The following is a 57,671-nucleotide window of genomic DNA, read 5'->3' on the forward strand; positions in this document are numbered from 1 at the left end:
TTGTTGCTGATGTTTGGTGCCAAACCACCAAGGTAGGCGTTACCTGCCAGTACCACGTACTTGCTCTTCACGCTGCCTTTCGCCGTTTTCACTACTGGGTTAATACCTTTATCAATCGACACGACCGCCGACTGCTCAAAGATTTGACCACCTAGAGACGTAAACGCAGCGGCTTCACCTAACGCGAGTTTAAGCGGATGAATATGACCACCGCGCATATCCAGTAAGCCGCCAGTGTATACTTTAGTGCCTACCGCTTGTTCTACCTCTCCTGCGTCAAGCAGAGTCAGTTGGTCGTTGCCGTAACGCTCCCAGTTCTTCTTATGTTCTTCTAGCCCTTTGAGTTGTTTACTGTTCAGTGCCGTGAACAAGCCGCCTTGCTTGTAATCACAGTTGATGTCGTATTTGTCGATCAGGCCACGGATGATATCGCCGCCTTCAAAAATCATATCGCACAGAGCTTTGGCTTGGTTTTGGTCGTAACGGCTTTCAATCACGTCAACATCTCGGCTGTAGCTGTTAACGATTTGGCCACCGTTACGACCAGTTGCTCCAAAGCCCACTTTTGCGCTTTCTAGCACAACGACTTTAAAACCTTTTTCTGCAAGGTGTAGTGCAGAAGAAAGACCAGAGAATCCCGCACCGACTACACACACATCGCACTCGATGTTGTCTTGCAATTGTGGGTATTCCGGCATGTTTGGCACAGAGTGCGCGTAGAACGAATCCGTATGCTTGTTCATAGAACTATTCCTTTATTTATCGTAATCGTCAGCAGGCTTAAGGATGGAGGCGAATCCAAGTGGTTTTGGTTTCGGTGAATTTTTCAATCGCGTGGAGAGACTTGTCTCGACCGTTTCCGCTCATTTTGAATCCACCAAATGGAACCGTCATGTCACCTTCGTTGTAGTTGTTAACCCAAACCGAGCCGGCTTGCAGCCGTTTTGCTACGCGATGAACGCGGTTGATATTGCTACTCCAGAGTGCCGCGCCTAAGCCGTACTTCGAATCGTTAGCGATCTCAATTGCTTGCGCTTCGTCTTTGAATGGAATGACACACAGCACCGGACCAAAAATTTCCTCTTGAGCGACACGCATCTTGTTGTCGACGTTGTCTAAAATGGTTGGGGAAACAAATGCGCCCTGCCCATCGACATCGCCGCCACAACGTACGTTTGCACCTTCTGATTCACCTAACGAGATGTATTCCAACACTTTTGATTTATGATCTTGGTCAATGAGCGCACCCATTGATGAACTTGGGTCCATTGGGTCTTTTGGCGTGAACGCTTTCGACGCTTGAATAACTTTTTCTATAAACTGCTCTTTGATGCTTTCGTGAACAAGCAGGCGGGTTGCCGCGACGCACACCTCACCTTGGTTGTAGAAACACCCTGCGGCGGTGTCTGCTGCTGCGCGGTCTAAATCATCACAATCTTCAAACACGATGTTCGCGTTCTTGCCGCCCGCTTCTGCAAACACACGCTTTAGGTTGCTCTCACCCGATCTGACCATCAGTTGACCTGCAATGCGCGTCGAGCCTGTGAAGGCGATGCAGTCTACGTCTTGGTGTTTCGCCAGCGCGTCGCCAGCTTCATGACCAAAACCCGTAACGACTTGGAAAACGCCTGTTGGTAATCCCGCTCGAGAAGCAAGTTGACCTAGGAATATCGCGGTGAGAGAAGATTTTTCAGGCGGTTTTAGAATCACGCTGTTACCAGCGGCTAAAGCAGGACCAAGCTTCCAGCACGCAAGCCAAAGGGGGAAGTTCCACGGTACAACCGCAGCAACCACACCAATTGGTTGATGAGAAATAAAAGCGTGTACATCTTTTTCGGTTGGGGCAACTTCGCCGTATACTTTGTCGATTGCTTCTGCGTACCAGCGTAATGCACTCGCCGCGCCAGGAATATCGGTAGAGAAGCTGTGAGAGATAGGCTTACCGGTATCAAGCGTTTCTAGCAGAGCCAATTCTTCTTGGTTTTGATCAATCAAGTCAGCAAACTGTTTAAGCACTGCTTTGCGATGAGCTGGGCTGCTCTCGCTCCACTGACCGGATTGAAATGCTTGGCGAGCGTATGAAACCGCGAGATCAACATCTTCATTTTGGCAACGGGCGATTTCGGTGAATATCTCATCTGCTGCTGGGTTAACTACCGGGATGGTTTGCCCTGTTAAAGCGGCACTGTATTCACCGTTAATGTACGCCCTGTTTTCGATGTTTAGATTGTTTTTTAGTTCAATCCATTGCTCTTGGGTTTTCATACGCTCTCCTTGTGATCACACAAGGCAAGCCCCCACTAAAATGTGGTTGGCGTATGCGCACTTATCATTCGACAAGCCTTGTCTGTGTGATTTGTAAATCGATGGGGCTTCGTCGTATCAATAATGTACGACTCGCCCGCTGTTATGACATGAGATTGCCCTTTATATTCCAGAGTGATTTCACCCTCTAATACGGTGCCAATCTCTTCGCCTTCGTGTTTGATTTCTGCCGCACCAGTGGTTCCATAAGGTGCGTATTCCTCGATCAAGAATCCGATGACTTGATCTTTGTCGCCATTCGTTACCAGTTTCATGGACACCGTCTCGCTCCCGATTTCCACAAGATCTGACGGCTTGATGACTACTTTCACTTCCTCGTTCGAAGGTTGTTCAAAAGTGAAAAACTCTGATAACGATAAAGAAAATACATTAACGATTTTTTGTAGTGAGCTGACCGACGGGCTCACTTTTCCATTTTCAATGGATGAGATTGCACTGTGGGTAATACCAGCGCGCTCGGCTAGTTCCCTTTGTGACAATCCATGTTTTTTTCGTAACTGAACAATATTTTTACCAATCTCTTGATTGTCCATTCATACAGCTCCAAACGTTTAACGAGAGGTAGCCATCATAAATTCATTGAACAAAATTTGAGAGAAATGATTGGTTTTTGCTTCCCATTCTGGGTGCCACTGCACGCCAACGAAAAATTTTTGATTAGGAAGACTAAATGCTTCTACCAAGCCATCCGGGGCTTTAGCTTCTACTTGTAATAGAGGAGCAAGATGATCGACGCCTTGGTTGTGTAGTGTGTTCACTTCAAAGAAGGTGGTATTTTCCCAATGATGTTGCACCAGCCATTGTTCAAATAAGCTCTGCTTTTGAACTAGTACAGCGTGTGCTGGCGCGTATTTTTGTTCGAAATCTTCAACAGGCGCTTCACGATGGTCATAGAAGCCGGAGTCATGAACGGCTGGGTTTAACGAGCCACCGAGTGCGACATTCATCTCTTGAAAGCCGCGGCAAATACCAAGGCACGGAATGTTTTGGTCAACCGCATGACGAATTAACGTGAATGAGAGCTCATCACGAGCTTCATCTTTGTAGCTCTCTTCGTGCGTTGCATTGTATCGATGTGGCGCAACGTTAGAGTGGCTGCCAGGAAAAAGAAAACCATCACATATGTCTAGGATGGTGGTTACGTCATCGCCCGACATGTCGGGAGCCAACATAATCGGTAGTCCTCCAAAATCCTTTATGGCGCGAAGGTAAAAGTCGTTGACCGCTTGTATCTGATAGCCACCCAACTCTTTAGCGCAGCTAACCACACCAATGATGGGTTTGTGTGTATCTGCCATGATATGTCCGTGTTCAATTTATTTAACACAAACCCTACAAACCATGTACAAAATTATCAACACAGATGACCATTATTATCGTCACAACGTGATCTGAAGCACTTTTTAGGCTTCAAAACTGAATATTTATGCTCATTATATTGAACAAAACAAAACCAACTGTTACAAAATAGTTAACAGAAAGACATAAAAACCAGCCGTTAAACATCAAAAACACAGTGTAAGTACATGTTTAAATTAAAAATAACCTAAAAAACAAACAGCTCGCTCAGAGTGCTGTAATTTATTTGTTAATTTGGTTATTTCTAATTTCTACTCGTCAGGCTATTTGGAGAAGAAAATGGAATCGTATCTACAGGAAGTACAAAATTTTAAACAAAAATGGCCCGATATTGAATTTATCGATCTCATCTTTACCGATATAAATGCCACCCCAAGAGGAAAACGCATCCCGATAGATGCTCTAGAAAAACTGAATAAAGGTGTTGCCCTCCCCCTTTCGACCATCACCCTAGATACCAAAGGTAACGTCGTTGAAACGGCCGGGTTGGGAGAAGATCTCGGAGAGCCAGATAATCTCTGCTATCCAATCAGCGGCACCTTAATGCCGACGGCAAAAGAACAAGTTGGTCAGCTACTGCTTAGTATGATGGATGAAACCGGGCAGCACCCTAACCCACTGTTCATCCGAAACATTCTCGCTTCTATATTGCAAACACTGCATGCTAAAGACCAATATCCTTGTGTCGCGCTCGAGCTGGAGTTCTATTTAATAGACAAAACCCGCGGCGAAAATGGCGAACCATTAACGGCAATTAACCCCACGAAAAAAACTCGAGAAAAAGATACCGAGGTTTACGACCTTGATGGACTAGATGACTACGCTGATTTCTTGGCCGACCTTAATCGAATTGCATTAGAACAAGGTTTAAACACTTCCGGAGCCCTATCTGAATCGGCACCAGGGCAGTTCGAAATCAACTTCAACCATTCTAAAGATGTACTTCGAGCATGTGATGAAATCATCATCGCAAAACGCTTGATTCGCCAAGTCGCTCATCAGCACGGATTTGACGCCACATTTATGGCGAAACCTTTTAGTGAGCAAGCGGGTAATGGCATGCACATTCACCTCAGCTTGGTTGATACAGATGGTAACAACCACTTTAGCCAGCCAGACGGTCAAGCGAGCGCCTTCTTCTATCAAACCATGGCAGCGATGCTGTCACAAACATCCGATGCCATGGCCCTAATCTGTCCTAACGTTAACTCTTACCGTCGCTTTGTTCCTGGCGCTTACGTCCCAACCAAAGCCGATTGGGGAGAAAACCACCGCGGTGTTGCGTTGCGTGTGCCTATCAGCGATAGCAAAAATCGCCGTATAGAGCATCGTATAGCAGGCGCTGACGTTAACCCATACATTCTCGCTGCAGTAGTACTTTCCGCAGTATTAGCGAGTGAAAGCTACACCAAAGATCAATGTCCACCGACTCTCAGTGATGATGCAATTGAGTTACCTCTGCGTATGTCAGAAGCTCTAGAGCGACTGGAGCACAGTGAGCTGGCTCAATACATCTCAAGAGACTTTATCGATTTGTATCTAGCTTGCAAACAGAGTGAACTCGCAGAATTTGAGCGAGCTATTACTCCATTGGAAATCGACTGGATGTTGCACTCGGCATAAACAAAGGAAATGAACTTTATGACTACGCAGACCAAGGCGCTGGATGCGCCTCTTAAAATCAACTCTCAACACATTATTGTTTCTTTAATCTCGGTTGCGACGTTTGTCTTTTTTACCACAATCGGTTTGAACCATGAGGAAGGCGAAGCCTACGGATGGATGAGTCTTTTACCAACGGCGTTGGTATTGGTCTTTGCGCTGACAACACACCGAACTGTGGAAGCCCTCTTTAGCGGCGCTATTACCGGTGTTCTTCTGCTTAACCCAACTGAAGCGGTAGAACAGATTGTTGATATTTCCATGAGTGTAATGATGGATGAAACTATTGCCTGGATCATCCTCGTTTGTGGTTTGATGGGCGGCCTAATTGCTATTTTGGAGAAAGGCGGCAGTATCTTAAGCTTCTCCGACATGTTGGTCACGAAAGTAAAAAGCCGTAAGCAATCGATGCTGATGACCTTTGCGTTAGGTATTCTGATCTTTATCGACGATTATTTGAATGCGATTGCAATTTCTTCCTCAATGAAAAAAGTTACGGACGGCTACCAAATCTCGCGTGAAAAGCTCTCATATCTTGTGGATTCAACCGCCGCGCCTATCTGTATCCTCGTACCGATTTCCACTTGGGCAATTTTCTTCAGTTCGTTGCTAGAAGCAAACGGAGTAGCAGAAGCGGGAGATGGTATCAAAGCATACATTGAAGCTATTCCATACATGGCTTACGGCTGGGTAACGCTGGTGATTGTTTTGCTGGTTGCAATGGAAAAGATCCCAGATCTAGGTGCGATGAAAAAGGCAGAAAAGCGTGCGAAGAATGGTCAAGTTCGTCCAGACGGTGCAACAGATGTCGACTTTGGTCCCGATGTATCTGCACATACCAACCCAACCATGGGCCTTGTCAACTTCTTGTTGCCGATGATCGTACTCGTTGCCGCAAGTTGGTACTTTGGTATCGATCTACTTGCTGGTGTTTTCGTCGCGCTAATCTTTACTATTAGCTTTTACGGCGCACAAAAACTGATCTCGATGAACGACATGTTCGAAGCTGTTTATGATGGCATTAAGGTTATGCTACTGCCGCTTGCGACCGTTATTGGTGGTTTCATGTTGAAATCGGTCAACGACTCATTGGGCGTCACGCAGTATGTCATTGAGACCGTCAGCCCTTACCTGTCAGCGTCTTACTTCCCGGCGATTATCTTTATGATTACGGGCGCGTTGGTATTTGCAACGGCATCGTCTTGGGGAACGTTTGCAGTAGCGATGCCAATTGTTCTACCTTTGGGCGAACAGCTTGGTGTGCCTCTACACTTAACCGTTGCAGCGCTGCTTTCAGCATCAGCGGCAGGGAGCCACTCTTGTTTCTTTAGTGACTCAACCGTGTTATCTGCACAAGGTTCGGGCTGTACAGCAATGCAACACGCAACCACACAGTTTCCTTATGCGTTGATTGGTATTGTTGCAACCGCGATTTTCTTCTTCATCATCGGTTAGCCCCTTTATCTAATTGCAAAACCCTGCTCAAAAATAGCGGGGTTTTGTTCTATCAAGTCAAATGATCCTCTTAAAACTACTTTACGCCCGTTCAGTATAAAAATACTCAAAGATATACAGCTGCACTCAATAAGGGTTTGGTAAACCTAATATTTTTGGTTTACGCTTAGCGAAGCGTTTATTGTGCAACAAGGCAGCTTTTGAGTAACTTAAATGCCGCCTTAATACAGTGTTAACGGTTGGAGAGACATGAAAAAGTTAGCCCATGAGATATGGATATTTGACGGAGATCCCGTCCAATTCTTAGGACTCCCATACACCACTCGTATGACTATTGTTAGGCTTTCTGATGGTGGCCTTTGGATTCATAGTCCAATTAAGTTATCAAATTCGATTAGAGAGCAAATCAACAATCTAGGCCAAGTGAAATACTTAATCGCTCCTAATCATTTACACCACTTGTTCTTATCTGAATGGGTATCTGCCTATCCTAGCGCAGAAGTTTATGGCACAGATGAAGTCATTAAGAAGTGCCGTGATATACACTTTCACGCTTCACTTAACCAAGGCGGTAATGCTTGGAACTCTGAGATTGAACAAGAACTATTTTCTGGCTCTCCATTAATGGAAGAGTGTGTGTTTTATCATCGACGTTCAAAGACCTTAATTGTTACTGACCTCGTCGAGAATTTTTCTGGCCAGAACTTTAACTACTGGCAGCGGTTTGTGGCTAAAGGGGCCGGTATTCTTGCTCCGAATGGAAAAATGCCTTTGGATTGGCGCCTAAGTTTTATGTTTAGCAAACAAGAGGCTCGAAAACACTTAAATAAATTGCTGTCTTGGAAACCTAATATATTGGTTATGGCTCACGGCGAAATCGTCCTTGATAATGCAGACGAGTTCTTACAGCGCTCTTTTAAGTGGCTAGTATGAGACAACATTGAAAACTCACACAACAGAATAGACAAGAAGCTATTTTAAAACATTAGGCCCTTTTAGCTTAGTCTTAGGGGGCAATTTACAGAACTACACGTTATGTTTAACGATAAGCTCCCCTATTCCTCTTAATTGAGCATTATGCAGCAATTTAAAATTCCGTTAGAATTGCACTTCAAAAACTTCAATGCGAAGAATTCTGAACATTGATACGGACATAAGTTCAAGAGTTAACATAACGCTATAGCAATCTCTTACTAATTATTTTGCTTCGAGACATTGGCATACTCCCGAAACAAACCCTTCGACTCTAAAGGTTTTGTTAATAACTGTTGCCATGCTTGTTAGTTATTCTCGTTGAACTCAGTATCTTGAAGTTGTTTGAATATATAAATTTAAAAAAGAGACATAAGATGCACAAAAAACTCATCATTCTAAGCTTGCCTATTCTATTAGCCGCATGTGCGGCACCAAAGTATACGGTAGAAACAATCTCGAAAGAAAATCAGAGCAAGGAAATCACCATCGTAAAAGACAACGCCACGCGAGATGTTTTCTTAGATTCGATGCAAGACTGGTGTTTGGATACCGCCCATAAATGCACAGTCGTAAGCGACGGCACGCCTCCTGTTAGCTCTGAGCTAACACTTACTTACGTATCACGCTGGAGCTGGGATTTTAGAACATTTATCGCTGATGCTCAGATCAAAGCCTACAAAAATAACGAAAAAGTAGGACAAGTTGAATTTAAAGCACCAAACAGCGCGAATCCAGATAAATGGGGTAAAGACAACAAACGAATCATTTCGATGATGGATTTGTTATTCGGTAAACAAACCGTGAGTGAGGCTCAATCCAAGATTAAGCTGGGCGAAATGTAATGAGTCGAACAATTGCCCATTTAACAAGCATCATATATTTGTAGAGAAAGATAGGAATGTTTAAGTGACTGAAGTCAAAACCATTGGGCTTTTCTTTATAACCGCCATTGCAGAAATATTAGGCTGCTACTTACCTTATCTCTGGTTAAAGGAAGATAAGTCAGTTTGGCTTTTGGTACCAGCAGCGCTATGCCTTGCTATGTTTGCTTGGCTTCTATCTTTACATCCTACCGCAACTGGCAGAGTTTATGCCGCTTACGGTGGTGTCTATATTTTTGTCGCAATTCTATGGTTGTGGTGTATCGACGGCGTTCGACCAACGCTCTGGGACATAGTGGGGGTTTCTGTCGCTATGCTTGGCATGTCAATCATCATGTTTTCACCCAGAGCATCCTAAACGTAACCGAGGGAAACCCTTACGCTTAGTATTTTGGCTATGTGCTAGATTTATTGATTAATAACATTATGACGTAATTGCTACATAGCCAAAGTATGCTTGGGCTTCACCCCAAAACAGCGCTATTTATAGGAGATACCAATGAACCATGCAGTGAAGGCAAGATTTGATGAGCATCCAAAACATGTGCGTATTCGGATAGAAGAGCTACGAAATATCGTCTTAACTATCGCTTCTGAATTAAAACTGGGGGAAGTTGAAGAATCTCTAAAATGGGGAGAGCCAAGCTACAGTGTGAAAACAGGTAGCCCGGTAAGGATGGATTGGAAACAGAAAACGCCTAGTCGTTATTATCTGTTCTTTAATTGCCAAACTAAGCTCGTCGACACATTCCGCGAACTGTATAGTGACTCACTTGAGTTTCAGGGTAATCGAGCAATAATTCTATCTTTATCAGCACCTTTGCCAGAAGCTTCAATCAAGACCTGTTTAGAATTAGCATTAACCTATCAAAAGCGAAAGAACTTACCTCTTTTAGGTATGTAAAATCGCTTAATAAAACTATTTACGGCCGATTAACCATATTCAACTACTCTACCTTTGTATCCTTTTTAATGCTTCCGCAGTAAAGTTTTAGATTAAGTGGTCACGTTAATAGCGCCGTAACCAAACTAGTAATATCGAAATAAAGAAGAGTTTATGAAATCAAAAATCTTGTTCTTACTTATGCTTGGAGCTCATTTCAATGCTTTTTCAGCGACGAACTATCAAGTCAATGTGGTAGTAACAGAGCCTCAATCAACATTCATTTTTCCGACTTTTGAAATATCCTCTAAAGGAAAAAGCAAAACCAGTTTTGTCGACGGCTGCACGTACTTAGGAACCCTTTCAGAACCGAGCAAAAATAGCATACAGCTTGAAGCTACCATGTCATGCAACCGAGATGGCGCTACGTCAAGGATGGAAATGCCGGTATTTGTACTCAACTCCGAGGGTCAAAGCGCGAGTTATGATCTTGTAGAAAACGGGATCGTGATGTGGAAATATTCTGTAGAAGTTAAGCCGTCACTTAAAAAGTGATATATCAGAAATACTAAAGTAACAATCAGCACTATTAACCGCCGTTTAAGTGTAATAGGTATATTCTTTACGACTTAATGACGTTACTTGTTGCCGCAAGTCTCCAACTCATGTACAAAACAGCCCTAATTTTAATAGGAGCTAAGTGGCATGAATTTAATTGTACGTCAGGTAACTTTAGGTGATGCTGAAGGCATTACAAACGTCCTCAATCCCATCATTATTGAAGGTTTATACACTGTATTAGATACGCCTTTCACACCTGAAGAAAAAAAAGAGTTCATTACTCATTTCCCAGAACGGGGCGTGTTTACAGTCGCTTTATCCGAAAATAGCTCACAAGTTGCATATTTCGGAACATTCCGATCAGTCATTTCGGGATTATCCGATCACTTTTAACCTAACTCCGAAATTGGTGATCGGAATAGCGAAAACCGCGATCGGAAAGCCCGAACTCCTACCTTTCCTCTTTTAGAACAATAGCTCGCTATTCTTTACTTCTTAAACAAGTAAGTAAGGAAGCGACAATGGCAAAAAGAGGAATCCAATGAACAAAATAAGAGAGGTATTACGCCTTAAGTACGACTGCAGTCTTTCAAATCGCAGCATCGCTTCTTGCCTTAAACTCGGCCCTTCCACCATATCGGAACTCCTTACTCGCTTTAAACAAAGCCAACTTGGTTGGCCTCTACCTGAAAGTTGTAGCGATGCTGATCTCACTCAAGCTCTGTATCACGGCAACAAAGCCAGTCGCGATAAAGTCATGCCAGACTCCATTCAATACGCAGTCGAACTCAGACGTAAAGGTATGACGAAGATGTTGTTGTGGCAGGAACATCATGAGCAATATCAAGAGCAAGCTTACGCTTACACTCAGTTCTGCGAGCACTTCACTCGTTGGTTCAAAACCTAAAAGCGCAGCATGCGTCAGCTCCATGTGGCAGGTGACAAGCTGTTTATCGATTACTGTGGGCTTCGGCTTCAGGTAGTCAATCCTGACACAGGCGAAGTACGAGAAGCAGAAGTGTTCGTGGCGACCTTGGGCGCGTCCAATTACACCTATGTTGAAGCCTTCTCAAGCCAAGGTAAGTCATACAGGTTAGAGGCGCGCCAATGCGTTAGAGCACCTCGGCGGCGTACCACAACACTTGGTTCCCGATAATCTGCGTAGCGCGGTCACCAAAGCTAACCAATATGAGCCAAGGCTTAACGAGAGTTATCAGAAACTGGCGAATCACTATCAAACTGCCGTAATGCCAGCTCGTCCCTGCAAACCAAAAGGCAAAGCGAAGGCCGAGAATGCCGAACTCTTAGTAGAGCGCTGGATCATGGTGCGGCTACGACACAAACCTTCCATACCTTCAAGGAACTGAATCTCGCCATCCGTCAGCTTATGAACGACTTAAACCAACGTGAGATGAAACAGTATGGTGCAAGTCGTAAAGCGTTGTTCGACAAACTCGATAAGCCTCCGTTCCCCCTCCCCAAAAAAATACAGCGTTACCTGTATACCTAAACCAAACGAGCCAAAGTCGGGCCTGATTATCACATCGAATATCGCCGCCACCACTACTCGTGCCACATCAACTTGTAGGTCACCATGTCGAACTGGAAGCCTACAACCGTCTCGTGCAGATCTACCATCAAGGTAACTTGGTCGCCCAGCATCCACTCAGCCAAAGAGAGCGCGGAAACAGCACCCAACCAGAGCACATGCCGAGTAATCATCAACATCAGAAGTGGTCGCTTGGACGCCTGCTCAACTAAGGGAGCCAATATCGGCCCAGCTATGCGAGAAGCCGTTAATAAGATGCTCAACTCCAAGCCTCATCCAGAGCAGTCGTATCGCTCCTGCCTTGAGCTGCTCAATCTGAACAAAGCGCATGGCGAATCGCGCTTAAAGCAAGCCTGTAACGATGCGCTGATGCTGACAAAACCGAACTACACCTTCATCAGCAATCTACTGAAAAATAATCGAGAAGGGCAACTAAGCAAAGACAAGGCGAGCACGCCGAACCTAGTTCATAGCAATGTCCGTGGCCCGAACTGTTATCACTAGGAGAAAAGACATGAACTCACTGAACGACCAAACCAAAACTCTCCGCCTGAGCCATGCTGTAAAATCGTTAGAGCAGCAACAGGAACAACTAAGCACCTACGCAGAGTTGGACTTCGAGGAAAGAATAAGCCTGCTTCTGGAAAGTGAAATCTTGAATCGTACTCAGACCAAAATCCAACGTCTAAAGCGACAAGCCAAGCTGAGAGTAGATGCGAAGCCAAGCCAACTCATCTACAAAGAAGGACGAAATCTCAATCGTCAACAGATAAGCGAACTTATGACGGGTAGTTATCTTTACAAGCATCAGAACATCTTGATCACAGGCCCAACAGGCGCAGGCAAAACCTATCTTGGCTGCGCACTGGCAACCAGTGCCTTCGACCAACAACAAACCGTCAGGTACTACCGATTAATTCGCTTGCTTGATGCTCTGACCGCAGAACGTCTAGATGGCAGCTATCAAAAACAACTCCAATCGAAGGCTAAGAAAGCCTTACTGATCCTTGACGACTGGGGGATGGAAAAACTGACTCAAGAGCATGCAGGCCATCTTCTGGAAGTATTCGAAGATCATTACCAAAACAGCAGCACAATCGTCATTATTCAGTTACCTGTAAAAGAGTGGTACAACATGATCGGCAACGCAACCGTCGCAGACGCTCTCATGGATCGGCTGGTACATAATAGTCATCGAACAGAACTAGGAGGTGAGTCGATGAGAAAACTGGCGCAATCCGATCACTTAGAGTAAAAATAGGAAGAGAGAAAAACGGCAGGATCAGGTGATCGGAATAAAACGAAACAAGCGATCGCAATCACCGAAATACGCAAAACACTCGCAAATTTAGAATTTTGGCATGAAGGCTTGGAGTCCATTACCTAATGATTTAGCAAAACTAAGAGGAACTAATGCATATAAAACAAAGCGATAAGCTACAGAGAAGGAGCCTTTGACGCAAGGAATTAGAAGCAAAATTCACCCTGCGTATAACGCCGCATTAAGTGGTGAGCAACTCACCGCCTAACCCGAAATATAGTGCCATAAACACCGCACTAAAACTTTGAACTGAAACTGCCGAGCGTTGGGAATCCCTCTTAAATGCTTTGTTAGCTTTCGTACTCTACGACGTCAGCATTTTTTAGTTAATATTTTTGTAACAAAACCAGTGCCCTTTCAGAAACTAAGGGTAGCCCAGTATCTGTCACGCTAAAATCGTCTTTATCTATGGTTCCAGAGACTTGGAACCACGAAAAACGAGGTAACGTACACTCTGGATACAGTTCTTCAAATATGTCAGAAATAGATATTTCAGCCACTTCCAGATTGTATCCTGACAACTGCGATGAGCGTAAGGCCATGGCTAAACGCTCAGAGACTAAAAAGCATGGAAATGAAGTCAATAAATCATCACCTAACCAACCATCAAACTGAAAATGTAGCTTTTCTATTGTCGGTGGATGCAAATCGAAATTTGCCAGCGTATTTTCACCCAAGCTTCCAGGAACTTCTGGTTCGATCAAATATTGGTTCATTTCATTCTCCCAAAGAAAGCTAACGCCCTGTGAAGGTGTGAGCAACGCAATACGAAAGCCGCCGCACACCACTCTAATCCCTAAAACCAACGCATAATGAAAATGCCACGCGTTGCGAATCCCTCTTGAATAGTTTGTTATTGCACTGAGCTAACGGCTACGCTGTCAGCGCCCATTTGATAGCCAAAATTCATACCGTTCTTTTGCCCTTTCAGATACACGCAACACTGTGCCCTCAATCCACTTAGGAGCATGTCTTCGATTCAAAATGGAAATATTTAGCTTATCCCCAGATTCTGATGTGCAATCATCGCAACCTAATCCATATTGATTGCGTAACCATCTTTTACCTTGAAAATAATAAGAGCGACCGTTTCGAGTCAGTTTGACGATATCAATCAAAACAGTACCACTTTCCAACTCAATATATGCTAACAGCTCTCTTTGTTTATGCTTCATTTTTCCTCTGGGCAATAATGCCTTGCTAAGGGGTGAGCAACGCAATACCGAAGCCGCCGCATACCACCTTAAACACTAAAACCAACGCATAGTGAAAATGCAGCGCGTTGCGAATCCGTCTTAAAGCGTTTGTTAGCATTCAGCACCAAGTTATACTATAAATTTTCTACGTTATATAGGTAGCTAACCTTCTACTGTCTTTTTACCGCACTTTTCACAAACTAGGTGGCGTTCAAACTCATCCATAGAGGCAACAAATGCTCCAAGAGCCCAGCCTTTAATCGCGCCTGCTATAAATTCCTTAAATTTCTGATTTTTGGCACCTTTAAAAGCACTCGGCTTTCTGACCAAGACAACTACGTGATGAGTATCCGTACCGCAATCTGAACAGTAACGAACTTCTGTTTTGTGAGACATTCTTTTTCTCCATGAATGCTAACGCCTTGCTAAAGTGTGAGTAACGCAATAATAAGCTACCGCACAGCGCCTTAATCACCATAAGCCACCGTAAAGTAAAAATGCCACACGTTACGAATCACTCTTAAGCAATTTGTTCGTACATGCGCCACTTCTATTTATACGCTCAAAAATATTGAAAAGTGGCATAATATGAAAGAATTTGAACACTGAAGTGAGACGGGCAGCTACAAAACTTCAACTCGATTAATGGACGAGAGTTGACTAGAAGAAAAATGCACTGAACTGCCCTACTTTCACTGGCTTCAAATTAGAAAAGGATTCATTCATCGCACTTTTATGGCAACACCCGAAAAACGACAAGATTAACTTAGGAAGTACAGCGAAAACGAAGAAGCTCCAAAGAAGTAGGCTAATAGTTAGAAACCGTAAACGATGAAATCGAAGCGAACAATCCATATATAGTGCCACCGGAAAGAACATGAAAGACACAAACTGAAAGGTGTAAAAACGAGCGCCAACACAGATAAATACCAAAACTTATGACCTTCGACGCCAAACCCGCACTAATGCCGCATTAAGGTGTGAGCAGCGTCACCACCACACTAACTTATACGCCTTAAATACAAAACCCAACGATGACATAAAAATGCCACGCGTTGGAAATCACTCTTAAATACCTTGTTAGTTTTTTGTTTCTAGAGTGTGCTTATTTTCCAAGTCGTCTAACCTGTTTTTAAGTTTCTCTAACTTTCGAGAATAAATAAAGAAACCGATTTGAGAACATACTACGGCCACATAGAACAGGTTATCTCTATGTTGAGCTGGAGCATCATTCCACAACCATATAGCGAAGACAGTGACAAGCACATAAGAAATAATATTTGAAATCATTGATGAAGCCCCGAAACTAATCGCACACTTCGATTTTCTAACTCTGTATTTACTTTTTTTAATTCAGACTTATTAAACGCAACAGCTCCCAAAATGACAAACATAGCTAAACCACCTCTGCCAAGTTTACCTCTAGCTTTAGATTCCTTGGATAGTTACCAGCTTTTAGGTTGAACATGTATTTGCCAGCCGCTGTTTCTTTCCTTTCATATTTTGAATCGTCAGGCGCCTTCTTTTTCACTGAGTCAATGCCATTCTCACAACTTGGTTTTGTTGTGTAGCTCTCACTAGCTAAGATATTTTGTCCATTTCCTGCTTTTAAACGAAAGCGATATTCTCCCGCTGTATCTTTATAAAGTTCAAATTTTCCAGACATAGACGCCCCACAATATTATTGACAAATCAAACATTAAAGATATATGCATGTCAGATCATACAAAATATAATCAATTTTTCAAAATTTTCAATTATGTTGAATAAGTAATACACACTAGCTTCTGTAGGTGTGTTCTCAAAGAACTTAATGCACTCACAAGTAGCTGCCATCTATAGAGTTATAAACAACCAAGGACATTTTTGAGAGCTAATTACAATATCAACTAATTAGCGTTGAAGCTATCTGTAGTTGTGCATATGATAGACGCACAATCGGAAATGGAGATTATGTTGTGCAACCTAGAGGCAAATCACTTTCTGTACCACTACGTCCCAAAATCCAATGGCACTTGAACTAGCTGTACACCGATATGAGGTTTCAACTATTAAACTTTATAATCAAACTTGGATGAGACAACCCTAAATCTTTCAAAGATTCTCAAGAAGATTTGAAACACCTCAAAACCTTGAGACGTAGCTTAAATGCACGGTATCATTACAAAATAACTTACAGAATATCAAGAGCGAAGCGCAGTGACTTCGCCAGACGATTTAATGGATGAACCTCATCACCTTACCCGTGTTTTGGCAAGATACCTACCCAGTATCGGTGACACCAAGCAAACTAAACGACATGAAGCCACCATATTATTATGGGAACTGGGCATTTCCGAAAAATGGAAATGATCTTTGTAACACGCAACCTTCATACGCTTGGTCTTGGAATCAATGACCCATCCAATGGTGTTTGGTTACCTAGAAATGTGAAAAACAAAGGATATTGGAGTTCTCCAGATGCTGAAGCATATAAGAAAGTTCATCGCTATGACTATGAAGCATGGGTAGTTACAAATTTAAGCAATAACTCTCTTAAAAAAGATGTGTTCATTAACCGTCTTCGTAATATCAAAATTAAATTAAAAACTTCTACTTACCCCGAAGGTATGATTTCTAGCAAAAACCCGAACTGGAATGATGAATAATGAACGTCTACCAATTGAAAGAGGCGCCGCATGATTACAAGGCTTTGCAATTAGGTCCAACGGAACTCTTCGGTGCCATAGGCAAACAACATCTAATTACCATACACCGCCAGCGCTCTCAGAACACGTCATTACTAGATATTTGGAAAAATGTATCCGGCTCATTCGATGACGTTTTAGGAACTAACGCTGACATCCCTGATGTGTCGCTGTGGTCTATGACATACCTAGTACTGTCCCATCGTGCTTACGAAATATTAAAACCCACCTTAGAAAATGAAGGTGAGTTTCTATTGGTAACTGTCGGAGAGGAACAAGTTTATGTCTTTAACTGCCTCTCCTTTGGCCAAGAAGACGAATCTGTTTGCGTGAAGAAATATCTTGATGGCATCGAAGATGGTTACGAAATACTTTATTTCGAAGAATCGGATATCGAGAAGCGATATCTATTTAAATCACGACTTGAAGGTTGTCAAAGACTGTATGCCACTGAATCTTTTAAACACTTATGTGACCACTATGACTTGCGTGGGCTTCGGTTTGAAGAAGAGCTGCTAAGAGTGTTTTAGCCAACTTAAATTTCAAGTAGCAGCTATGAAATGTATTAAATTATTCAAGAGTAACAATGAGGAAACCGTGATTGGATAAAATAGAATGAACAAACGAGTACATTGCACTAGTTAGCGAACAATTTAAACTGTGGGCTAACTTCCTCAATACAGGTTCGGGGTGTTAACTTTTACTCTGGCAATAACGTATATGGGAACATCTTCACCGTCGGTAAATCGGGTTCTTTCTTTACTCGTTATTTTCTTTGTAAGGATTAGTGGCTCCCAGTATTTACCTCATAAAACTTGGCAGTTAAGAGTTAAAGCAAAATCAGACGAGAAGACAAAGTTAATACTACTAGGCCTAGAGCAAAAATACTTTAATTTTATAACAAACTTCACCATGTATCCTATGTTTATGTTTGGTTTGCTATTTCTCATAGCTGTTTCTTTGAGTACATCAATAGCAAAGTATTTTCCTTGGTGGTAAACATACGTCGGCTTTTATAAAATCCCTTAAGAATGACTCAAACGCTTGGCATTTTCAATTAAATAGCGACCTTCGTGGTTAAAGTTAATTATTAAAATTATCACAAAGTAATATTCCATTATAGTCTTAAAAGGGAATTATATGAAGTTAGTTGACAGCGCGGGAGCTACTGCTTTAATTACTGAATGTTTATACTGTGCTAGCACAGAATTTAAACATGGATATTTTAGAACCTTAGGTCTTGATGGCGATTTATTAGAGCGAAGCTTCCAAGAAATTATTTATGAGGTTTTATATAAATCTTAAATAATATTGTAGATTTTTAGCTTCTTTCGTTTGGATGCGTGTTTGTATATTCATTTTTTAGAATATCAATCAGTACAAATATACGTAAAATTTTTAGCCAGAAAAGTAGCCAGGTCAAAAGCACTTTAGGTTAAATACTAAAAATCCAACGAAAATAGAAGATAAATATCTATCATATTTAAAGGTATCTTGAGGATTGCTTTTAGCAAAATTCATTTTTATTGTCATATATCCAATCATGAAAAACAAGGCGTCACTAGAGAAAATGATGTGATAGCAGTTATAAAAAGCAATGGAAATGACAAAGTCACATTCCGGACTAAAGAGTATGAGACTAGTATGATATTTTTATACTGTGGTTCTCGAAATTGTGCAGGGTATGATCCAGAAGGGAGTCAAATTATCTATGTACCCCAAACACAAATGACGACGAAAAACCCAAGAATATACCAAAGATGTTGATTATTCTATCTACAACTAGCTTTCTGATTACTACTCAATCCGATGAAGAACTAGTAGTGGTTACGGACTGGCTTCAGCGTAATTCACGTCGCCGAAAAATGACGAGCACCCTCTAAAATATCAACAATTGGAAGATATACTAATTAATTATGTGTTTGAGCCAGGAGATTGCAAGGGCAAAAAAGATGACGATAAACAGTATATTAAGAAACTCCGCAAGAAACTGAAGTTAACACATGAGAATGGGGTTGATTCATTTAATTACTTATAGTGTCGACCGAGACAAAATAAATCATTTTATGTCAATGCGTACTAAAGTGATGCGTGAGTTAGCTAAGAATTTAATTTATCGGTCAGCCATAGGGGAGGATTTTCAACCTCAAATACAAGATATTACGAAGTGACTAGAGTTAACTTTCAAAGCTTGGCCCTATCATGTTTTAAAGGATGTCTCTAATTTAAACCTCTACAACCAAGACGCTATCCGTACACAAACCAGCCCCTTCAGATTTTAGAGTCTTTATCCTAAACTGTGTGATTCATAGACATTCTTTCAACTATGCTGGGTGTCTATGGACAGAGAAATCCAACAAAGACTACGGTGGGTAAAAATGTATGAGGAATGTGGTTATGCAGGCCTGGTATGTCGACGCTGTAGTATTTCCAGACCAACATTACATAAGTGGGCTAGGCGATAGAAGCAGTATGGAATCGCTGGTCTGGAAAGCCAGAGCAGACGCCCTCATTCATCTCCAGTTGCCAAGCTCTATGATGAGCTAAGAGCATTGATCGTTACGATGCGTGAGAAAGGCAATTTAGGGGCGCGGCGTATACAAACGAAAGTAATCCGACTTCACCAAATACATCTAAGCACAGCGACACTCCATAAAGTTTTATACGAAGCACCAGTCAAACTCATCGTAACTTACCGACGAAAAAAAGATTTCCAAAGATATGAGCGCCCAATTCCTGGTGATAGAGTCCACATGAACACCTGTAAAATAGCGCCTGGAATTTACCATTATACAGCTATTGATGACTGCTCTCGCTATCGGGTTCTAAGGTGCTGCTCTCGGCGCACAGCAGCAAATACAGTTGACTTTATCGATTGTGTCGTGGAAGAGATACCATTTCCTATCCAGCGTATTCAGACGGACAGAGAGCGTGAATTCTTTGCTGAGAAAGTCCAGAAACAACTCATGATTTATGGGATCAAGTTTCGCCCAAATAACCCTGGTTCACCTCACTTGAATGGTAAAATGGAACTCTCGCAGAAAACAGATAAAAGTGAGTTCTATCCGACCATAGATGTCTATGTGGGGTTGGAAGAACTGGACCTGCTGCTAGCTGAATGGCAACACTACTACACCTAGGAACGGCCCCACAGCTCGTTAAATGGGCTAACCTCGGATAGACAGGATTACTAAGATTCTGATCAAACCCTTTTGTCTGAAGAGGTATCTCAGAACTACGAGATCAAGAAAGAGAGGTATCAAGAGCAGAATTACAAGCTCGATCTTCAGCTAAGAAAAGTGAAACCATCTCTATGAATCACACATTTAAGCTTAGAAACATGATTTTGATTGCTAGCTTTTTCTGGCGACTAACGCCCTGTTAAGGGGTGAGCAACGCAATACTGATGCCACCTTAAACACCGAAACCAACACACAGTGAAAATGCCACGCGTTGGGAATCACTCTTAAATGCTTTGTTATGTATAGCGGCTAGAGAGACCAATTGTAGCTTTTGAAAAACACATCATCTATAGGAAGAACCGGGCACAACAATGCCCCTTCAAGCGGCTTACTGACCGCGATTACTTTTGAAACCTCATCAATCATTACACCAACAGATTCAAGAGAACAGTTCTGTTCGACACTCACCCCCCCATTTTTCAGCTTGATTAGAAGATATAGGTTGGCCTAGAAGAATGGCTACTTTGTTACCTTTTACACTGAGTGTCTGTAAATCACCTTGAGCATTAACTGCCCAATTACATTGAGAAGTTAGTTTTGTTTCAAAAATGGTAGACTCTTCAAACAAAGTACAAGATGATCCATTGTTAACTGACAGATTAAATGCTAAGGAAGAAAAACTAACAAACGATAAAAGTAGCGTAGTTGTTTGTTTCACTGTTTTATCTCCCAAAACCAAACTTCATCACCAAGATTAATCCAATCAGGGGCGCCTCCCTTCATATGCTCGCCATCCCAAACGTCAATGTGATCGGTACTACCCCACCCATTCCTGATAAAGATAATCCCTCTCCGACCCATTAATGATTTTCTCTTTGCTCTTTAATAAGCTCTTTATTTCCAAATATATTAGGCTTAACAGAGATCCAATTTGCTAACTCTTGGGCTGCTAAAATGTGTCTAGGACTATGTTTAAAGCCAGGGTAGCAGCGCCTATTAGGATATTTTTGGTCAAAACTTGAAGTGTCGATACCTGTTTCCTCCAGAGCAACCCGTACGAATAGCACACTGATTAGGAAAATGAGCCCTATCACAAGGAGATTTTGGGTATGGATGGTTTTTCCACAACTTGACAAATTGAATTACTGACACTGTACGTACCTCACTGAAACAAAAAGCACTCTAACACACTCAAAAATAGCAGTTACTCTAAGTGTCGCACTTCAAACTTGATACTAAGAACTCGAAGCAAACATCAAAGGGTAGATAGTAGTTCATAGGCCCTTTAAGAGTGCACGAATTATTCGATCGCGAAATATACGTAAGATAAACCATGTTATCGCTATCGTCGCTGATACCACAGCCAAACTGTCTACAGCCATCACGATGTAGAATAAGCAGCCGACAATAACACCAATCAACATCGCTACGTTGAATGGAAAAGCGTTGAATTTAACTATACCGGATGAGCCCTCTCTTAGCTCTGTCTTTAGTCCTTGCAAGTAAAAGAAGAGTAAAGTGCACCCACCGAAAAGACCCAATATTGCTATAATCATTATAACTCCGAAGGATTGATTAGACCTCTGAGGATCAGCTCTTTTCTGGCATCTTTCATGCCTTTGGTTTGCATTGCATTAAAACCAATAATCATTATCACAAAAGCGCCAAGCATTCGCCCTGACTCACCTACAAGTTGCTTTCTTAATCCCAATTTTTTCGCTGTCTCTAACACCTTATTCGAACTAACGATACTCGTTAGACCTTTGGTCACTGTTGTTTTCATTCCTTCATTAAAAACAGAATATACGCCAGCGGGTAACACTCCGACTGAAATCGTTGGAACATCAAGCCAGGGCTACTGAGTAAGTCAGAGATTTTCTTGTTTGAATTATAATAACTTTTTAACTCAGAATCACTTAGTGACCAGCAGAACCAGTATGGATTTGCGCCGATTTGGCCTATCATTCCATAGAGTTTAGACTTCAAGCGATTGTTTTTTAAATTCAACACACTACTCGTTACTATTCTTTGGTCGGGCTTCGATAAATGTCTGTACAACACAATACCAGATAAAAGGCTTAACGATTGATTTTCACGATGTAAATCATTTTTATATGGTTCTAGACCCATGAGAACAATGAAAAACTTTAACGGATCTTGATTGTGTTGCCGATGGGTGTATCTGGAAGATGTGACGCTTAAAGAGTCCATGCCTAAAAGTCCTTAGGTAATTTCAATACACAAATCATTACATAATATTAAGTAGGCGTTTCGTTTGTAAAATGTCATTTACTTCTAATGTATTGATATATAGAACTATATTAAAAGTGAGATCTGGTAGGGGTATCCACTTTTAGGTTACAAAAGCTGATGCAAACTTGTAAAGTTGCATCGTTGATTGTAACTTGGTGAAACTTATTTTGAGGCAAAGGTGAGTCTGCCGTGGTCGACATCTGACACGCCTTTGCACAGTTCAGAGTTGCGTTTTTCTAATTTAGTAGAGCATGAATTAACTGATGTATGGCAACTCGCTTATTTGAGCTCCCAGTATCATTGGAACAGAGCACACCGAATACAAACCCATATTGCTCAGTGCTTAATCATTAATAAATTCAATAACTTTACAAGATGATGAAGCATAAAAGGCTAGAGGGTAGCTCCTTCATCAAGAAACCGAATATACGGACGCAACAACTAAAGAGTTGCTTTGAGTTGGAAAGCAACAGGTAAGGGTTTCTTACTTATTGCCAGCAGGAAATGAGGCAAATTAACGAATTTGAACTCCACTTTAAAAAACTTGGGCGCTATCTTAAATCCTGAGATTAATTCCACAAACTTGAATTACTCCTCTTGAGCACATTTTGATCTTAGAGGCTATTCGGTGAAGATCCGAAACAAAAACAAGCACAAACAGTGATTTAAATCACAATTAGGAGTTATTTTCGCAGTTCCTCTCAATGTTTCCCTAGAGGGTAACACCAAGATAATATTACATATAAAACAATGCCTTGTAATGAAATCGAGAATCCATCTTGAACAGTTTGTTAGCTGAAAGTTTCACCGAGTGCATCTATCCATTGCTCTGGCTTCGCTACAATAAACTCGTAACACGTGTTGTTGGCTAGCTTTATGCGAAATGCATTCGTGTTGGTTGGAGTTACACCACCACCTTTGCCCAAGTACTTAGCTACGGCAGCAATGCCTTGGCGCTTTAATTGATATGGACCAAAACCCAACTTTTCGTTGTACGGAATAAAAATTAAATCCGGCTTCGTTAGTTCTAATTTCCCATCTGCTTTAGTCGCACCGAATTGAGTTGTAGCTGTTGAAGACTTAATTACTTTATCAGACATAACGTACCCTCTTCCTTGATTTACTTTTGTCTGCTAACGCCCAATTAAGGGGGTGAGTAACGCAAAACCGATGCACCGCAAAGCACCTTAATCACTCAAATTAACGCATAGTAAAAATGCCAAGCGTTGGAAATCACTCTTAAACAGTTTGTTAGCTATCTATCAAATTGATACAGTTTTGAATGATGATTGCACTATCAGCTTTACTTTGAGTTTGCATCGCGCATTGTGCCATAGAGCTATAGCCACTACTCTTACGTACTTCATGATTCAAATTATCTAGCGCAAGACGAAGAGTTGAAAGATTAAACACTCCGTTATTAACCAAATATTTTACTGTCTCAGGATAAAAACTGGCCATTTCTAAAAATTCAGCTTGCTCATTCACATCATTAAATATATTTTCCCGTTTTAGACACTTTTTGGATAATTTCATGGACAAGATACTGCGCTCTTGTTCGTTGAAAACTTTTCTTTGCATCAAAATAAGAGTCATCGCCAATGCTGCGTCAACATCGTAATGATCGTTTTGGCCGCCAACCATTTTTAAGCACTCTTCAAAGCTTTGAATCAAGTCAGGTAAGATTCCATTCATGTTATTCCTCCAATTTACATTAGGCAATATCTGGCATTACAGCTAACACCCTGTTAAGGTGTGAGCAACGCAATGCCGAAGCTGACGCATACCACCTTAATAACTTAAATCGACGCATAGTAAAAATGCCACGTGTGCAAAATCCCTCTTAAACGCTTTGTTAGCGCGCTATTAAGTTAAACAAGAAATTCTTTGGGGTCCGTTGACTTCCAGTCCTTTTTTCCTCATTACTGTAATAACTATATTCACGTTGATGCTCATCACCATCAACGTGAATCTTATTAACAGCGCAAGGCATATTTATATGCGAAACCGTACACCTAATATTAAAAGTATCATTGTAACTCAACTTCTTAAGCACCTCTACATGTAATACTGTTAACCTGTTAAATATAGAGTTAAGCTCAGTAATAATTATCAATAGATTATTACGTATGCCATTCATTCTATCTTTAACAAAGTGCTTAGATGACTTAAATGACATTTATGGCAACGTAAAATCTTATTCACTGAACGTTCGAGAGCAGCTATTTGAGATCGTGAAATCATGTTTACCCCTCCATAAAGCTACGATAAAGCTCTTCAAGCTTCGAGTTCAATTCAGAGTCACTTTTCGCAGAAATTGAGCCAATTAACTCTGATTCACTTATATTTCCTAGTCTCACATCAAAGCTTTTATTATCAAAACTATCAACGAAAATACACATTTCACTCCCCTCATAAAAGAATGAAGCAGAGTTATCATTAACAGACATATCAAATTTCATCTTTTCCTCTTAATAATGTTTATAAATATCATGTCGACTTAGTGCGTTGCGAATCACTCTGAAGTAACTTGTTATACCGCTTGGATTCAAGTACGAAGTGCGACACCCCTGAAATTTAAAACTGTGAGATGTGCTATTCATAAGTTTTACTCCCGCCAAGAAGTGAAAAACCATGAATTACACACACCTCACTGAGAATGAAAGGTATATGATGTCCGCACTTAGAAAGCAAGGCATTAGTGTCGTCAACATCGCTAAAGAGCTAGGGCGTCACAAGAGCACTATCTACCGAGACTTTAAACGTAACTCTCGATATAATGCCTATCGCCCCAACCCTTCCTATCAGCCAGCTAGAGCGCAACAAAGAGCTAGAAACAGGTTAAGCCGATCACGGCGTAACAAGCGGTATACCAAGCACGATTTCAAAATTATTGACGCACTTATAATGCTCGACTTAATGAGTTTGTAGGAGACAAGCTTTCCAAGTCAATTAACTTAGGAAACCATGAACGACTTTCTAAATACATATTATGGCGATAAATCCAAAGAGGTTTATAACAAGAAACTTTCTCGATTAAAGAAGAGCTTTAGCTATCTAGCAGATGAATCCGCAATTAGTGAAAACTTTATGTTTAACAAAAAACCAAAATGGCTAAATGTTTCTGATAATAAGAAAGAACGCTTGGGTTTAGATATAGAAGCATTCAAAGCAATTGAAAAAGAGGCCCCTCTATTTTTAAAAGTAGCGATGGGGTTATCGATTCAATCGACTCACGCAGTAGCTGAACTACATAGAATAAAATACCGTATACCAAAACCGGATACATGTGGAATTGTCTGGTTTGATACTCCAAAACCAGAGAACGGAGAAATTGTATTTGGTACCTTGTACATACATCGAGCAAAGGTTAAGAATGCTAAAACGTCTTATGTTGCTATTCCGGTGACAAGCGCTATCAAAGAAGTTGTAGAGCTATCTAAAACAGATAAGCTACATTGCCCTTACGTAGTGCATCGTAGACCTGCAAGAAACAATAATATCGCTAAGCAGTGTGACCACCGTTACCAAGTGACCAGTCGCATGATCAGCGAAACATTTTCCAAAGTACGCGACGAACTCGGTTTGTACTCTAACGTAGAAAAAGCTAAGCGCCCTACTTTCCATGAAATCCGAAGGCTATCGGCAAAACTCATCGATGAAATGGGTGTAAACCCTCGCCAACGCATGGCACATGCCAGTGATAGAACCACTCAGATTTACACTGATAGTCACGACGTAGAATGGCATGAAGTACCAGCCATAAGCGTCGCAATATAGCCCATTTCAAGCGCTGTACAAACTACTGTATTTTACCACCTTTTTACCACCCCCTCGAACTTTACTCAGTACTAACGCAGAGTAATAACAAGGGGATAAAAAGGAAAAAAGAAGGAATTCCACTTGAATATCAATAAGTTATAGACACAAAAAAGCCCACCAAGAGGTGGGCTTTTTCTAAAATTTGGTGGGTCCGGGCGAACTCGAATCGCCGACCCCTACCATGTCAAGGTAGTACTCTAACCAACTGAGCTACGGACCCAAATTTTTATGTTCCTAACCATTCAATTCAGAATGGTGCGTCCGAGTGGACTCGAACCACCGACCCCCGCCATGTCAAGGCGATACTCTAACCAGCTGAGCTACGGACGCATTTCTCTGGAACGACGAGGATATTAGCTATAAGCGAACGACGGTGCAAGCACAAATTTACCAACTTTGAACCGTTTGGCGAAAATGTAAACTCAACACGCGTTTTCAGATGATTTTATCGACAAGGACTGAGCCTGCAGGGTTTAAAAGTGTGATCTATATAACTTTTATTATCTCACTTAATTGTCGTAAGGCACTTCACTGAGCATCCAAATCTGTAAGGTTTGCGATACCTTAGGGCAAGTGCCGAACAAAATCTGATATTTAGGTTTAAATGGTTCGCCGATATAGGTTGTACGAATCAACTCTCCTGTTTTGACGTCCACTTGAGTGCTCACCCTGCCTTTGAAGTTTTGAAATATGACAAACTGCTCACTGTGGTAAACCATTTGCTCTCGGTAAAACAAGAAATGATCTTGGGGTGTCTCTGTCAATTCACACTCCAGTGGTTTCAAATTAGGTATCGCACTAACATTAGATGCGATGAACAATGCTGACAAAATCCATCCGTATCGCATATGGCTGCCCTATTCTGCACTCTTTTTCAAAGTATAGGTCTTGCCTTGAGGACAGATACAAAAAAGGCTTTGATCATCTCTAATCAAAGCCCCTTGTTTCTGCTGGTTAATTGTCGTGTTTAGTCGTCCGCCTCAAACACAACGTTATAATTTTCGGTGTATGTACAATTCGGCTGACGGCTACAAGTAAAGAAACGTCTCCCTTTGAACTCACCTTGGCTTGCGGTTTTAATGATCATCGGACTGCCGCATTTTTTACAAAAACGCACTTCTTTATCGGGCTCAATCAAATCAATGTGTGCCGCAAGCGAACGACGTAATCGCCCAACTTGATAACTGTGCTTTATCGAGGCGCCAATTAAAGGCAGGTTGGCCGTCTTACAAACATGAATCAATAACTTTTGTCTTTCTATCTTACCCTTGTTTAGCTCCTGCCCATTATCCAATTCAACGATAACGCGCGGCTCTAGTGTCCTTGGGTCACAAATAACGTAATCAAAATAGCTTCGAGATATACGATTGTTCGCGACAAAAAACTGCTTCTTATTTTTGATTTCTTTTGGCGTAACCAAACTGGACATGTTTACTTTCGCGAATACTACGGCATGCTCCCCTACCGCCGCTCTTAACGCATTATAGAACGCACCCTCTTGACCTCTGAGCAGAGGGCCTTTCGAGCGATAAGGATAATCACGCGTGTCATCGTGCTTAATCACGTACTTTTGAATAACAAAGAAGAATAAAACCAGAAGAACAACAATGATAAAAATGTTGGTCATAAATAAAGTGCATCCAAAACAACTCGTTGCTCAAAGCGTAAATGGAAATGTTATGCAGAGCAACAAAACCTCGCAATTTTGAGGCGCCACGACGATAGCGAGAAACAGAAAATTTTGCTCACCAATAAAAACGAGCCAATCACACACTTGGATTGGCTCGTTTAAATTTTGTTAATACATTATGTATGCTAAGAATCAACTATTAGCGTCTGGCTGATTCTCTGGCATCGCATCAATAAAAGCTGGCAGTTGATTGCATGACTGCACAACAGCGTTAATGGTTGGATAAAGAGAGGTATCTACACCAAAGCGTTGTGCGTTATAAAATTGTGGTACCAGACAAATATCGACAATAGATGGCGAGCTTGTCAGGCTAAACTTGCAATCACCATTTAGTTTACGATGCTTCTGAAGTTTCTCTTCTAATGCTGTAAAACCTTTGTGGATCCAGTGATGAATCCAAGCGACTTTGCGCTCTGGCTCGCAAGCTAACTCCCCCTCTAAATACTGTAGAACTCTTAAGTTATTCAGGGGATGAATCTCCATTGCAATATCCTGAGCCAAAGCTAGCGCTTGGTATCGAAGCGGCGTTTGCTCGGGGATCACAGTGACATCCGGGTAGTGTTCTTCTAAGTATTGAATGATCGCCAGTGACTGGGTTAACTGAACCTCCCCATCCACCAGCAAAGGAACCAGTTCAGAAGCGTTTAACTCATGGTACTCGTCACTGTGTTGTTCGCCACCATTGCGCACCAAGTGTACCGATTTTGAATCATACGATAACTCTTTAAGATTCAAGCAAATACGCACACGATACGCCGCCGATGATCGCCAGTATCCGTATAAAATCATGCTATCGCTCATATCGTCTCCCAACCAGCATTGTTAGTGCTTGAGATATTGGCTAACTTGTTGGTCAATCGAGCCGAATATGTTGTTGCCATCCGCATCGAACATTTCCAATCTGATTGAATCTCCAAACGACATGAAGTTAGTCGACGGCTTACCATCACGAATGGTTTCAATCATGCGAACTTCCGCGATACATGAATAGCCAACGCCACCTTCTTCAATAGAAGTGCCATGTTCCGTTCCCTGCTTGTTGGATACCGTACCTGAGCCTATAATCGCCCCAGCAGATAGCGGGCGCGTTTTAGTCGCATGAACAATTAAGTCTGCAAAATCAAACGTCATATCGATACCCGCATTTGGGCGACCAAACGGCTTGTGGTTGTATGTAGAGACCAGTGGTAAATGCACTTTGTTTTCGTACCACGCATCGCCTAGTTCGTCAGGTGTTACTGCCACAGGAGAAAACGCAGAAGAAGGTTTAGATTGGAAAAAACCAAACCCTTTAGCTAACTCTGCCGGAATTAGACCACGCAGTGAGATATCATTCACCAGCATGATCAAACGAATCGACTCCTGAGCCTCTGCAACACTCGCGCCCATTGGTACGTCACCAGTTACCACAGCAACTTCACCTTCGAAATCAATACCCCATTCATCACTCGCAAACTCGATGTTGTCACAAGGTCCAATAAAGGCATCAGAGCCTCCTTGGTACATCAACGGGTCCGTCCAAAAACTCTCTGGCATTTCAGCGCCGCGAGCTTTTCGAACCAACTCAACGTGGTTTACGTAAGCACTGCCATCAGCCCACTGATAAGCGCGAGGAAGCGGCGACTCACAGTAGTGCGCTTCAAACTCTTCATACCCTGCAACCATGCCATTGTTCAGTGCAACGTATAGCTCTTCCAGTTGTGGTGCTAGCGTATCCCAGTTATCAAGCGCCACCTGCATCGTCGGAGCTAAGTTCATGGGGTGGAAAATTTCTGTCGCAGGTACGCAGCGCGTTAAGTCTTTGCTCACGACCATCAACAAACCGTCACGAGTGCCATTTTTCTTGGTTGCTAATTTCATCCTTGCCTCTTACTTCTCTTGCCAGCTATAGACGTATTCTTTGTTTTCTACTTTTTCCAGCTCATCCGAAAACTGAAGTGCGTGACGAGTATCAATCATGACCGCAACTTCGTCGGTGAAAGTCTTCTTGTGCTCTCGCCCTGCTTTGAATGCTTTCGGGTGAGGACCATGCGTAAATCCTGCTGGATGGAATGTCACCATGCCTGCTTCAATGTTGTCACGGCTGAAGAAATCACCTGCATGGTAGAACAAGACTTCGTCATAATCGTCATTGTTGTGGTAGAACGGTACTTTGAGCGCTCCAGGATCACTTTCAATTGGACGAGGAACGAAGGTACACACCACAAATCCTGCTCCTACAAATGTAGTATGTGCAGAAGGCGGTAAATGGTAACGATGTGACATAAGTGGACGAATATCACGCCAGTTCACTTTTACTACCGCCAAATCACCATGCCACCCAATCGCATCCAACGGGTTGAATGGGTAAGTGATAACACTGACTTTATCGTGGCGTTTCACCTGAACCTGTGTTTGATTATCAGAGTATTGAGCACGGAACTGATCGTTGATCGACGGCGTTTCTAGAACCGCCGGATCAAACACCGCGTGGTTTCCAACCATGCCTTTTTCGGGCAATGTATAAGCCGCATCGGTGTTTTCGATCATCAGAATGAACATCGGCTCGCTTGGCTCTAAACGCCAGCTCGTTGAGCGCGGGATCATGACATAATCCCCTTCGCTCACTTTCAAATGACCATAATCACAGTAGAGATCTGCCGTACCTTGGTGGATGAATAGCAGTTCGTCGCCATCTGCATTTCTCACCAAGAAGTCCATTTTTTCATCCATACGCCAAACACGAACTTTACAATTCGCGTTGTGTAATAGATGCGGGACTGCCCACGGGGTAATATGGCTGGCTTTCTCAACTAGATTAAAATCGAACGCTCGTGGACGTAGCTCGCCCTCCCACTCAGACCACCCCGTTGGGGCATGTTGATGATGAAAATGTGTTGCGGGGCCGAAGAAGCCACTTCGACCTGCCTCACGTTCATAAATTGCCTCTTCCGGGAAGTCAGCATGCGCTTGTTTAGAGCACACTCCCTCCCGGTGAGGGAATGTGATCCATTTATGCATCGCTCAATACTCCTCGGCGAATTTGGTCTTCTTCTATCGATTCAAACAACGCTTTGAAGTTACCCTCGCCAAAGCCTTCATTGCCTTTACGTTGGATGATTTCGAAGAACACAGGGCCGATAACGGTTTGAGTAAAGATTTGTAGCAAGATGCCATCTTTCGTTGGCGCACCATCAATAAGAATCTGCAAATCACGAAGCTTGCTTACATCTTCACCGTGGCCTTCAACACGCTCATCGACTTTCTCGTAATAAGTATCTGGCGTTGGCATAAAGTCCATGCCGCGCTCACGCAAGGTTTTGACCGTTTCGTAGATGTCGTCTGTGGTCAATGCGATGTGTTGAATACCTTCGCCATTGTATTCACGGATAAACTCTTCAATCTGTGATTTATCATCTGACGACTCATTGATAGGAATTCGGATTTTGCCGCAAGGTGCGGTCATCGCACGGCTGACAAGACCAGTCAGCTTACCTTCGATATCGAAATAACGAATTTCGCGGAAGTTACCAATGCGCTCATAGAAACCTGACCAGACATCCATGTTGCCCTGCTTAACGTTGTGCGTTAAGTGGTCGATTTCGTAAAGACCAACATTCGCTTTTGATAAACGCTCATCAGCATCATCATAAAAACGAAAATCGACATCATAAATACTCTGCTTTCCATAACGGTCGACAAAATAAAGCAAGCTTTCACCGATGCCATAAATAGCAGGAATGCTAAGCTCCATCGGCCCAATTTCCGTTTTATATTCTTTACCGCCATTCTCTAACGCATGCGCCAGAGCAACGGTGGCGTCTTTCACACGAAATGCCATGCCACAAACCGACGGACCGTGAACTTTGGCGAATCCCTCAGCTTGGCTATGCGGCTGCGCATTCACAATAAAGCTAATGTCACCTTGTCGATATAACCACGCTTCTTTTGAGCGATGCTTTGCAATCTCCGCAAAACCTAACGATATAAACAGATCTTTAAGCTGTTGAATGCCTTTGTTGTCTGCAGCGGTATATTCAACAAACTCAAATCCGTCTGTTCCTAGTGGGTTATATGCATCAACCATGACTTTCTCCTTGTCTCAGTAGCTTTTGTTTGGACTTATTTTTCTAACTTGGCGCAGGTCTTGAGAAATTGGAATACGTGGGGAGAAATCTTTACCTTGGCGATTTTTACGCATAATTGTAAAAAATATGTTACACACAGGAGGCGCATCGAATCCACTTTCGTAAACATTAAATAAACTGCTTATTTTCAATACATTAGATTGATATTTTCGGCTTTACGCAAACATGTAAAATGTAAATAAGTTGTTACTTTGGCATTTTATCTTGGCAACGTAGCTTAAAAAGTAAAAGAGGGATAGAAAGCCTATTGCCCCCTATTTCTATCTGCTTCATTCATTTGGTCCTACAAAACATCGAAAGTAATGTTTCGTGACGCTTCATACAGTTCGAAGGACTCATCGGTCAGAATCGTGTCATGGATACCCCTTTATTGATTCACCTCAGTTTTATTCAAAAGTAACTATGCCATAAGTGGTGCTCTGTTCCCTATCGAGCCGAGCCACAAGGCTTCACGCTCGATCAGAAAAAGAGACATCTAATGACACACATTAATCAAGAACGCTTAGTTGAACATTTTTGCCAACTGGTACGTATCGATAGCGAATCAACAAACGAAAAACAAATTGCAGAAACACTGGCAGAGCAGCTAGGCGACCTAGGCTTCACCGTGCACAAGCTTCCAGTGCCTAAGCACATTTCTAACGGCTTTAACCTATACGCCCGTTTAGACGGCAAAAAAGACAGCTCTATCCTAATGAGCTGTCATATGGATACGGTCACTCCAGGCATTGGCATTGAGCCAATCATCGAAGACGGTGTTATCCGTTCAAAAGGCAATACGATTCTTGGTGGCGATGATAAATCTGGTATTGCTGCTATCATGGAAGCCGTTCGTTGTATTCAAGCGGAAAACCGTGAGCACAAAACGTTAGAACTTGCTTTCACCGTGTATGAAGAAGGCGGCTTATTCGGTTCACAATACTTCGATATGTCACACGTCACTTCAACGGAAGCAATCGTGTTAGACACAGGTGGCCCTATTGGCACCATTGTGACCGCAGCCCCAGGCCAGCAAAAAATCATGGCAAAAATCAAAGGTCGACCAGCACACGCAGGGCTTGCGCCAGAAGAAGGCATCAGTGCGATCATGGTGGCGGCAGATGCCATCAACCAAATGAAGCTGCTTCGCATCGACGAAGAAACGACAGCCAACATCGGTATGGTTAACGGCGGTCAGGCCACAAACATTGTTATGCCTGAATTAAAAATCGTGGCAGAAGCACGCTCCCTGAATGGCGATAAACTAGATGCTCAGGTCAATCATATGATCTCAACATTAGAGTCTGTCTGTAAAAAACACGGTGCAGAAGTCGAAATTGAATCTAGCCGAGCCTACGACGCTTTTGTTATTGAAGAAAACCACCCACACGTAAACGCTATAAAAGCAGCGTTTTCAGAGTTGGGAATTGACGCCTTCACAAAAGGCACTGGCGGCGGTAGCGATGCCAACAACTTTAACAAGAAAGGTCTCACAACGGTCAACCTTTCAACTGGCATGGCAAAAGTACACACGACAGAAGAGTTTATCGCGGTAAGTGATATGGTCAAAATCACTGAGTTCGTGAAACATTTCCTAGTCAGTTAACGTCATGCCTTTTGAAGAGCAGACTGACTATCTTCCCCTTCTAGCCTGTGCTTGAAGGGGATTTTAATTTGTATCGAAGCAAAATTACTTCCCGTCATGCCAACTTGATATCAGATCTTCAAAGAAATTCCCCTAGCTCACTTTTTGAGACTAGACAGCTCAACACCTGACACCCTGTTACAGTAATGTTAAAACTCGATTGTGTAGACAATTTATACAATATACATTTTTGGCATCTTTCAGGATGAAAAGAGTGAGACAAGGATGAAATTACCTAAGTTGCTTTTATTAGCGTCGATGATGAGTCCAATACTGGCAACATCAAGCTATGCCGCGCCGTATCCCGTAGGTGTGACCCTCGATGAGACACAAGAAATTACGCTAAACAATGGGGCTGAAGTTACTTCTATTGACCCAGCCAAGCAAGCCGCAGAGCCCGCTTTCAATCTCGGTCGAGACCTGTTTGAAGGTCTGGTCATTCAAGATAAGCAAGGTAAAACCATTCCTGGTGTTGCTGAATCTTGGTCAGTCAATGACAACAATACGGTTTATACCTTCCACTTACGTGATGCAAAATGGTCAAATGGCGAAACGGTCACTGCACAAGATTTTGTCTACAGTTGGCAACGCTTACTGAATCCAAGCACTGCTTCACCGTACGCTTGGTTTGCAGCCATTCCAAATATCGAAAACTCGCAAGCCATTATGAAGGGCGAAGCCGAGCCTGAGTCTTTGGGCGTGAAGGCGCTGGATGAAAAAACATTCCAGGTTACACTCGAAGAGCCTATTCCCTTCTTTACGAAACTATTAAGTCATCCAGTGCTTGCCCCCGTTCATAAAGCGACCATTGAAAAACATGGCAACCGTTGGACCCAGCCTGAGCATATCGTTACAAATGGTGCGTTTACTGTCTCTGAATGGAAAGTTAACGAAAAACTGGTGATGGTTAAAAATCCACATTATTGGGACGCAAGCAATGTAGTGCTGGAAAAAGTCACCTGGCTACCAATTGGTGATGCAAACGTAGTGCTAAACCGCTACCTAGCTGGTGAGATAGACCAAGCAGTTTCCATTCCTGCCGCCCAGAAGAAAAAGTTAATTCAACAACGCCCACAAGAAGTGGCAAGCACCAGTGCGTCTCTTGGCTCCACATTCTATTACCTCAACACTCAACAAGGGCCAACAAAAGACGTGCGGGTTCGTAAAGCCCTCTCATATGCCATTGACCGTCAACTATTAACGAGTGCTATTTTGAGAAACGGTGGGGTTCCAATGTATACCCTTGTGCCACCTCAAACAGATGGTTTTAAATCTCACACTCCAGAGTTCGCAACTTGGAACCGCCATAAACGTATCGAAAAAGCGCAGCAATTACTGTCAGAAGCTGGATACGATAAAAGCAATCCGCTTAAGTTAACGTTTACCGTACCAACTTTCTCGATGGACGTAAAAATGGCAACCACCATGGCAGGCATGTGGAAAAGCCGATTGGGTGCGCAAGTCACGATAAAACAGCTAGAACCGAAAGTGTTCTACGCACTTAAAGAGCCGACCGACATTACTCGCGGCGGCTGGACGGCCGACTACAATGAAGCCTCTACATGGTTGGATATCTTCGTTTCTAGTGGTGAGTACAACGATTCTCGTTATAACAACCCGCAATACGACGAGTTAATGGCTCGCTCAAAGACCATGAGCAACCCATCAGAACTGTATTTACAAGCAGAAAGCATGCTGATTGAAGACATGGCCATTATTCCTATTTATCGTCCGGGTAACGATCAATACCTCATCAAGCCTTACGTGGGCGGCTACGAACTGACAAACCCTGAGTCGTCGTACTACCGCAAGAATGTCTATGTAAAAGCCCACTAAAAGCATGTTTTCGGTCTGAGTCGGCAAGTTCAATGTTTACTTGCCGTTCCTCATATCTCTCGGTGGAGAAGGCAACCTGAGCTCAGACCATTTTTTATTCATAACCGTTCGAAGTGATTTCGGATGACCAAAGGATGATGGATCATGATTTGGTACATTGTTAAGCGATTAGCTATCGCTATCCCCACGCTTCTATTCATCGCACTCGTATCATTTTGGCTGATGCACATTGCACCAGGGGGACCATTTGATATGGAACGGCCTATGCCAGAAGTGGTACGTGCGAATATCGAAGCAAAATTCCATTTGGACCAGCCCTTCCTTACTCAGTTTTGGATTTACATTGGTAATTTCATACAAGGAGATCTCGGTCCGAGCTTCGTTTATCAAGACTTCAGTGTTACACAGCTCGTCGCACAATCATGGCCTGTTTCAGCAGTATTAGGCGTACTCTCCTTTTGTATCTCCGTTCCACTTGGCATGTTACTTGGCACCATTGCGGCATTGAACCGAAATAGCCGCCTAGATTACGGCCTGATGACACTTTCGATGACTGGAGTTGTGGTTCCGGCTTTCGTGCTTGCTCCAGTTTTAGTCATGATCTTCGCTATTCAGCTCGGCTGGTTCCCTGCTGGTGGTTGGGAAGGGGGAAAACTGGCTTTCCTTGTTCTTCCCGTGCTCAGCCTGGCGATTGGCTCCATTGCGAGTATTGCACGCGTCATGCGTGGCGCAATGATTGAAACACTCAACCAACCATACATTCGAACGGCAAAGGCCAAAGGTTTGTCCACAACCTACATTTTATTCCATCACGCTTTGCGACCATCCCTGATTCCCGTCGTTGCGATGCTCGGCCCTGCGTTTGTGTCTGTCGTGACAGGCTCGGTAATTATCGACATTTTCTTTGGTACAGGTGGCATGGGACAACACTTTGTGTCTGGGGCTCTCAACCGCGACTACGGCCTAGTAATGGGCATTACTCTGATTGTCGCTTCACTCACTATCTTCTTTAACCTTGTGGTCGACTTGCTATATACGATTATCGACCCTCGTATTCGCGTTTAGGAGTCCGGCATGTTAACGATCAAAAAACTGGATACACAAGCTCTTCAAGATCAAGTCGTCGACAATATTGAAGCCGTCGAAGGTCGCAGTCTTTGGCAGGATGCATGGACTCGATTTCGTAAAAACAGAGCCGCGATGACATCAGTGTATGTTTTGGCGTTCATTACCTTATGCATCTCCTTCGGCCCCTCTCTTGCCGCTTTTGGCCATGATGAAATTGACTGGGAAGTGCTCATCGATCCATACGAGCTAGGGAGACCTTCACTGAGCAGTGGCCATTACTTTGGTACTGATGACCTCGGGCAAGATGTCTTTGCTCGCACGATGCAAGGCGGCAGGCTCTCTATTTTGGTGGGCTTTGTCGGGGCCTTAGTCGCCGTTGTTATTGGTACGATTTGGGGAAGTATTTCCGGCTATCTTGGTGGCGTTGTCGACAGCGTAATGATGCGCATTATTGAGGTGCTCGATTCGGTGCCATTTATGTTTATGGTTATCCTGTTTGTTACCCTTTTTGGCAACAACATCTACCTGATTTTTATCGTGATCGGAATGGTATCTTGGCTGGGCATTGCCCGTGTTGTACGTGGTGTTACCTTCGGTCTAAAAAAGCGAGAGTTCATCGAAGCCGCACACTCTATTGGGGTTTCTAAATTGACAATTGTCCGACGCCATGTTCTGCCTAATGTGCTTGGGATCGTGATGGTTTATTCCTCATTAATGGTACCAGGATTCATTATGTTCGAATCGTTTTTGAGCTTCTTAGGGCTTGGTGTTCAACCACCAGACACGAGCTGGGGAATCCTAATTTCCGAAGGCGCAAAAACGATTGACGTTGCATTGTGGATGCTGCTTTTTCCCTCTCTGTTTTTAGTTGCCACCCTCTTTTGTTTTAACTTCATCGGCGATGGCTTGCGTGATGCTCTTGACCCGAAAGACCGATAAGGACAAACCCATGCTATCTATTGAAAACATGAACGTGCGCTTCGATACGCCAGATGGGCAAGTGCAAGCGGTCAGTAATCTCTCCTACTCGATTAAAGCGGGCGAAACTCTTGGGATTGTTGGGGAATCAGGTTCGGGAAAAAGCCAATCTGTTTTCGCATTAATGGGGTTAACCGCGGACAACGGCGCTGTGTCTGGAAGCGCAATGTTCCACGGTGATGATTTACTCGCGATGTCTAAAAAGCAGCTCAACCGCATCCGTGCAGAGAAAATCGGAATGATCTTTCAAGATCCGATGACGTCACTTAATCCATTCATGAAAATTGGCAAGCAGCTTTGTGAAGTTCTCATGATTCATAAAGGAATGAGCCGAAAACAAGCAAAAATGGAGTCCATTCACATGTTGGATGCGGTGCGTATTCCCTCTCCCGAAACTCGGATGAATCAATACCCTCACGAGCTATCTGGCGGAATGCGTCAGCGAATCATGATAGCGATGGCGTTGTTGTGTAAGCCCGAGTTGTTAATTGCAGACGAACCAACCACCGCATTAGATGTAACCGTTCAAGCTCAAATTTTGACGCTATTACGAGACTTACAACAAGAGTTCAACACCGCAATTTTACTGATCACTCACGATATGGGCGTCGTCGCCGAGATGTGTGATCGCGTATTGGTCATGTATGGTGGTCAAAAAATGGAGCAATCAGATACCGAGACATTGTTCGCTCAACCTGCGCACCCCTATACTCAAGGCCTGCTAAAGGCTATTCCTTCTATCACTGAAGATATGCCACGTTTACCAACCATCCCAGGTAACCCACCAAGTGCGTTGATTAACCATAAAGGGTGTCCGTTTAGAGAGCGGTGCGAGCATCGAGAGACGCGTTGCCAATACGAAACCCCACGGTTTTCTCCATTAAACACGAGCCAGTCCATTGCCTGTCACGTTAACGCACCCAGTGTTATCACTCCTATTCAAATAAAAGCTTAAGGAGGCGTTATGAACAAAAAAGAAGTCCTCATGTCTGCTCGTGATTTAAACGTCCACTTTCCTGTTTCGCGTCACCTTATTCCAAGTCGACGTAAAATCGTGAAAGCGGTCAATGGTATCGACTTAGATGTTTATCGAGGCGAAACACTTGGCATTGTGGGGGAATCAGGCTGCGGAAAATCAACGCTTGCACGCGCCTTACTTCGCTTAATTGAACCTACACATGGCGAGTTGACTTGGAAAGGTCAAGACATGCTCGGGTTTAGTAAAAAAGAGCTTTCCTCTCGACGTAGAGAATTTCAGATGGTGTTTCAGGACCCATCCGCTTGTTTGAATCCGAGATTAACCATCTCAGAATGCATCGCCGAACCACTGCTCACCCACGAGCCACAACTTAAACGGGCAGAGGTAGAAAAGCGTGTCATCGCTATGATGGATAAAGTGGGTCTCTTGGCGAGCCAGCGAAACCGCTATCCACATGAATTTTCCGGAGGTCAATGCCAGCGTGTGGGCATTGCCAGAGCATTAATTCTCAATCCAGATTTGGTCGTGTGTGATGAACCCGTTAGTGCGCTAGACGTCTCCATACAAGCTCAGGTCATCAATCTTCTAGATGATCTTAAACAAGAAATGGGGTTAACACTGGTGATGATTGCGCACGACTTAAGCGTGGTGCGCCATATCAGCGACCGCGTTATGGTGATGTATCTTGGTAAACCTATGGAAGTAGGACGTTACGATAAAGTATTTGATGATGCACAACACCCCTACACCAAAGCACTGTTATCTGCTGTCCCGATAGCTAATCCGCAATTAGCACGTGACCGTGAAATACAACTATTGCCCGGCGATCTTCCTTCTCCACTTAACCCACCGAGCGGTTGCGTTTTTCGTACTCGATGCCCAGAAGCCACCGAAGTATGCGGGCAACAGAACCCAATAAAAACAGGCTCGGAGCAGCATCATATCTATTGCTCAAATATGACTTTAGGAACCATTTAATGAACAATACTAACTCAGTAAACCAACGCCTTACGTTATTGCGTGAGGCAATGTCCTTTCACAACGTGTCTGCATATATCGTGACCAACAATGACCCACATAACAGTGAATACTCAGCGGATCATTGGTTAGCGCGAAGCTGGATTTCAGGTTTTACCGGTTCTGCAGGCGATGTCGTCATTACCCAACAAGGTGGTGGCCTGTGGACTGATGGTCGTTACTATATTCAAGCTGAAGAACAGTTACACGGCACAGGACTTGAACTGTTTAAAGCCAAACAACCAGAAACACCGACAATTGCCAAATGGCTGGCTACCACGCTCCCAGAAAACAGTATTGTCGCGGTTGACGGTCGCGCCATCAGTTACGCTTTTTATCAAGGCCTCAAACAAGCCTTTGAAACGAAAAACATTAAGATCATTGTCGACCTGGATTTACTCACACCGATTTGGCTTGAAAGACCACCTCGCCCAAGTGCACCCGTATTCGAGCACCCCACCGCTTTTGCTGGCGTTGACACTGAAAATAAGTTAGCGAGAATCCGTTCTTGGTTAACCGAGAACCAAGTAGATAGCTTATTAGTGTCAACGCTAGATGATGTCATGTGGACAATGAATATTCGAGGTGGTGATACGAATTACTGCCCAGTTTCTGAAGCCTATCTAGTCGTAGAGCAATCACTTGCGACACTGTTTATTGATAAAGCCAAACTGCCTCAAGACGTTGAAAGAGCGCTGACCGAGCAGAGTGTACACATTCGCCATTACAACTACGTAAGTCAGTATTTGAATCAGCAATGTGAGGGATTATCGCTCGCTTTTAACCCGACCCACACAGACAGCTTATTGGTGAGTTCGATTGAAGGGAATGTGAATCTAAAGCCAATGGCTTGCCCTGTAACGGCAATGAAGGCCATAAAAAATGCGACCGAGCTAACTAGCCTAGAACAGGCATTAACAGATGATGGTGTGGCAATCGTAAGGTTTATGAACTGGCTCGAAGAGCAAGTTCCAAGCGGACTCGTTACAGAATTGTCTGCTGAGGCACAACTGAATCACTATCGCCGTCAAACCCGACATTATGTGAGTGACAGTTTCCGCACTATCGCAGGCTTCGCGGCTCACGGGGCAAAAATGCATTATGCCGCCGATGAAGAAAGCAATGCGGCAGTCAATGAAAGCAACTTCTTTCTCGTCGATTCTGGTGGCCAATACCTTGGCGGGACAACAGACATCACCCGTACTTTCCACTTCGGGTCACCGACCATTAAGCAGCGCAAAGATTATACCTTGGTGCTCAAAGCGGTCATCCGACTGACTCAGACTCGATTCATGAAAGGCTCTACGGGTGCCAATCTTGATATCATGGCGCGTGGCGTCTTATGGCAACATGGTATTGATTACAAGTGCGGCACTGGACACGGCGTGGGCATTTGCTTGAATGTTCACGAAGGCCCACAAAATTTCTCGCAAAGCCACCACGAGGTTGAACTAAAACCGGGTATGGTCATTACTAATGAACCAGGCGTTTATCGCGAAGGTGAGTACGGGGTAAGAATAGAGAACATTCTTAAAGTTGTAGAAGTAGAACAAAATGAGTTCGGCACGTTTTACGGTTTTGAGACCATCACTCTTGCTCCAATTGCGACCAACGCCCTTGATTTATCAATGCTAGATCAAGCAGAGCTAGACTGGCTCAATCATTACCATTCACGAGTCTATCAAGCACTTAGCCCTTTTCTTGATACGCAAGATAAAAACTGGCTTCAACGCACAACCCAACTTATTGAGAAATAGGATATCAGCAAGCTTTATAACGTTTTCATTTTCATCTCAAACTCCTTGTTTGCCAGCCTTCGGGCTGGCTTTTTTTATAGAGATAACGGTGTGAAAAACAAAAACGCCCCGCAATATTTGCGAGGCGATCAATTAAATTAAATTAAAATGATGCAGTTAAAATGCCCTACTGACGACACTTCTGAGCATCAAAATCAACGACGATGGCGGCATTCTCAAAGTCACCAGATACTTTAACGTAGCCCCAGTAGTTACTCTGATTTGACAACGTAATACACTCTCCATTACCAATATTATCTGACCATCCGTGAAGATTAGTATCATCCGGCCAACCGGAGTTACTGTATTCAAGCTTTAAGTTACCCGTACCGTTCCCCGTCGTTATCGCCAGATTTAAGCTCTCATTCACCGCTGGCACGCTCAGCCAAATGGTTTGTTGATTTGCCAAGCAAACTGGTTCTCCTGCTGTTAAGCGCCCACCGCTTACTTTACTTTGCACCGCGCAGTCTTGTGGCAATGTGTCATTACCGCCCGACGCTGAGATAACAACAGTATGAGTGGCGGTTGCCGTCAAGCCTTCACTGTCTGTCACACTTAGGCTGACCGAATACTCCCCTTCACTCCCATATTGGTGCGTCGGCTTGGTTTGTGTACTTGTCGAGCCATCACCGAAGTCCCATAAGACGCTGACGATCTTCCCGTTTGGGTCTGTACTGTTTTCACTGCTAAATGTAATGCTTTCACCGACTTTCCCCTTACTGTTTGCGGTTATGACTGCATTAGGTGCACCATTTGAGACAAGGGCTTGCTGCCACTGCTCAAACTCACTTTGATACAAATTCGCCCATTGGGTGATCGTGGCCTTGTAATTGCTCCAATTCCCTTGGCGTGTTTCCACCAGCATTTGGTTTACGTCATCTTTATGATTTTCAAACATAAAACGTACAGCTAAGTACCCCCAACGATAAATTCGATCGACATCAAACCCATCATAAGTAGTCTCGAAAATCTCACTTAAGGTATACGTCGAGCCGTCTAAAATCGTATCAAGTGCTGCTTGGTTGTCATTTTCTTGAGCGACATACTCTGCAATGCCTTCACTCCACCACACTATTTTTTCAGTTGGATGACTAAACCCTCCATAGAGATCAAATCGACCATCTAAGTAATGCACGTATTCGTGCTCTAAGTTCCAGACAAAGTGATCCGCGTTCGCATAAGAGGCTTCATAAGCAATAAAGTTGGGAATATTCCCCGGCTGGGAAGGATCGCCCTCCAAGTACATACCGCCATTGTCAGTACTAATATCGAAAATTGGCCCTGCGTACTTACCATAATCGGTGCTTGAATCGAAGATATTGACTTGGAGCTGAGTGTTGTGGTCATCTTTTACTGGCTGTTCACCAGTTTCTAATGACTGATGAAAGTAACCCTCTTCGTAACCCATTTTAGAACATGCGGCCGCGTGTTGCTCTTGCGTCATATTCTGGGACAATATTCGAATTGTTGGACTACAAGTATAAGTTTGCGATAGCACTAAGCCTTTTAGCTCAGTTTCGAAATTACAAATTCCGAACTCACTACAATCTGCGTAATATGAGGCGGTGTCCGCCGCCGCAAGCCAAACCGCGTCACCCCGACCATACATTTCATACTGTTCAAAGATTCGACTTAGCTGACTCTTCACCACAGAACTCGCGTTACCCGCATACTTGGTCAAACGCCCGAGCTCTCGCCCCGCATTCGCGGCCATAAACTCATCTTCAGCACCGATTGATGACGCCCTTAGAGCGAAATCGCCTAAAGCTTTGGCAAGGTCCATTTGATTGCCAATTATTTGCACAAATTGCTCGTTCCACTGCCCACCAAACAAAATAGTAAAAACACCGTTAACCGCATTGCGCATATACCAGTGCTGGGCGTATTGATCATTCCAACGAGTAAGCCACTGGGTCACTTGTGGTAAGTACGCGTGCTGCAAGCCCGCACTATCCATAGTGATGATGACTTCACTAAGCACTTTGCCGTGACGATCGCTGTTCTCGTAGAAGTTTGCGTTGTTAACAAACGCATCCACGGATTCTTTCACCGCTGGTGTGACCCATTCAATAAATGAGATGTTGTCATTGTAAAACTCGGCGTAATAACCCGCGCGCAAGTATAAGAACAACGTTTCTAGTTCATCGCTCCCGCCACCTGTATACCCCTTCGCCAATGTCGTAGTACGCTTCGCAATGTTGTACATATGATCGGAGCTAAATACCGACTCTTGAATCCGACTTTCAGCAGAGAATAGCTGGTTCACACACGTCGCGCCCTGACTTAAAATTTCGCCGATCAATTGGTTACTGCTTTCGGTAACCAATGCTTCCAAATCACAAGCAGTGCTCGACTCATCAAGGCTTTCAAGTGACTGTACTCGAGTTGCCTTGGAGGGCTGAATAGGGAGAGTTGCGGTTGGTTGGTATTCAACTCGATTGGATTCAACACCGTGTGTATGAGCCGAATGTGCATGTTGCTCTGTAACTTGAGAAACTGGCTCGCTTAACGCAAATACGCCAGTGCTGGTTAATGTTGTCGCAATCGCGACACTCAAAGTCTTCAGTTCCATCTAATTTCTTCTATATTGAGTTTTCCTTAGATGCATTACGTCTTTTGCATCGCCACTGCCCTTATTACTGCAAGAGCATCACCATATAATCTACTCGCAAGACAAGAAGAAACATTTTGTTAACAACTAGATGTGGCGGTGTCAGTTTTTGGTACTCGAGTTGCCGTTGCACGAGCTTGCCAGAAATCGATTTGCTTTAATAATATTGATCAACTAGTTGTTTATCTTTCCATTCAAATATCTTTTATTGCTCCTCACAAAAGCTATAAAATGGTTTCTTTTCTTTTTGCTAAACAACTCCTATGACCGACGCTGATATTGAGCTACAACACCTTTGGTTAGAAGTCCAAGCCGAACGCTGGCAAAACCTGCCACGCTTTTTATTCAGTTACTACTGCTACAAGCACAACCTTGTCAGTAAAGCCAACAAAGTTTGCTGGGAGACGGCACGTGCAAACCTGCCCGCTTCAACATCAATAAAAGAGCGAAAAAACGCGGTGGTTGAACCGTTAGTCTCTGAGGAAACCGTCGTTGGGTTATTGAAAGCCATCAGCAAAGACGGGGAAATGACGTTTGACGTGGTGGGAACCACACTTGATGCGTTTTTACACTATGTTGTGATTAGCAAGGAAGAAAAAGCGCGACTTAAATCAAACATGCCAGCTAGTTGGTATCAGCAATCAAACAAGTCGCCTTTGGCACGTTTCGAGCAAGCTGGCATTAAGCTACAAGAGTGATATGTCAGTCATCGCTGACGACAAACACAAAAGAAAAGCGCCTACAATGAGGCGCATTTGATCAAAAATTGAGGTGCCCCTAAACAAAAGTGCAAAGTGACCAACAAAGAAAAAGTCTGGTTATTCTTGAATGCCTCGAATGCGTACATTACGTCTACGTAAAACTTCTAATGTCACGAGCAAACACACCGACATAAAAATCAGCAACGTAGCGACCGCCAATATGGTCGGACTAATTTGCTCTCGAATTCCTGACCACATCTGCCTCGGAACGGTTTTTTGTTCTGCCCCAGTCAGGAATAACGCCACCACAACCTCGTCGAACGATGTGCCAAAGGCAAACAAGCCGCCAGAAATCATCCCCGGACGAATCAGAGGAAAGGTAATGTGTCTGAAAGTATAAAAAGGGTTTGCGCCTAAGCTAGCCGCCGCTTTTACCAAGCTATGGTCAAAGCCGCTTAACGTCGCAGTAACGGTAATGACGACAAAAGGCGTACCTAAAGCAGCGTGTGCCAAAATGACGCCTAGATAAGTTTGTGACAAGCCAAGGCGCGTGTAGAAAAAGTACATCGCAGCAGCAGAGATAATGACTGGTACGATCATGGGTGAGATCAACAGCGCCATAATCGTATTGCGAAAAGGCAAATTACTACTGGCTAAACCCAACGCCGCCAGAGTTCCCAGCCCTGTTGCAACGAGTGTCGCCATAAAAGCAATGAACGTGCTATTTTTCAGCGCCAACAGCCACTGATCACTAGTAAACATTTCTTGATACCAGCGAGTAGAATACGCTTCCGAATCAAGGTTTAACATCCCCTCGGTAAAAGTAAAGTAAGGCGTTGCATTAAACGATAACGGGATGATGGTCAGAATTGGAGCGATTAAAAAGAACAGCACCAACCCACAAAAAGCTAAGTAACCTGCGTAAGCAACTCGCTCTACTTTTGATGCATAGTTTGGTAATGCCATGGTTATCCTCCTACCTTAAGGTTATTAATACCAACCACACGGTTGAACATATAAAACAGAACCAGTACAACGAACAAAAGCAGTCCACCCAATGCGCCAGCCATCCCCCAGTTCAGTGATGTCTGCATATGATAGGCAATCATATTGGAGATCATCTGTCCGCTTCTTCCACCAACCAAAGCGGGCGTAATGTAGAAGCCAATAGAAAGAATGAAAGTAAGCAAGGCCCCCGCACCTATCCCCGGTAACGTAAGCGGCATATAAACTTTGATGAACGCAATGAAAGGCGTCGCGCCTAGAGAACGAGCGGCACGGAAATAAGTTGGGCTAATTCCTTTCATTACGCTATACAGAGGCAGGATCATAAAAGGCAACAGAATGTGCACCATAGACACCACCGTTCCGAAGGTATTGTGAATCATCTGAATTCGCTCAGAAGTAAAACCCGACCAAATAAGGAGATCATTAATGACCCCTTGGTTTTGCAGCAGAACAATCCAAGACGTGGTTCTGACTAATAATGATGTCCAAAATGGCAGCAGCACAATGATTAAAAGTAAGTTCGCGCGCTTATCAGGTAAATTGGCAAGCAGGTAAGCAACGGGGTACGCCATCACCAAACAAATTAAGGTGATTGAAATAGACATCCAAAAAGTTTTAAAGAAAAGGTCGACGTATATTTGGCGTTTTTCTGGTTGGGGTTCAATGTCTCCAAACTCATTCACTTGCAAGTCTAGCGCTGCAAGATAATGACTGAATGTTAATGCGCCACTAAGATTCTTAAACGCCGCCCAATATTTAGGATTAGCCCAACGCTTATCCAGCTTAGCTAGCTGTGTCACCGAGCTCGGCAGCGACGTCAAACGAGACAACTTTCTGCCGGTTTTCATGAGTAAACTGCGCATACCAGACTCTTCAATATTCATCCGGTTGGCTATTTTCGGCAGCTCTTTTCTTTGATAAAGCGCAAGTACTTCAACAGAGAATGCCTCAATGACTTCTTGATGAGGCTGACCTTGATAATCCCAACTTTCTAAGGCTTGAATAGTTTGTGGTAGTGACAGGGATATTTCTCGGTTATCCACGCTTCGATAAAGCATGTCGAGGATAGGAAAAGCAAACGTAAGCAGAATAAAACACACCAATGGCGTTGTGAGCATAATGGAGCGAAGCTTTTTTCGGCGCTCGGCCTTTTGCAACTGCGCTTTCAAATTGGTTTCTTGCTCATGAACTTGGCGTTCGATTTCCAATACAGAATCTAATGCGGTTAGCTCTCTACTCATGCTGCTACCTCGCTACTTTGAGTTTGTGTCCCATCAAGAGCATGGCAATCGTCACTTTGCCAACCAATACGACAAATTGAGCCAGGCGTTAACTGCAAGTGTTTACGATTATCGTTAGGTGCTTTAACGATGAAGTGACCAACGCTCTCTACTTCGACGACCAGACGATAATGATCACCGTGATAAATCAATTCTCGTAGGACGCCCGAGACTTGGTTCTCACAAGACGCTTTCTCTGGTTGAATAACAATCTTTTCTGGTCGAATGGAAAGTGTTGTTCTCTGCCCTTGCTCAGAGACTCTGACAGGTTTCGCAGTAAATAACTCTTTCCCAACGAGCACTTGGCAATACTTTCCGTTCCACTCTTTGACTAAACCTGAGAGTTGGTTGTTTTCTCCGATAAACTGCGCAACAAACGTATTACTCGGAGATTCATAAAGCTCGGTTGGTGTCGCGAGTTGTTGCACTTCGCCGTGATTAAAAACCGCAATACGGTCGGACATAGTGAGAGCTTCGTCTTGATCGTGCGTCACATACAAAATGGTAATGCCAAGCTTTTCATGCAAATGTTTAATTTCCATCTGCATTTGCTCGCGCAGCTGCTTATCTAATGCGCCTAGTGGTTCATCCATCAACACGAGTTTAGGCTCAAACACTAATGCTCGCGCTAACGCGACACGCTGTTGTTGACCACCTGATAACTGCTTCGGGTATCGAGTCGCAACATGCTCAAGCTCGACCATTTCTAATACACTCTGAACTTTGCTTTCAATCGTGTCACTGTCGAGTTTTCGCACCTTTAAAGGAAACGCAAGATTCTCAGCAATGGTCATATGTGGAAACAACGCATAGTTTTGAAACACCATACCAATATCGCGCTTGTGCGGCGCGAGATGATTGACAGGAACGCCATCGATATAAATGTCTCCACCGGTCGCAGTTTCAAAGCCTGCTAGCATCATCAAGCAAGTGGTCTTGCCCGATCCTGACGGCCCCAACATAGTAACAAATTCTCCAGGAGCAATATCTAAGTTGAAGTCTTTCACCACCAAATTCGTGCCATCGTAGGTTTTCTTAACGTGTTGAAAGCTGACATAGTCCTTGTTTTCCGTGCTCATGACTTCCCTCTTCTCATTTTTTGAATATTACGAATGAGTAGAGCGTCAGTTAACGCTCTACTAAACAGCACAATTACAGATTGTATTTGGATAGGTCTAAGCGGGTTTCTAACGCATGTTCAACCATTTGAATGACTTGTTGACGCTCTTCACCTTGTAAGAGTTGGCGTGGCGCACGAACTTGTTCAGAGCCACGTCCGCAGACTTGCTCGGCCAATTTTATGCACTGAACCAGCGTAGGAATGGTGTCTAAACGCAGTAGGGGTAAGAACCAACGGTAGATCTCTAACGCTTCAGCATAACGACCTTGGCTTGCCAGTTTATAAATCGCAACGGACTCTTCTGGGAATGCGTTGGTTAAACCAGAAATCCAGCCGGTCGCACCTAGCATCAATGATTCAAGAGCGATGTCATCAACACCACTGAACACGGTAAAGCGGTCATCAAATTTATTGTAAAGCTCGGTGATACGACGAGTATCAGTGGTCGACTCTTTGATAGCTACAATACTTTCAAACTCAGCCAGTTTCGCCATGATATCGAGGTTTACATCGACACCATAAGCAACCGGGTTGTTGTAAATCATGATTGGCATTTCTGGCGTTGCTTCTGCTAGCGTGCGGTAATATTCGAACGTTTCGCTCTCAGACGTGCGGTAAACCATGGCAGGCATCACCATACAACCATCGATACCAATTTTGTACGCATCCTGCATGTAATCAACAGCTGCTGTGGTAATAGACTCTGCTGTACCAGCAATCAAAGGCACACGGCCATTTACGACTTCTTTTGCCGCTTGCAAAACCTGGCGTTTCTCCTCCGGGTACAACGCGCAGTTCTCACCGACAGTACCCAAGCAGATAATGCCATTCACACCATCTTTAATCTGGTTGTCTATAACGGTTTGCGTTGCGTCTAAGTCAATTGACTGATCTTGACGAAATTGCGTACTGACCGCCGGATAAACACCTTTCCAATCAATTTTCATGAACTACTTTCCTTATATGTATATTGTATGCAATTTAAATGAACGAGCGAAAATGCTCAGACATGGCTATCTATGCCATTTTCTAACAACACCGCCTTTACAGCGGCCAAATCAGCCAAAGCACTGCCAACTGATTTGTATAAAGTAATGACCTCATCGTTTTGACGTCCTGAGATTTGTTGGGCGCAAAGCTGCGGTAATTCCCCTTTGATATCGTCTGACGTGAATACGCCCTCTTGAATTGGAATGAGAAGATCGCCCGCTTCGGCTAATACATTAATACGGCTATCAACATACACCTGTGCTCGTTGCACTGCTTCGGAGTCACATTCACGCTTGTCCAAGTCATGATTACCGACCAAATCAATATGGGTGCCCGGCTGCACGTCTGCGCCATTAAACAAAGGCTCTGCTGATGCAGTAATACAGCTGATGATGTCAACGTGTTTGATAACGTGGTCCACCTTTTCTACGACTGAAACGCGAAACCGACGCTCATCAGGAAGCGACTGATACTCTGAAGATGACACAATGGCATCTACCGTCGCCTCGGCTTTATCTGAGTTACGCCCCCAAATATAAACCTGCTTAAGTGGGCGAACCGCAGCGTATGCCCACGCAAAATAAGGCGCAAGATTGCCCGTTCCGCAGATCAACAGACGATCAGCATCGGGACGCGCCAAATAGTCCGCTGCCAACGCAGAAGCTGCGGCGGTGCGCCAAAACGTTAAAACTTTACCGTCCACGAGTGCGAGCGGCTCACCATCGTTTCGTCTAAAAACAAGCAGCTTAGATGCAAGCGTATCTTTGCCTTGCTCAGGGTTATGCGGGAAATACGTAAAGGCTTTCACCGCAATCAACTCCTGGTTCCAAGCTGGAAGTAGCGCAAACGCCTCGTATTCTCCCTCTTCTAAGGGCATGACTCGGCGTTGAGGTATTGTTGCTGGCCGCGAGTACATTTCACGCATCGTTTCAATAAGAGACTTCATTGTTAAACATTGCGCGACTTGCTGTGCTTCGATGACTTTCATCATTTCTCCGAAAACATAAATACAGTTGAGGAAAGTACGGAACCTCGCTTATGGATGAAAACTCGACCCCATACACAAATTAACGCCTAGTTAAGCAGCCAGGTATTGAACTCTTCATTGAGTTCATCCGCGTAGTCTGACCACCATTCATCGTTAATCAGGAAGGCGGTTTGGAAGTTTTGAGGTGCGGTAGGAAGGTTCGCTAAAATGTCTGGGTTCACCTCCGCCGAAGACGACTTACGCGTAGGCCCATAGGCAACGTACTTAGCTTGATCAGCTAATGGTTTTGTTCCTGAAGAAAAAGCAATGAAGTCCAATGCAAGCTTTGTGTTCTCACTCCCTTTAGGTATCGCCCATCCATTCATGTAACCCATTTGACGGTCCCATATAATCCGAAATGGTTGACCTTCATCCTTACGGGCATTGTGGATTCGGCCGTTAAACGCCGAGGCGATCACCACTTCTTTGTCTGCAAGCATTTGAGGTGGCTGGGCACCTGTTGTCCACCACAGTACTTCTGATTTGATCGTATCCAACTTAGCAAAAGCACGCTCACGCCCCGCTTCGGTTTCGAGCAGGCTGTAGACCTCTTCTGGCTTTACACCATCAGCCAATAGTGCCCACTCAAGATTGCCCTGAGGTTGTTTTTGCAATGCACGTCGACCTGGAAAAGTTTTTAGGTCAAAAAGATCGGTCAACTTGCTTGGCAAAGCCTTACCTTTAAACGCGTCTTCGTTCACCGCTAATACAGTGGACACTACGATGGTATTGATTGCGCACTCGTGAATCGCACCATCAATAAAATCCTCTTGTGCTGGTGTTCCATCTGCGCCCGGAGGCAAAATGCTTGGGTTCACTGGTTCTAGTAACCCTTCGGCGCAACCACGAACAATGTCTGGCTTGTCGAGAGAAACCAAATCCCAGCGCACGTTGTTCGCTTCCACCTGTGCTTTAATTTCAGCTAATCCGCCGCTGAAATCCTCGGATACGATCTCAACACCTGTTCTTTTAATGAAAGGCTTATGATATGCCTCCACTTGGCTCTTGGTGAATGCACCACCCCAAGATACGACCGTCAATTTGTCTTCAGCATAAGCAGAGGCCCCCAACAGCATTCCTGAAATCAACAGCGCCAATGGTGCTTTGGTCATTCGTGACATGTTTTACTCCTTTTGGTTGTTTTTCTGGAGGCATCCGAGTACGGCTGTTGGACACCATTTTTGTTAAAATTAAGTTAACATTAGCATTTAATATATTTTATACAATATTTAATATTAAATTTTTCAGGCGAATCGTTGTAATGAAAAAGGTGATAGATCAATCGATGTCGGCTTTCCTTCGATAAGCTCTAAAAGGAGATCTGCCGTAATCGCCGCTTGAGTTAATCCAAGGTGTTGGTGGCCAAATGCCAGTAATACATTTCCATCCCAAATGCTATCAATAACCGGTAACGAGTCGACTGTTGAAGGCCGATTACCCATCCACTTTTCTCCTTGCTTGAGTGGATTTAACTCCGATTCAAACATCTCATCACCTAACTGAAAAAGCATTTCTGAACGTTTCATATTGGGTGGTGATTCTACATCGGCATACTCAACAGTGCCTGCCAAGCGTAGCCCGCCAGACATCGGAGTCATGATGAATTTTCTATCGGCAGAGCTAATAGGAAATGGCAGTACATCACGCTTGTCATCCACCATTAGGTGATAACCACGCTCGGCTTGAATAGGCACTTTGACTCCGGTTAGCTGCCATATCAAAGGCTTAGAATGTACACCAGCGGCAACGATGATTCGGTCAAATGAATGTGTTTGAGACTCAACCAACACATCACCATTTTTCTCCAACGCAGATACACCTTTTTGTAAAATCTTACCGCCAAGAGCTTCAAAAGCTTCACTTAGCTCAACACAGATCTGATAAGGGTCTAGCGTATGTCCTGTATCGGGAAAAAAGACGCCGACACGAACCTTATGGCTGAGATCAGGTATCCGCTTTCGAATCGCCTCTTGCGTCCAAACTTGATACGCCACACCGTTTTTGGCCAGTGAGTTAAGCGTACTTTGGTAGTCTTTAAACAGTTTCTCGTTTTCAAAAGTGAGCAATGAACCATTCATTTTTATTAGATGCGCTTTTCCGATTGAATCAAGCACGCCACGCCAACTTGCCACTGACCGCTCGTTAAGAGTTTTAATCGCGTTTTTTGCCTGCTCCGCGGCTGATGGCTTTGTTTGTAATAGAAAACGAATCATCCACCCGATAGTGCTTGGAATATCTTGCCAACGGATCGAAACCGGACTTTTGGGATCTAGCAGCATTTTAGGTAATTGTGGAAGCAGCGCTGGCGTTGCAAGAGGGAAGATTTGCTCAGTCGCGATATGACCTGCATTTCCCTTAGAGCATCCATTCCCCACGCCATTGGGATCAAAAATTGTGACTTGATAACCTTGCTGCTGCAACTTCAATCCAATTGATAAGCCAATAATCCCCGCACCTATCACGGCGATCCTTTCCTTTTTTGTTTCATCCTTGACCAACATAAATATGCTCCGAGTCACACTTGAAAACGTAGATTGTATACAATATATTTTACATTACGTTAACATCACTATTGTTTAATTCAACCATTTTTTCAGCAAGGAGCGAAAAATGAGACAAGGAACTTTTTTCTGTATTGATGCCCACACCTGCGGCAACCCAGTTAGGCTGGTCGCAGGCGGTGTGCCTCCACTCGAAGGCAATACCATGAGCGAAAAGCGCCAATACTTTCTTGAGCATTATGATTGGATTCGTCAGGCACTCATGTTTGAGCCTCGCGGACACTCAATGATGTCGGGGTCAGTTGTCTTGCCTCCTTGCAGCGATAACGCAGACGCTTCAATTCTGTTTATTGAAACCAGTGGCTGCTTACCAATGTGTGGCCACGGCACCATTGGAACCGTCACTACCGCTATCGAGAATCGCCTTATCACTCCCAAAAAAGAAGGCCGTTTGATACTTGATGTCCCAGCAGGACAAATCGAAGTGCACTACCAAACAAAAGGTGACAAGGTCACGTCAGTGAGGATATTTAACGTACCAGCTTACCTTGCCCACCAAGACGTAACCGTGGACATAGAGGGCTTAGGTGAGCTCACTGTCGATGTTGCTTATGGCGGAAACTATTACGTAATCGTCGATCCTCAAGAAAACTATGCCGGACTTGAACACTACTCTCCAGATGAAATTTTGATGCTTTCACCAAAAGTTCGCGAAGCGGTATCTCGAGCGGTTGAGTGCGTACATCCAGAAGATCCAACAGTATGCGGTGTTTCTCACGTGCTATGGACCGGAGAGCCCACTGAAGAAAACGCCACCGCTCGAAATGCTGTGTTTTACGGCGACAAAGCGTTGGATCGCTCGCCATGTGGTACGGGTACTAGTGCACGCATGGCGCAATGGCATGCAAGAGGCAAACTCAATCAAGGAGAAGACTTTATTCACGAAAGTATCATCGGCAGCCTATTTCAAGGACGTATAGAAGGCATTACCGAAGTGAATGGCAAAGCCGCTATTTTGCCAAGTATTGAAGGATGGGCACAAGTATACGGTCACAACACAATATGGGTAGACGATGAAGACCCATATGCGTACGGATTTGAAGTGAAGTAATAAGGATAGTAAGGAAGAATGATGAACCCACAAGAACCAACCACTTTTTACGCAGTCAACGCCTTTACTGGTGAGCCTCTACCCACAGAGTTTCCGGTGCATGGGGAGCAAGAAGTTAATCAAGCAGCCTCAGCCGCCCAAAGCGTTGCGCGTGAGTTTCGCCAACTAAGCAATGCAAAGCGAGCGAGCTTACTTTGCTCTATCGCCTCTGAATTGGAAAAGAAGAGTGAAGAAATCGTTGCTCGTGCTCATTTAGAAACTGCCCTTCCCGAAGCACGTTTAAGCGGTGAAATAGGACGTACCGCCAACCAATTACGACTATTTGCCGAGGTTGTGAGCTCGGGTAATCACTATCAAGCAATCTTCGATACGCCAAACCCAAACCGTCAACCACTGCCAAAACCAGATATTCGCCGTCAACAAATCGCAATTGGCCCTGTCGCCGTGTTTGGTGCGTCTAATTTTCCGCTCGCATTTTCTACTGCAGGTGGTGATACGGCTTCGGCACTGGCTGCTGGCTGCCCTGTGATTGTAAAAGGCCATACCGCCCACCCTGGCACCAGTCAACTTGTTGCTGAGTGTATTGAGGCTGCACTTGAGAAAGAGTGCTTACCGCAAGCCATCTTCACGCTATTGCAAGGCAACAAACGTGCACTTGGCCAAGCACTCGTTACCCATCCAAAAATTAAAGGGGTTGGGTTTACAGGTTCAGTCGGTGGTGGCCGTGCGCTGTTCAATCTAGCCCAGCAAAGACCAGAGCCAATCCCCTTCTATGGCGAACTAGGGGCGATTAATCCAACATTTATTCTCCCTTCAGCCATACGGGCAAACGCATCATTGGCTGAAGAATTTGTGGCTTCTATGACTTTGGGCTGTGGACAATTTTGTACAAAACCAGGCGTTGTATTTGTCTTGAATAGCCCAGAAACGCAAGCCTTTATCGAAATCGCTCAAGGGTTAATTCGACAACAATCAACGGCCACTTTGCTAACGCAAGGAATCCGAGAAACGTATGAATCCGAAGTGGATAAGCGAGCTTCCGAAACAGGCATTAACGTCACTCGTTCTGAACAAGCAGAAGCGACCAATGTCTCACCAGCACTGTTCGTGACGGACAGTAAAAACTGGCGTGAAAACCCGCAATGGGAGGAAGAAATATTTGGTCCTCAATCGTTAATCGTAATCTGTGAAGATTTCGATGACATGTTGAAACTGAGTGATTCACTGACTGGATCGCTCACCGCAACCCTTCACGCTACCGCTGAAGACGAAGAACAAGCCAAGCAACTGCTTCCAAGTTTGGAAGAAATCGCGGGACGCCTTGTATTCAACGGTTGGCCAACTGGCGTCGAGGTTGGTTACGCTATGGTTCATGGTGGACCATATCCTGCTTCAACCAATTCTGCCTCAACATCTGTCGGTGCGGAGGCTATTCATCGTTGGTTGCGTCCGGTCGCTTATCAAGCTTTGCCAGAATCTTTATTGCCGGATTCATTAAAAGTGTTGAACCCACTGGGTATTCAACGCGCCATAGATGGCAGTGTGTCCCAATAAAATCACCAAATGGCTCAAAAAGGCATCAACTGATGCCTTTTATTTCACTCTACTTCTCAAAACCTTCTTTCCTAGTTGGTTTGTGCCAGAAAAACAATAAACTACTAAAGTAAAATGGATTGGATACAATATTAATTTCACGGGAGACTTCAATGTCACAGAAACCTGTTTTTAAAACGCGTACTCAGCTCGTTGAGGAAGCAATTCGAACTCAGATCTTGAAGGGCGAGTTAAAAACTGGTCAACCTTTACGTCAAGATGCGTTAGCAAAAGAGTTTAATGTTAGCCGAATTCCTGTGCGTGAAGCGTTAGTTCAATTGGAAGCACAAGGACTCGTTAGCTTTGAACCTCACAAAGGTGCGACGGTCACTGAGCTATCTCCAGAGAAAATCAATGAGCTATTTGAACTGCGCGCTGTCGTGGAATGCCACATTTTAGAGCGTGCGATTCAAAATATGACAGACGCTGACCTTGAACGCGCGCGCGAAGTTCGCGAACGTTTCGAGTCAGTAGTGAACAGTGGCGACGAAGTAGAAGAATGGAGCAACTACAACTACGAGTTCCACAAAGCCCTATATGCGCCAGCCAACATGCCTGAAACTATGGACGTCATTTACAACCTGAACACAAAGTGTGACCGATACATACGCATGCAGCTATTGTTTACTACAGGCATTAAAAAGGCAGAAGAAGAGCACTTAAACTTGTTTGAAATGTGCCAAAATCGCGATATCGAAGGCGCCAAGTATCTACTGAAAAAGCACATTCTAGAAGCGGGCACAGCGATTCGAAACCTGCTGCTTGAAAGGCAAAATATCAGCCAGTAAATGGAATAACGAATAAGGTGATATTCAAGGATGAATGTTGGACCAAAGTTTTTACTTGCAGCGCTACGACAAAAGATTAAAGAAGAAGGGCTTTGCTACAATTCCTTGTCAGAGAAAAGTGGCATCCCTTTATCTAGTATTAAACGCCACCTACATAATCCAGCTTTAGGTTTGGATAAAGTACTTATTTATCTGAACTACCTGAATACCGATCTCATCGAACTCGCAACCTTAGCCAACGAGCTTCAGCACCAAAACGAGCAAATGCTAACAGATGAAGAGAGCGCCCTTTTCGTTGAGCATCCTTATTTACTTGATTTTATTTATATGCTGACTTCTCGTGATATTAAACCGCAAGAGATAGCCCAAACTTACGGACTTTCTGATACAAGCTTAAGATTCTATTTGCGTATCGCGGAAATTCTAGGATATGTCGAAAACTTCGGAGACGGCTTGTTTTACCGTTCTGGTCGTCGATTTATTATGGAAGAAGGTACGGCATTAGACACCTTATTCAAAGAGCGATTTCAACAAGATTCGCTTTCTCATGATATCAACCCAGGCGTATGTATAGGTCGCATTAGGCTCACCGAAGAGCAGAAAGTGCAAATAGAGGACGAGCTTTGTAATAAATTAGCGAAACTTAACGCAGTTAACACTTCCAACAATGAAGGTGAACTAACAAATATATTAATGCGCTGCACTCCTGGTTCTCAGATATTTTTCGCTGATGATTTACCTAACATTGACGGAAGCCTATTAAAGCACGTCGCTCAACTCACTAAATTAAGTTAAAGCATCAGACAAATAAATCAAACAAACCCCTGATAACATCATATATCCCTACCAAACTATTGATTCAAAGCGTTTCCTGAATCTAACTCTGATTTAGCAAGCATCGCTTAGTCAACTAAGAACTTGTCTTAATTTTACACTTATTAATTATCTTGTTAGATCTTTTGAAATAGACAGAAAACTTAAGTAATGACTAATTTAGCTTAAGGATAAAAGACAACTTTTTTACGTTATTTACCTCACACTATTTAACTATAAATTTGCAGACGAACAAATTAAATTAATACATTCACCTAGCTAATAAAAACAAAAGCAAAACACATAATTATAATTCTATTATTTATAAGGACATAGAAAAGTGAAATTTAAGTATTCTTTAGCAACGGCAGTCACTCTCGCATTATTACAAGGCTGTGGCGGTGGCGGCGGTGATAGCTCATCACCTACTCCGTCCACTAGCAGTGCAAACGGTCCAACATGGAAAGTTCATGATTTTAGCCAACCGTCGAAAACGTTTATCAACCAATGTGAAACGCCCCGCGTCGGACTGGACCCATATGACAACTATGCCGCCTATCCAGATAAATTGGGCTCTGCATTACACGAAAAACTCTTTTTAAGAGCTTTTACTAACGAAACGTATCTATGGTATGACGAGGTTCCTGATAATAATCCAGCAAACTACAAAACTGTTACTGATTACTTCAATACGCTGGTCACCTCTGCTACTACCGCGACGGGTAAACCAAAAGATCGCTTCCATTTTACCGTCCCTTATGAGGATGATATGAAATCATCGCAATCCGGTTTAGTTGCTGGATTTGGTTTTAACTGGGCATTCCTACGTGGCGTACAACCTCGAGACGTTCGTATTTCCTACACTGAAGAAGCCTCGCCAGCCGATAGAAGCGGCATTGCTC

The 57,671-nt window shown here is 43.7% G+C and carries 52 protein-coding genes, 2 tRNA genes and 4 pseudogenes (2 of these 58 cut by a window edge); 29 read left to right on the forward strand and 29 right to left on the reverse strand.

What is annotated here, in order from left to right:
• The 4 genes in view from R7127_RS11495 to R7127_RS11510 are tightly spaced (at most 37 nt apart) and all read right to left on the reverse strand, a layout consistent with a single transcriptional unit that may run on beyond the window.
• Positions 1 to 743: the 5' portion of an NAD(P)/FAD-dependent oxidoreductase gene (locus R7127_RS11495; protein WP_025766732.1), read on the reverse strand. It extends 535 nt beyond the left edge of the window; 743 of the gene's 1,278 nt are visible here — the first part of the coding sequence; it begins with the start codon at positions 741 to 743; its stop codon lies beyond the left edge, outside the window.
• A gap of 37 nt (positions 744 to 780) precedes the next feature.
• The gene (locus R7127_RS11500; RefSeq protein ID WP_318148403.1) at positions 781 to 2,265 is read right to left on the reverse strand and encodes an aldehyde dehydrogenase; all 1,485 of its coding nucleotides are present in this window, start codon (positions 2,263 to 2,265) and stop codon (positions 781 to 783) included.
• Between the two features lie 35 nt (positions 2,266 to 2,300).
• Positions 2,301 to 2,858, reverse strand: a complete 558-nt coding sequence (gene puuR, locus R7127_RS11505; protein ID WP_054730171.1) for an HTH-type transcriptional regulator PuuR — start codon at positions 2,856 to 2,858, stop codon at positions 2,301 to 2,303.
• Positions 2,859 to 2,876: 18 nt separating this feature from the next.
• A complete protein-coding gene (locus R7127_RS11510; protein WP_318148404.1) occupies positions 2,877 to 3,623 on the reverse strand; it encodes a gamma-glutamyl-gamma-aminobutyrate hydrolase family protein in 747 nt (248 codons plus the stop codon).
• 340 nt (positions 3,624 to 3,963) lie between these two features.
• Here R7127_RS11510 and R7127_RS11515 point away from each other — a divergent pair, with 340 nt between their 5' ends.
• The 10 genes and pseudogenes from R7127_RS11515 (at position 3,964) to istB (ending at position 12,905) form a co-directional block, all read left to right on the forward strand.
• Positions 3,964 to 5,307: a glutamine synthetase family protein gene (locus tag R7127_RS11515; protein WP_017820915.1), complete on the forward strand. Its 1,344-nt coding sequence runs from the start codon at positions 3,964 to 3,966 to the stop codon at positions 5,305 to 5,307.
• A gap of 18 nt (positions 5,308 to 5,325) precedes the next feature.
• Positions 5,326 to 6,801, forward strand: coding sequence for a Na+/H+ antiporter NhaC family protein (locus R7127_RS11520; protein WP_172563301.1), 1,476 nt, complete (start codon positions 5,326 to 5,328; stop codon positions 6,799 to 6,801).
• Between the two features lie 249 nt (positions 6,802 to 7,050).
• The gene (locus R7127_RS11525; protein WP_033905192.1) at positions 7,051 to 7,734 is read left to right on the forward strand and encodes a DUF4336 domain-containing protein; all 684 of its coding nucleotides are present in this window, start codon (positions 7,051 to 7,053) and stop codon (positions 7,732 to 7,734) included.
• A gap of 416 nt (positions 7,735 to 8,150) precedes the next feature.
• Positions 8,151 to 8,618: an Sbal_3080 family lipoprotein gene (locus R7127_RS11530; protein WP_005385757.1), complete on the forward strand. Its 468-nt coding sequence runs from the start codon at positions 8,151 to 8,153 to the stop codon at positions 8,616 to 8,618.
• A 64-nt stretch (positions 8,619 to 8,682) separates the two neighbouring features.
• Entirely contained in the window at positions 8,683 to 9,015 is a 333-nt protein-coding gene (locus R7127_RS11535) for a YnfA family protein (RefSeq protein WP_005377819.1), read from the forward strand.
• Positions 9,016 to 9,156: 141 nt separating this feature from the next.
• A complete protein-coding gene (locus tag R7127_RS11540) occupies positions 9,157 to 9,561 on the forward strand; it encodes a DUF1801 domain-containing protein (RefSeq protein ID WP_033905191.1) in 405 nt (134 codons plus the stop codon).
• 153 nt (positions 9,562 to 9,714) lie between these two features.
• On the forward strand, positions 9,715 to 10,095 hold the full coding sequence (locus R7127_RS11545) for a hypothetical protein (RefSeq protein WP_033905190.1): 381 nt from the start codon (positions 9,715 to 9,717) through the stop codon (positions 10,093 to 10,095).
• 150 nt (positions 10,096 to 10,245) lie between these two features.
• Positions 10,246 to 10,449, forward strand: a pseudogene (locus R7127_RS11550) (histone acetyltransferase); the annotation flags it as partial.
• A 193-nt stretch (positions 10,450 to 10,642) separates the two neighbouring features.
• A pseudogene (gene istA / locus R7127_RS11555) lies at positions 10,643 to 12,154 on the forward strand (IS21 family transposase).
• A 10-nt stretch (positions 12,155 to 12,164) separates the two neighbouring features.
• A complete protein-coding gene (gene istB / locus R7127_RS11560; protein ID WP_033905189.1) occupies positions 12,165 to 12,905 on the forward strand; it encodes an IS21-like element helper ATPase IstB in 741 nt (246 codons plus the stop codon).
• A 392-nt stretch (positions 12,906 to 13,297) separates the two neighbouring features.
• Here istB and R7127_RS11565 read toward each other — a convergent pair whose 3' ends face one another.
• The 4 genes from R7127_RS11565 to R7127_RS11580 form a co-directional block, all read right to left on the reverse strand.
• Positions 13,298 to 13,687, reverse strand: a complete 390-nt coding sequence (locus R7127_RS11565) for a hypothetical protein (RefSeq protein WP_033905188.1) — start codon at positions 13,685 to 13,687, stop codon at positions 13,298 to 13,300.
• A gap of 165 nt (positions 13,688 to 13,852) precedes the next feature.
• On the reverse strand, positions 13,853 to 14,146 hold the full coding sequence (locus R7127_RS11570) for a hypothetical protein (RefSeq protein ID WP_033905187.1): 294 nt from the start codon (positions 14,144 to 14,146) through the stop codon (positions 13,853 to 13,855).
• 183 nt (positions 14,147 to 14,329) lie between these two features.
• Positions 14,330 to 14,563, reverse strand: a complete 234-nt coding sequence (locus R7127_RS11575) for a hypothetical protein (RefSeq protein ID WP_033905186.1) — start codon at positions 14,561 to 14,563, stop codon at positions 14,330 to 14,332.
• A 1,000-nt stretch (positions 14,564 to 15,563) separates the two neighbouring features.
• A complete protein-coding gene (locus tag R7127_RS11580; RefSeq protein ID WP_225452469.1) occupies positions 15,564 to 15,833 on the reverse strand; it encodes a YegP family protein in 270 nt (89 codons plus the stop codon).
• A 652-nt stretch (positions 15,834 to 16,485) separates the two neighbouring features.
• Between R7127_RS11580 and R7127_RS11585 the strand changes: the two genes are divergently transcribed.
• The 4 genes and pseudogenes from R7127_RS11585 (at position 16,486) to R7127_RS11600 (ending at position 20,171) form a co-directional block, all read left to right on the forward strand.
• Positions 16,486 to 16,815, forward strand: a complete 330-nt coding sequence (locus R7127_RS11585; RefSeq protein ID WP_081248153.1) for an AHH domain-containing protein — start codon at positions 16,486 to 16,488, stop codon at positions 16,813 to 16,815.
• Positions 16,815 to 17,384 carry a hypothetical protein gene (locus tag R7127_RS11590; RefSeq protein ID WP_033905183.1) on the forward strand — a complete coding sequence of 190 codons (570 nt, stop codon included), beginning with the start codon at positions 16,815 to 16,817 and terminating at the stop codon, positions 17,382 to 17,384. The genes R7127_RS11585 and R7127_RS11590 overlap by 1 nt, the downstream gene beginning before the upstream one ends.
• 610 nt (positions 17,385 to 17,994) lie before the next feature.
• Entirely contained in the window at positions 17,995 to 18,159 is a 165-nt protein-coding gene (locus R7127_RS11595; protein WP_161781338.1) for a hypothetical protein, read from the forward strand.
• A gap of 1,034 nt (positions 18,160 to 19,193) precedes the next feature.
• A pseudogene (locus tag R7127_RS11600) lies at positions 19,194 to 20,171 on the forward strand (DDE-type integrase/transposase/recombinase).
• 304 nt (positions 20,172 to 20,475) lie between these two features.
• On the opposite strand, the gene R7127_RS11605 reads toward R7127_RS11600, so the two are convergent.
• The 5 genes from R7127_RS11605 to R7127_RS11625 form a co-directional block, all read right to left on the reverse strand.
• Positions 20,476 to 20,754 carry a hypothetical protein gene (locus R7127_RS11605; RefSeq protein ID WP_262585002.1) on the reverse strand — a complete coding sequence of 93 codons (279 nt, stop codon included), beginning with the start codon at positions 20,752 to 20,754 and terminating at the stop codon, positions 20,476 to 20,478.
• Between the two features lie 837 nt (positions 20,755 to 21,591).
• On the reverse strand, positions 21,592 to 21,819 hold the full coding sequence (locus R7127_RS11610; RefSeq protein ID WP_033905180.1) for a hypothetical protein: 228 nt from the start codon (positions 21,817 to 21,819) through the stop codon (positions 21,592 to 21,594).
• Positions 21,820 to 23,080: 1,261 nt separating this feature from the next.
• Positions 23,081 to 23,389: a hypothetical protein gene (locus R7127_RS11615; RefSeq protein WP_033905178.1), complete on the reverse strand. Its 309-nt coding sequence runs from the start codon at positions 23,387 to 23,389 to the stop codon at positions 23,081 to 23,083.
• A 151-nt stretch (positions 23,390 to 23,540) separates the two neighbouring features.
• On the reverse strand, positions 23,541 to 23,984 hold the full coding sequence (locus tag R7127_RS11620) for a hypothetical protein (protein ID WP_033905177.1): 444 nt from the start codon (positions 23,982 to 23,984) through the stop codon (positions 23,541 to 23,543).
• A 551-nt stretch (positions 23,985 to 24,535) separates the two neighbouring features.
• Positions 24,536 to 24,751, reverse strand: coding sequence for a hypothetical protein (locus R7127_RS11625; RefSeq protein WP_033905175.1), 216 nt, complete (start codon positions 24,749 to 24,751; stop codon positions 24,536 to 24,538).
• A 172-nt stretch (positions 24,752 to 24,923) separates the two neighbouring features.
• Here R7127_RS11625 and R7127_RS11630 point away from each other — a divergent pair.
• Both R7127_RS11630 and R7127_RS11635 read left to right on the forward strand, forming a co-directional pair.
• A pseudogene (locus R7127_RS11630) lies at positions 24,924 to 25,205 on the forward strand (helix-turn-helix domain-containing protein); the annotation flags it as partial.
• Positions 25,206 to 25,256: 51 nt separating this feature from the next.
• On the forward strand, positions 25,257 to 26,069 hold the full coding sequence (locus R7127_RS11635; RefSeq protein ID WP_033905174.1) for a tyrosine-type recombinase/integrase: 813 nt from the start codon (positions 25,257 to 25,259) through the stop codon (positions 26,067 to 26,069).
• A gap of 185 nt (positions 26,070 to 26,254) precedes the next feature.
• On the opposite strand, the gene R7127_RS11640 is transcribed toward R7127_RS11635, so the two are convergent.
• The 8 genes from R7127_RS11640 to hppD all read right to left on the reverse strand — a co-directional run bounded on the left by R7127_RS11640 (position 26,255) and on the right by hppD (position 31,867).
• A tRNA-Val gene (locus tag R7127_RS11640) sits at positions 26,255 to 26,331 on the reverse strand.
• Between the two features lie 33 nt (positions 26,332 to 26,364).
• A tRNA-Val gene (locus R7127_RS11645) sits at positions 26,365 to 26,441 on the reverse strand.
• Between the two features lie 179 nt (positions 26,442 to 26,620).
• A complete protein-coding gene (locus R7127_RS11650) occupies positions 26,621 to 26,959 on the reverse strand; it encodes a hypothetical protein (protein WP_005377830.1) in 339 nt (112 codons plus the stop codon).
• 119 nt (positions 26,960 to 27,078) lie between these two features.
• Complete coding sequence (locus R7127_RS11655) at positions 27,079 to 27,738, reverse strand: DUF2726 domain-containing protein (protein ID WP_213895623.1); 660 nt, start codon at positions 27,736 to 27,738, stop codon at positions 27,079 to 27,081.
• 195 nt (positions 27,739 to 27,933) lie between these two features.
• Positions 27,934 to 28,602 (reverse strand): maleylacetoacetate isomerase, encoded by a 669-nt coding sequence (maiA, locus tag R7127_RS11660; protein ID WP_005377832.1) that lies wholly within the window; start codon positions 28,600 to 28,602, stop codon positions 27,934 to 27,936.
• A 21-nt stretch (positions 28,603 to 28,623) separates the two neighbouring features.
• Positions 28,624 to 29,661 carry a fumarylacetoacetate hydrolase family protein gene (locus tag R7127_RS11665; RefSeq protein WP_033905173.1) on the reverse strand — a complete coding sequence of 346 codons (1,038 nt, stop codon included), beginning with the start codon at positions 29,659 to 29,661 and terminating at the stop codon, positions 28,624 to 28,626.
• 9 nt (positions 29,662 to 29,670) lie between these two features.
• Positions 29,671 to 30,801, reverse strand: a complete 1,131-nt coding sequence (locus R7127_RS11670) for a homogentisate 1,2-dioxygenase (RefSeq protein ID WP_033905172.1) — start codon at positions 30,799 to 30,801, stop codon at positions 29,671 to 29,673.
• Positions 30,794 to 31,867: a 4-hydroxyphenylpyruvate dioxygenase gene (gene hppD / locus R7127_RS11675; RefSeq protein WP_033905171.1), complete on the reverse strand. Its 1,074-nt coding sequence runs from the start codon at positions 31,865 to 31,867 to the stop codon at positions 30,794 to 30,796. The genes R7127_RS11670 and hppD overlap by 8 nt, the downstream gene beginning before the upstream one ends.
• Before the next feature lie 539 nt (positions 31,868 to 32,406).
• On the opposite strand from hppD, the gene R7127_RS11680 reads away from it, so the two are divergent.
• From R7127_RS11680 to R7127_RS11710, 7 genes are all read left to right on the forward strand, one after another.
• The gene (locus R7127_RS11680; RefSeq protein ID WP_033905170.1) at positions 32,407 to 33,513 is read left to right on the forward strand and encodes a M20/M25/M40 family metallo-hydrolase; all 1,107 of its coding nucleotides are present in this window, start codon (positions 32,407 to 32,409) and stop codon (positions 33,511 to 33,513) included.
• Positions 33,514 to 33,777: 264 nt separating this feature from the next.
• Positions 33,778 to 35,388, forward strand: a complete 1,611-nt coding sequence (locus tag R7127_RS11685) for a peptide ABC transporter substrate-binding protein (RefSeq protein ID WP_033905169.1) — start codon at positions 33,778 to 33,780, stop codon at positions 35,386 to 35,388.
• 144 nt (positions 35,389 to 35,532) lie between these two features.
• On the forward strand, positions 35,533 to 36,453 hold the full coding sequence (oppB, locus tag R7127_RS11690; RefSeq protein WP_005377838.1) for an oligopeptide ABC transporter permease OppB: 921 nt from the start codon (positions 35,533 to 35,535) through the stop codon (positions 36,451 to 36,453).
• A 9-nt stretch (positions 36,454 to 36,462) separates the two neighbouring features.
• The gene (locus tag R7127_RS11695) at positions 36,463 to 37,395 is read left to right on the forward strand and encodes an ABC transporter permease subunit (protein WP_064376407.1); all 933 of its coding nucleotides are present in this window, start codon (positions 36,463 to 36,465) and stop codon (positions 37,393 to 37,395) included.
• Between the two features lie 10 nt (positions 37,396 to 37,405).
• Positions 37,406 to 38,389, forward strand: a complete 984-nt coding sequence (locus tag R7127_RS11700; protein ID WP_033905168.1) for an ABC transporter ATP-binding protein — start codon at positions 37,406 to 37,408, stop codon at positions 38,387 to 38,389.
• Positions 38,390 to 38,398: 9 nt separating this feature from the next.
• Positions 38,399 to 39,391: an ABC transporter ATP-binding protein gene (locus tag R7127_RS11705; protein WP_053306923.1), complete on the forward strand. Its 993-nt coding sequence runs from the start codon at positions 38,399 to 38,401 to the stop codon at positions 39,389 to 39,391.
• On the forward strand, positions 39,391 to 41,187 hold the full coding sequence (locus R7127_RS11710) for an aminopeptidase P family protein (RefSeq protein WP_033905167.1): 1,797 nt from the start codon (positions 39,391 to 39,393) through the stop codon (positions 41,185 to 41,187). The genes R7127_RS11705 and R7127_RS11710 overlap by 1 nt, the downstream gene beginning before the upstream one ends.
• A 166-nt stretch (positions 41,188 to 41,353) precedes the next feature.
• On the opposite strand, the gene R7127_RS11715 is transcribed toward R7127_RS11710, so the two are convergent.
• A complete protein-coding gene (locus R7127_RS11715; protein ID WP_064376408.1) occupies positions 41,354 to 43,798 on the reverse strand; it encodes a collagenase in 2,445 nt (814 codons plus the stop codon).
• A 302-nt stretch (positions 43,799 to 44,100) separates the two neighbouring features.
• On the opposite strand from R7127_RS11715, the gene R7127_RS11720 reads away from it, so the two are divergent.
• Positions 44,101 to 44,535: a hypothetical protein gene (locus tag R7127_RS11720; protein ID WP_033905164.1), complete on the forward strand. Its 435-nt coding sequence runs from the start codon at positions 44,101 to 44,103 to the stop codon at positions 44,533 to 44,535.
• A gap of 120 nt (positions 44,536 to 44,655) precedes the next feature.
• On the opposite strand, the gene R7127_RS11725 is transcribed toward R7127_RS11720, so the two are convergent.
• The 7 genes from R7127_RS11725 to R7127_RS11755 form a co-directional block, all read right to left on the reverse strand.
• Positions 44,656 to 45,504, reverse strand: coding sequence for an ABC transporter permease (locus tag R7127_RS11725; protein WP_033905163.1), 849 nt, complete (start codon positions 45,502 to 45,504; stop codon positions 44,656 to 44,658).
• A gap of 2 nt (positions 45,505 to 45,506) precedes the next feature.
• On the reverse strand, positions 45,507 to 46,787 hold the full coding sequence (locus tag R7127_RS11730; protein WP_033905162.1) for an ABC transporter permease: 1,281 nt from the start codon (positions 46,785 to 46,787) through the stop codon (positions 45,507 to 45,509).
• A complete protein-coding gene (locus R7127_RS11735; protein ID WP_053306926.1) occupies positions 46,784 to 47,905 on the reverse strand; it encodes an ABC transporter ATP-binding protein in 1,122 nt (373 codons plus the stop codon). The genes R7127_RS11730 and R7127_RS11735 overlap by 4 nt, the downstream gene beginning before the upstream one ends.
• A 73-nt stretch (positions 47,906 to 47,978) precedes the next feature.
• The gene (locus tag R7127_RS11740; RefSeq protein ID WP_005377851.1) at positions 47,979 to 48,893 is read right to left on the reverse strand and encodes a dihydrodipicolinate synthase family protein; all 915 of its coding nucleotides are present in this window, start codon (positions 48,891 to 48,893) and stop codon (positions 47,979 to 47,981) included.
• A gap of 56 nt (positions 48,894 to 48,949) precedes the next feature.
• Positions 48,950 to 49,924, reverse strand: a complete 975-nt coding sequence (locus R7127_RS11745; RefSeq protein WP_005377853.1) for an ornithine cyclodeaminase family protein — start codon at positions 49,922 to 49,924, stop codon at positions 48,950 to 48,952.
• Between the two features lie 86 nt (positions 49,925 to 50,010).
• On the reverse strand, positions 50,011 to 51,084 hold the full coding sequence (locus tag R7127_RS11750; protein ID WP_033905158.1) for a polyamine ABC transporter substrate-binding protein: 1,074 nt from the start codon (positions 51,082 to 51,084) through the stop codon (positions 50,011 to 50,013).
• 123 nt (positions 51,085 to 51,207) lie between these two features.
• Complete coding sequence (locus tag R7127_RS11755) at positions 51,208 to 52,464, reverse strand: NAD(P)/FAD-dependent oxidoreductase (RefSeq protein ID WP_033905157.1); 1,257 nt, start codon at positions 52,462 to 52,464, stop codon at positions 51,208 to 51,210.
• 109 nt (positions 52,465 to 52,573) lie between these two features.
• Here R7127_RS11755 and R7127_RS11760 point away from each other — a divergent pair, with 109 nt between their 5' ends.
• From R7127_RS11760 to R7127_RS11780, 5 genes are all read left to right on the forward strand, one after another.
• Positions 52,574 to 53,575 (forward strand): 4-hydroxyproline epimerase, encoded by a 1,002-nt coding sequence (locus R7127_RS11760; RefSeq protein ID WP_318148405.1) that lies wholly within the window; start codon positions 52,574 to 52,576, stop codon positions 53,573 to 53,575.
• Positions 53,576 to 53,596: 21 nt separating this feature from the next.
• Entirely contained in the window at positions 53,597 to 55,129 is a 1,533-nt protein-coding gene (locus R7127_RS11765; RefSeq protein WP_172563639.1) for an aldehyde dehydrogenase (NADP(+)), read from the forward strand.
• A 152-nt stretch (positions 55,130 to 55,281) separates the two neighbouring features.
• Positions 55,282 to 55,956, forward strand: a complete 675-nt coding sequence (locus R7127_RS11770; protein ID WP_053303155.1) for a GntR family transcriptional regulator — start codon at positions 55,282 to 55,284, stop codon at positions 55,954 to 55,956.
• A gap of 30 nt (positions 55,957 to 55,986) precedes the next feature.
• Positions 55,987 to 56,751 (forward strand): hypothetical protein, encoded by a 765-nt coding sequence (locus R7127_RS11775; protein ID WP_033905155.1) that lies wholly within the window; start codon positions 55,987 to 55,989, stop codon positions 56,749 to 56,751.
• Between the two features lie 358 nt (positions 56,752 to 57,109).
• Positions 57,110 to 57,671: the start of a S41 family peptidase gene (locus tag R7127_RS11780; RefSeq protein WP_172563303.1), read on the forward strand. Its footprint extends 1,034 nt past the window's final position; only the first 562 of its 1,596 coding nucleotides appear in the window; its start codon is at positions 57,110 to 57,112; its stop codon lies off the right edge, out of view.

This window comes from Vibrio sp. 1159, from assembly GCF_033340395.1.
Classification (GTDB): domain Bacteria; phylum Pseudomonadota; class Gammaproteobacteria; order Enterobacterales; family Vibrionaceae; genus Vibrio; species Vibrio alginolyticus.

Coding starts and splice junctions, on each gene's coding strand:
- R7127_RS11585 (WP_081248153.1), top strand. CDS start 16,486: ATGGGAACTGGGCATTTCCGAAAAATGGAAATGATCTTTGTAACACGC.
- R7127_RS11710 (WP_033905167.1), top strand. CDS start 39,391: ATGAACAATACTAACTCAGTAAACCAACGCCTTACGTTATTGCGTGAG.
- R7127_RS11655 (WP_213895623.1), bottom strand. CDS start 27,738: ATGACCAACATTTTTATCATTGTTGTTCTTCTGGTTTTATTCTTCTTT.
- R7127_RS11625 (WP_033905175.1), bottom strand. CDS start 24,751: ATGAAATTTGATATGTCTGTTAATGATAACTCTGCTTCATTCTTTTAT.
- R7127_RS11765 (WP_172563639.1), top strand. CDS start 53,597: ATGAACCCACAAGAACCAACCACTTTTTACGCAGTCAACGCCTTTACT.
- R7127_RS11725 (WP_033905163.1), bottom strand. CDS start 45,504: ATGGCATTACCAAACTATGCATCAAAAGTAGAGCGAGTTGCTTACGCA.
- R7127_RS11720 (WP_033905164.1), top strand. CDS start 44,101: ATGACCGACGCTGATATTGAGCTACAACACCTTTGGTTAGAAGTCCAA.
- R7127_RS11610 (WP_033905180.1), bottom strand. CDS start 21,819: ATGAAAACAACAGTGACCAAAGGTCTAACGAGTATCGTTAGTTCGAAT.
- R7127_RS11680 (WP_033905170.1), top strand. CDS start 32,407: ATGACACACATTAATCAAGAACGCTTAGTTGAACATTTTTGCCAACTG.
- R7127_RS11740 (WP_005377851.1), bottom strand. CDS start 48,893: ATGAAAATTGATTGGAAAGGTGTTTATCCGGCGGTCAGTACGCAATTT.
- R7127_RS11510 (WP_318148404.1), bottom strand. CDS start 3,623: ATGGCAGATACACACAAACCCATCATTGGTGTGGTTAGCTGCGCTAAA.
- hppD (WP_033905171.1), bottom strand. CDS start 31,867: ATGGTTGATGCATATAACCCACTAGGAACAGACGGATTTGAGTTTGTT.
- R7127_RS11520 (WP_172563301.1), top strand. CDS start 5,326: ATGACTACGCAGACCAAGGCGCTGGATGCGCCTCTTAAAATCAACTCT.
- R7127_RS11530 (WP_005385757.1), top strand. CDS start 8,151: ATGCACAAAAAACTCATCATTCTAAGCTTGCCTATTCTATTAGCCGCA.
- R7127_RS11540 (WP_033905191.1), top strand. CDS start 9,157: ATGAACCATGCAGTGAAGGCAAGATTTGATGAGCATCCAAAACATGTG.
- R7127_RS11635 (WP_033905174.1), top strand. CDS start 25,257: ATGAACGACTTTCTAAATACATATTATGGCGATAAATCCAAAGAGGTT.
- R7127_RS11715 (WP_064376408.1), bottom strand. CDS start 43,798: ATGGAACTGAAGACTTTGAGTGTCGCGATTGCGACAACATTAACCAGC.
- R7127_RS11775 (WP_033905155.1), top strand. CDS start 55,987: ATGAATGTTGGACCAAAGTTTTTACTTGCAGCGCTACGACAAAAGATT.
- R7127_RS11760 (WP_318148405.1), top strand. CDS start 52,574: ATGAGACAAGGAACTTTTTTCTGTATTGATGCCCACACCTGCGGCAAC.
- istB (WP_033905189.1), top strand. CDS start 12,165: ATGAACTCACTGAACGACCAAACCAAAACTCTCCGCCTGAGCCATGCT.
- oppB (WP_005377838.1), top strand. CDS start 35,533: ATGATTTGGTACATTGTTAAGCGATTAGCTATCGCTATCCCCACGCTT.
- R7127_RS11565 (WP_033905188.1), bottom strand. CDS start 13,687: ATGAACCAATATTTGATCGAACCAGAAGTTCCTGGAAGCTTGGGTGAA.
- R7127_RS11595 (WP_161781338.1), top strand. CDS start 17,995: ATGAAGTTAGTTGACAGCGCGGGAGCTACTGCTTTAATTACTGAATGT.
- R7127_RS11620 (WP_033905177.1), bottom strand. CDS start 23,984: ATGAATGGAATCTTACCTGACTTGATTCAAAGCTTTGAAGAGTGCTTA.
- R7127_RS11575 (WP_033905186.1), bottom strand. CDS start 14,563: ATGTCTCACAAAACAGAAGTTCGTTACTGTTCAGATTGCGGTACGGAT.
- R7127_RS11515 (WP_017820915.1), top strand. CDS start 3,964: ATGGAATCGTATCTACAGGAAGTACAAAATTTTAAACAAAAATGGCCC.
- R7127_RS11590 (WP_033905183.1), top strand. CDS start 16,815: ATGAACGTCTACCAATTGAAAGAGGCGCCGCATGATTACAAGGCTTTG.
- R7127_RS11525 (WP_033905192.1), top strand. CDS start 7,051: ATGAAAAAGTTAGCCCATGAGATATGGATATTTGACGGAGATCCCGTC.
- R7127_RS11580 (WP_225452469.1), bottom strand. CDS start 15,833: ATGTCTGGAAAATTTGAACTTTATAAAGATACAGCGGGAGAATATCGC.
- R7127_RS11755 (WP_033905157.1), bottom strand. CDS start 52,464: ATGTTGGTCAAGGATGAAACAAAAAAGGAAAGGATCGCCGTGATAGGT.
- R7127_RS11700 (WP_033905168.1), top strand. CDS start 37,406: ATGCTATCTATTGAAAACATGAACGTGCGCTTCGATACGCCAGATGGG.
- puuR (WP_054730171.1), bottom strand. CDS start 2,858: ATGGACAATCAAGAGATTGGTAAAAATATTGTTCAGTTACGAAAAAAA.
- R7127_RS11695 (WP_064376407.1), top strand. CDS start 36,463: ATGTTAACGATCAAAAAACTGGATACACAAGCTCTTCAAGATCAAGTC.
- R7127_RS11750 (WP_033905158.1), bottom strand. CDS start 51,084: ATGTCACGAATGACCAAAGCACCATTGGCGCTGTTGATTTCAGGAATG.
- R7127_RS11500 (WP_318148403.1), bottom strand. CDS start 2,265: ATGAAAACCCAAGAGCAATGGATTGAACTAAAAAACAATCTAAACATC.
- maiA (WP_005377832.1), bottom strand. CDS start 28,602: ATGAGCGATAGCATGATTTTATACGGATACTGGCGATCATCGGCGGCG.
- R7127_RS11745 (WP_005377853.1), bottom strand. CDS start 49,924: ATGAAAGTCATCGAAGCACAGCAAGTCGCGCAATGTTTAACAATGAAG.
- R7127_RS11665 (WP_033905173.1), bottom strand. CDS start 29,661: ATGAAATTAGCAACCAAGAAAAATGGCACTCGTGACGGTTTGTTGATG.
- R7127_RS11730 (WP_033905162.1), bottom strand. CDS start 46,787: ATGAGTAGAGAGCTAACCGCATTAGATTCTGTATTGGAAATCGAACGC.
- R7127_RS11615 (WP_033905178.1), bottom strand. CDS start 23,389: ATGTCTGATAAAGTAATTAAGTCTTCAACAGCTACAACTCAATTCGGT.
- R7127_RS11570 (WP_033905187.1), bottom strand. CDS start 14,146: ATGAAGCATAAACAAAGAGAGCTGTTAGCATATATTGAGTTGGAAAGT.
- R7127_RS11735 (WP_053306926.1), bottom strand. CDS start 47,905: ATGAGCACGGAAAACAAGGACTATGTCAGCTTTCAACACGTTAAGAAA.
- R7127_RS11770 (WP_053303155.1), top strand. CDS start 55,282: ATGTCACAGAAACCTGTTTTTAAAACGCGTACTCAGCTCGTTGAGGAA.
- R7127_RS11545 (WP_033905190.1), top strand. CDS start 9,715: ATGAAATCAAAAATCTTGTTCTTACTTATGCTTGGAGCTCATTTCAAT.
- R7127_RS11705 (WP_053306923.1), top strand. CDS start 38,399: ATGAACAAAAAAGAAGTCCTCATGTCTGCTCGTGATTTAAACGTCCAC.
- R7127_RS11650 (WP_005377830.1), bottom strand. CDS start 26,959: ATGCGATACGGATGGATTTTGTCAGCATTGTTCATCGCATCTAATGTT.
- R7127_RS11685 (WP_033905169.1), top strand. CDS start 33,778: ATGAAATTACCTAAGTTGCTTTTATTAGCGTCGATGATGAGTCCAATA.
- R7127_RS11670 (WP_033905172.1), bottom strand. CDS start 30,801: ATGCATAAATGGATCACATTCCCTCACCGGGAGGGAGTGTGCTCTAAA.